This window comes from Enterobacter sp. PTB (genome assembly GCF_051130085.1).
GTDB classification, from domain to species: Bacteria; Pseudomonadota; Gammaproteobacteria; order Enterobacterales; family Enterobacteriaceae; genus Enterobacter; species Enterobacter ludwigii.
The window spans coordinates 171,995-228,838 of sequence record NZ_JBDKEE010000004.1 but is presented as its reverse complement, the minus strand read 5'-3'; the positions used below and the strand labels follow the sequence as shown (position 1 = coordinate 228,838).

The window sequence follows — 56,844 nt, the reverse complement described above, 5'->3', positions numbered from 1 at the left end:
AATATTGCCGCCAGTTCCCTTCAGAACCGCTACGCGCGCGGCACCATCTCCTACGACTTCGCGGTACAATGTGCACTGGACACAGGGGCCAGCCTGCGCTGGTTGATGACCGGACAGGGTGCCCAGTTTGAAGGTAACCCTGCGCCTGGCGATCCCGTTGCTGTTGTAACATTCACTCTCAGTGATGGTCAGCTGGAAGAAAATTCCACTTTGAGTATCGATTCACATCTCTTTAGCAAACCGCTCACTCGCGGTATCGCAGTCCGGTCTGAGGCAAAGCTCCACTTTGTTGAAAAAGGGGCGTCATTAACCGACGGGCTATGGCTGGTTGAGATTGAAGGCACTATCAGTCTTCGTGATTTAACCCTGCTGCCGGGGAAAAAACTCCACGTCGCGGGCGGCAAAGTCCCCTTTGAATGCGGTATCGATGAGATAAAAACAGTGGGCCGTGTGGTGGGCATCTACAGCGAGGTGAACTGATGGCGGGTCGTATGGTACATATGGTACGTATGGCATCATTCGATTTCGCTATGCAGGGCATTCAGCCTTAGGTATTCCTTCAGGACTGGCAGAACAAGAACCGGGGCCAAAGCTCCCCCCGCCAGCCTTTCGGCTTCCTGTTCGTGCCACTCTTCTTCACAAACCCTAAAAACTAAAGAAATCCCCCATCGCGCCGATCATCATCCGTGTGTATTATTTCCTGTAGCGTTTACAACAATTAACCTTAACTCAAATACTTAAGCGCCAAAGCGAAAGGCATCATGAGCACACCGATCAAACGGCTAGAAATCATAAAAAATGCGATTGAACTGGAAGACGACGACATCATCCAGAGCCAGCTGACACGGCTGAAAAATGAAGCGTTTGACGATGAGCTACAGGCAATCGTCGCGGCGCTTGAGCAGAAAAACTATACCGTGGCCATGGCGGCGATCGCTGCCTGGCTACAGGGCCAGCGCGCCATGACGCAATGGCGTGACCCGCAGGTGGCGGCCAGCAAGATGGAGCTAAAAGCGCTGGAAGAGCGCCTCAGGGATTTGATTGACCGTCGCAATGCCCGCGTGCAACAGCTCGATGAATTCAACGATCTCTATTTCTCCCGCCTCGGACCGCTGATGCAGCAGATCCTCGCCCTGCGTAAAACGCTGGCGGAGCTGAACCTGCGACGTCAGCAGGCGGAGGCGCGTCGACGTGAGGAAGACTACCGTCGCTGCCAGCGCTATATGGCGCAGGCGATGGAGGTGCTGGCGATGCTGACCCAGCGCTGGCGCGATTTGCCTGCGGATTCCGTACAGGCCGCCGAGGCGCGTAAGCAACTGCAGCAGCAAAGCAATCTGATTGCTAACCTGCTGGCCGAAGCGCTGGAGCTGGAGAGTGGCTTAACGCGCGAAGAAGAGCCTGCACGTCAGGCGCGCGACGAGGCCAATGAAGAGTACGAGAAATACCGCGAGCAGCATCACGATGCCGAAATGCGTCTGCGTAAAGGCAAGAACCTCTCCGAGGAAGATCAGAACGAACTGAAGCGTCTCTGGCGTCAGGCGAGCAAGCTCTGCCATCCGGACCTGGTCGCTGACGATCTGAAAGAAGAAGCCAACGCGATGATGGTGCAACTCAACCAGGCCAAACAGCGTGGTGACGTTAAAGCCATTCGTTCGCTGGTGGCACGTCTGCAGCAGGGCTTTGAGCCGCTGATGGCCAGCGACAGGCTGAACGATCTGGAACGTATCCGCAAAAAAATGGCGCAGGTTCGCGAGCAGATTGACACGTTAGTGAACGAGCTGGCGGAGCTGGAGAAAGAGGAGTCCTGGCTGCTGGTCTCGTCGCTGAGCAATATGGAAGCCTACTTTGCCCAGCAGGAGAAGGCGCTGCACGACGTTCGCGCCTCGCTCGAACATCAGGTGAGCGAAGCGCAGCTGGAGTCCGCAGCCTGATTATTTAGCGTGCCAGTATGCACTGGCACGCACCAGCTGCTGGTCGATTGCGTCGGTTTCAAACTGACGGCTCAGGTTTTTCACCACCTTCCCTTCCCCGGTCAGCCAGATAAAATAATCTTCCGCAGGCACCGTCAACGCCGCCAGACGCTCGGCCACCGTCTGTTCGCTGTGGCCGACAACCCAGGTGATGTTGAACGCGCTCAGATGGGCCAGATAGTCCTGATACGACGCATCACCGACCGTCACCACCGCATGAATGTCCGGGCGAACCGGCAGTGTTGCGATGCTTTCCAGGCGACGACGCAGCGCGGGCATGCCAGATTCATCGCACACATACAGTTGCCAGGCATAATCTTCCGGCACAACCAGCGAACCGCGCGGGCCGCCAATCGTGAGCGTGTCACCCACTTTTGCCTCTGTCGCCCAGTGGCTGGCAACGCCGCCATCGTGTATGAAGAAATCGAGCACCAGCTCATGCCGTTCGGCATCGTACAGAGGTGTATAGTCTCGCGCCTGCGGACGCACACCGTCGCCCCAGTCGATACCTTCATCGGTAACAACCGGTGGTACAAAGGTCGCCCCCGGGGCCGGGAAAAACACTTTTGTGTGGTCGTCGAAACCGCGAGAGCTAAAGCCCTCCAGCGCCTCGCCGCCTAAAACAATGCGCTGGAAACCTGCGCTGACACGCTCAACGCGAAGCACGTCCAGCTTGCGAAAACGGAGATCATTACGAACACGTTGTGGGTAACGGGTGGATTTCATGGTGAGACCCTTCTCAGGTGAATACGATATATCTAAATTAATTTTAAATGATAATGATTGCTAATCAGCAAGAATGCAAGATCTTTTAGATTGCATCTGAATATATCTAAGATATAGTTTAGATATATCAATTGAAGGAATGAGTATGCGAAACGAACACGACGGCGGCGGACGCCGACCACGCTTTTTTGGTCACGGCGATCTGCGTCTGGTGATACTGGATATCCTGACCCACAACGCGAGCCATGGCTACGAGTTGATCAAGGCGATCGAGAACATGACGCAGGGGAATTACACCCCAAGCCCTGGCGTTATCTACCCGACCCTCGATTACCTTCAGGATCAGACCTATATCACCATCACCGAAGAAGAGAATGGCCGCAAGAGAATTGCGATTACCGTGGCCGGCCAGCAGTGGCTGGATGAAAATCAGGAGCAGCTGGCGCAAATTCAGGCGCGTATTAAAGCGCGCTCCGTCGGCTTCCAGCTGAGAAAAAACCCGCAAATGAAGCGGGCTCTGGATAACTTCAAAGCGGTGTTAGACCTGAAGGTGAACCAGGGCGAACTCAGCGATGCGCAGCTTAAGCAGATCATCGGCGTGATCGACCGCGCAGCGCTGGAGATCTCCCAGCTGGATTAAGCCAGTACGCGATCGCTCACGCGGAAGACGCGGACAAGGTCTTTCAGGTGCATCGCCTGTTCGTTCAGGGACGCTGCTGCCGCGACAGACTCCTCCACCAGGGCGGAGTTCTGCTGCGTGGTGGCATCAATCAGACCAATCGCGCTGTTAATCTGCGAGATCCCTTCCGTCTGCTCATGGCTGGCCTGGCGGATCTCACGCAGAATGACATCCATCTCTTCCACGTTGCCGACCATACCGTTAATCAACTCGCTCGCTTTCTCGACCAGGTTCATCCCGTCCTGCGTCTGGCTGGTAGAACTTTCGATCAGCTGACGAATTTCACTGGCAGATGATGCACTCTTCTGCGCAAGCTGACGCACTTCGCCCGCCACCACCGCAAAACCACGACCGTGCTCGCCCGCACGTGCCGCTTCCACCGCCGCGTTCAGCGCCAGAATGTTGGTCTGGAAAGCGATGGCATCGATCAGGTCGATGATGTCGGACATCCGGTTAGAGGTCTCGTTAATCAGGCGCATTTTGCTGGTGACCTGCTTCATCATCTCGCCGTTGTTTTTGACCACCATGGCGGCGTCCGCCGAGAGGTGAGTTGCTTCTCCGGTGTGTGAGGCGGTGTTTTTTACCGTCGCCGTGATCTGCTCCATCGAGGCAGCGGTCTGTTCAACAGAGCTGGCCTGCTCTTCGGTGCGCGCGGCAAGATCCTGGTTCCCCGCGACAATCTGCGCGGCGGCACTCGAGATATTCTCCGAACCGGTCTGGACCTGCTGCACAATGTCCAGCAGACGCGTTTTCATCTCCATCAGCGCATGCAGCAGCAGGCCGGTTTCGTCTTTACCGTGCGGCGTGATGCTGCCGGTCAGATCGCCTTCGGCAATGGCTTTTGCAAAATCCACCGCCTGGCCCAGCGGACGCGTGATTGAGCGCACGATAAACCAGCCAATCAGGCTGCCGGTCGCGACGCTAAAGAGCGTGATCAGGATCAGCAGCAGGCGGTTCGATTTGAAATCGCCCTCGACCTGCACTCCTGCGCTTTGCATTTCCTGGTTCTGAATCGCGATCAGCGCCTGCACGTTGGCTTTATAGGCCTGCTGTAGCTTCAGGGTGTTGGTCATCATCTCCTGAATAGCGCCCGCCCTATCGTTATTCTGCACCGCCTGCAAAATGCGATAACGCGAGTCCAGATACTGCTGACGCACGCCACGTATCTCAGCAAGAACCCGCTGTGAATCAGGATCCTGCAGCGCAGTATTTAGCTCGCCGAGGATCACCGTAATCTGTTCGCTGATCGCTTTAAGACGCTGCTGTGACTGCGCTGTATACGTTCCCTGTTCATCCAGTAACATCAGCTGCTGAGTGCCAATAAATTCCTGGAAGTTGTCGATTAACTGGTTCGCTTTTACCGTGGTCGGATAATCACGGGTAATGATGGATTGCATTCCGTTGTTCGCCCGGTTCAGGCTTAGCAAGGATAAACTCGCACTGACCACCATCAGGACAATAAAGAATCCAAACGCCAGAAATAATTTCGTGCCGATCTTTACGTCATGTAAGAACATATTTTCTCCATCGATATGATTATTTCTCAGACGATCACCGTTATCGGTAACGAAACCGCTAACTTTATGACTTTGATCGTTTTTTTATTTCATAATCGCGGCAATGGATAGGTGTAGGCTATTAATATCCGTAAATTGATCGTTACCTCACCCTTAGATGAGGCATTTTCAAAATAGCATCGGGGAAAACGGACTTAGGCTGGGGTAAATATCTGATGTGCTTTCTTTAGTTACTTAATATAAAGTTAACAATAAAAGACATTAATAATTACATTCAGAAAAAATAAAGCCGCTTATTCCTGATGAAATAAACGGCTTTCTGGAACCTTACTGGCTCAATGGAGCACGGTTACCGCATCCTTAAGACGCCCGGCGCGATGCTTCACCATTGCGGATATGTGGGCACTTTCCTCAACCAGATCGGCATTTTTCTGCGTGATGCTGTCCAGCTCGGCCACCGCACGGGTGAGCTCTGACAAGCCGGTAGCCTGTTCAGAGGTGGAGTGGCTGATCTGCGCGATAAGCTGCGTCACGTTTTTCACCTGCTCGACGATATCATCCATTGTACGACCGGCGGCATGAACCTGATCAGAGCCGGACTGCACCTTGCTGGCGCTGGCATCAATCAGCTTGCGAATATCGTTGGCTGCACTGGCGCTACGGCTGGCGAGATGGCGCACTTCGCCGGCGACAACCGCAAAACCTTTCCCCTGCTCACCGGCTCTTGCCGCCTCCACCGCCGCATTCAGCGCCAGAATATTGGTCTGAAACGCGATGTCGTTAATAAGGGAGGTAATCGAGCCAATCCGCTGCGTGCTATCCGCGATGTCATCCATGGTTTTCACCACCGTCTGCATCGCGTTTCCGCCTTTGGTCGCCGCGCTGCTGGCGGCCACTGACAGCTTGTCCACTTCGGCGGCGGTTTCTGAATTACTCTGCACGGAGGCGGCCATCTGGTTCATTGTCGCCACGGTCTGCTGCACATTGGCCACGGTCTGACGCGTCCGATCGTTCAGATCTTCATTCCCCTTTGCCAGCCTGTCGCTGCCATCACGCACGCTCACCACCTGGCTTGACACATCGTTAATCAACCAGCGGCACATCAGCCCCAGTTGCCCTACCGCACGCAGGGTCAACCCCAGCTCGTCGCTGCGGTTCAGGTGCTGCACGCTGTTGCGCTCGCCGGTGGCGACTTTCAGCGCCTGACGCGCCACGTTTTCGATCGGACGAACAATCTGCTGCTCGAACAGCAGCGTGCCCAGCAACATGACTACCGCGGCGGCAGCCAGCGGGTACGCACCCGCTGAGGTAGCCACCAGCGTGGCAGCCAGCACCGCAAACAGCCCCGCCATCACGCTGCGCACGCGCCAGCGCAGCGGCATTGCCGGAAGTTTCCCCAGCCAGCCTTTCCTTACCACCAGTCCTTTATGAATACGTTTCTTGCAGCGCCCGTCATTCAGAGCCTGATAGAGCGGCTCCACGCCAGCAATCTCTTCTGCCGTGGCTTTGGTGCGAATCGACATATAGCCCGTCACCTGCCCGTGACGCACCATCGGCACCGCGTTGGCGCGCACCCAGTAGTGGTCGCCATTTTTACGTCGGTTTTTGACAATGCCGCTCCACGGCTCGCCCTTTTGCAGGGTGTACCACATATCGGCAAACGCCGCTTTTGGCATATCGGGGTGGCGCACCAGATTGTGCGGCTGGCCCATCAGCTCATCAAGCTGATAGCCACTCACCTGCACAAAGGTGTCGTTGGCGTGGGTCAGGTAACTGTGGATATCGGTGGTCGACATTAAGGTGGTGTCATCGTCCAGAGGATATTCATTCTGGGTGACAAAGGTTGGAGCGGACATCGTGAGCATCCCTTGCAGGTTATTTGAATGTTAATTTTGTGGATTAATGTTTTTTCGGCGGTAAAGAATTTATCTTTAGTTGTTAAAGTTGATAGAGATCGCAGATTTCACTTAAACCGCACTTTTTGTGAGATTTTATAATTCATTGATTTCAAATACTTTCGCAGAGAAATTACCTACAGAGCATGACGCGTTAACGCCCACTTAAGTCGCAGCGTCTGCACTCTATAAGTGCAATGGCCTTTTAATCGCACCTCCCCAGGCCTTTTCCGCCGTACCGCTAAATCCCGTATCGGTTATATCGGCATGATTAAATTTTGCGCAACATAATGTTAACCTGGTGTTTATCCTGATTTTCGTTAAGGCATCTGAAGTGGCGTAATCCCTGCAATACTTAATCCAGTATCATGTGATACGCGATCCCCGGGAGCACATTTTGAACAGGTTACCTTCCAGCGCCTCGGCTCTTGCCTGTACCGCGCACGCACTGAATCTCATTGAGAAGCGAACGCTTGATCATGAGGAGATGAAACAACTTAACCGAGAGGTCATCGATTACTTTAAAGAGCATGTCAATCCAGGGTTTTTGGAGTATCGCAAATCTGTTACCGCCGGCGGGGATTACGGAGCCGTAGAGTGGCAAGCGGGAAGTCTTAATACGCTTGTCGACACCCAGGGACAGGAGTTTATAGATTGCCTGGGTGGTTTTGGAATTTTCAACGTGGGGCACCGTAATCCAGTTGTGGTTTCCGCCGTACAGAATCAACTTGCGAAACAACCTCTCCATAGCCAGGAACTGCTCGATCCGCTTCGCGCTATGCTCGCGAAAACGCTCGCGGCCTTAACGCCCGGCAAACTGAAGTACAGCTTCTTTAGCAACAGCGGCACGGAATCGGTCGAAGCGGCGATTAAACTCGCCAAAGCGTACCAGTCGCCGCGCGGCAAATTCACGTTTATCGCCACCAGCGGCGCGTTCCACGGAAAATCCCTGGGCGCACTGTCGGCTACCGCCAAATCCACCTTCCGCAAACCGTTTATGCCGCTGCTGCCGGGCTTCCGCCACGTGCCGTTTGGTGACATTAGCGCTATGCGCACCATGCTGAGCGAATGCCGTAAAACCGGCGACGACGTGGCAGCGGTGATCCTGGAGCCTATTCAGGGTGAGGGCGGCGTGATCCTGCCCCCGCAGGGCTATCTGCCTGCCGTGCGTCAGTTGTGCGATGAGTTTGGCGCACTGCTGATCCTCGACGAAGTCCAAACCGGGATGGGGCGTACGGGCAAGATGTTTGCCTGCGAGCATGAGAACGTCCAGCCGGACATTCTCTGTCTGGCAAAAGCGCTGGGCGGCGGCGTGATGCCGATTGGCGCGACGGTGGCGACCGAAGAGGTCTTCTCGGTGCTGTTCGACAACCCGTTCCTGCACACCACTACGTTTGGCGGTAACCCGCTGGCCTGCGCGGCCGCGCTGGCGACCATCAACGTGCTGCTGGATCAAAACCTGCCTGCACAGGCGGAACAGAAAGGCGATATGCTGCTGGACGGTTTCCGCCAGCTGGGCCGGGAATATCCGGATCTGGTGCAGGATGCGCGGGGTAAAGGGTTGCTGATGGCCATTGAGTTTGTCGACAACGAAATCGGCTACAGCTTCGCGAGCGAGATGTTCCGCCAGCGGGTCCTGGTCGCCGGAACGCTCAACAACTCGAAGACCATTCGCATTGAACCGCCGCTGACGCTGACGGTTGAACAGTGTGAGCAGGTGCTGAAAGCGGCGCGTAAAGCGCTGGCAGCCCTGCGGGTAAGCGTGGAAGAAGCGTGATATCCCCTCCCCCTCCTGACGGAGGGGGCGTTTTTAGCGGTGAAACTCCGCCACCGTCATGGTAAACCGCAACACATTTTCGCCCTCATTCGCGTAGCCGTGTGCCGCTTCCGTTTTCGCCACCGCCGAAGCGCCTGCCGCCACCTGCGTCACCGTCTCTTCCACCGTCAGGGTTAATCCTCCCTCAGTGACATGCAGCAGCTCAAACGTTCCCGCCGGATGCCCCGGCGAGGTAAAACGCTCCCCCGGATGCATCACCCACTGCCAGAGTTCAATCATATCCGGGCCAGACGTGCCCGCGAGCAGCCGGGCATATCCGCCCTGTGGGCCCTGCCACAGAACCGGGATCGCCGCTTCTTCTATGACGTGCACCCGCGGCTCGCTGGAGACGTTAACGATATCCGCCACCGAAACGCCCAGCGCGGCAGCCAGCTTGCAGAGAATGGCAATGCTGGGATTCGCCGCCCCTTTTTCAATCTCCACCAGCATGCCTTTGCTGACGCTGGCGCGGCGTGAAAGCTCATCCAGCGACAGTTTTTTCTCTTTGCGCCAGTTGCGAATGCGGGTGGCGACGGCCAGGCTTACCTGGGCGATATCGGCACCCGAATCGGTCATTATATTGACTTTATCAGTCATTGGTCACTACCATAGTATAAAACAGTCAATACAGGATTATTTATGTCTCTCGTTACGCCGTCAATAGACCCGCGTCTTACCGGGATTGCCCCCGGCTTTCGGGCGCTGAGCATTCTGGTTGAAGCCGCCCCGATAACCCAGCCGGACGTGGCCTCTGCCGCGCTGGCACAGGCCTGCCAGCAGGTCCTCACTGATGATGTCGCCTGGGCGGAAGCGCACCTCAGCACCTGGGATGACGTGTTCAGAGCGTTTGGTGCGAAACCGAAACGCACGCCCTGCTCGGCATCGGCCCTGCGTAAGCGAGTGCTGAAAGAGGGCGCACTGCCCCCGCTCGATCCAGTGGTTGATATTTACAATGCCATCAGCATTCGTTACGCCATTCCCGTCGGGGGTGAGAACCTTGCCGCTTATGCAGGCGCACCGCGTCTGACGCTTGCCGAAGGTAATGAACCGTTTGATACCCTGAAAGAGGGCCAGTCGGTTATCGAATACCCGGATGCGGGCGAAGTTATCTGGCGCGATGATATTGGCGTCACCTGCCGTCGCTGGAACTGGCGCCAGGGCGTGCGTACACGTCTCGATAGCCAGGCGCAACACATGTGGTTTATTCTCGAAAGTCTGCCGTCGATGCCGTTATCGGCGTTGCAGGAGGCTGGCGATGAGTTAGTCAGCAACCTGCAGCGACTGATGCCGGGCTCCACTGCTCACCTTCAACTGATTGAACTCTAAAAGGATAAGCGGATGTTTCACGGGTTAAGCGCATTCCCTCTGACGCCATTGCGAGAGGGGAAATTTGATGAGCAGGCGTTTGTGCAGTTGCTGCGCCCGCTGGTGGATGCCGGTGTCGATTCGCTGGGGATCCTCGGTTCGACGGGCAGTTACGCGTATCTGATGCCTGAAGAGCGCACGCATATCACCCGTTGCGCCGTGGCGCATGCCGACAACATTCCGGTGAGCGTAAGTATTGGCGCGCTTCGCCTCGACGATATTCTCCGTCTGGCGGATGAGGCGCAAAGCGCCGGCGCCCGCGGGGTGTTACTGGCCCCCGTGTCGTACCAGCGCCTGACGGCAGAGGAAGTGTTTACCTTGTATGAGACGGTGACCCACCGGATCTCTGTTCCGCTGTGCATTTACGACAACCCGGCCACCACCGGGTTCGAGTTTAACGACGATTTGCTGTATGCCGTGGCGGCGCTACCGAACGTCAAATCCGTCAAGCTCGGGCGCATACCGGACGATATCGCCCACATGCGCGCCCGTCTTCCTGAAAGCGTCACCCTGGGCATCAGTGGCGACTGGCGGGCGGCGTCAGCCCTGCAGGCCGGGTTCGATGTCTGGTATTCGGTTATCGCAGGGCTCTATCCGCAGACGGCACTGGCGATTGCACGAGCCAAAGACACCGCAGCCTCTGACCGGCTGGCACCGCTGTGGGCGCTGTTCCGCCAGTACGGCAGTTTGCGGGTGATGGCCGCAGCAGCAGAAATGTCAGGGAAAGTGGCCGCGCCTGCACTGCCGTTCCCGCTTGCGTCGCTGAGCGGGAAACCGCGCGAAACGCTGGCGGCGATCCTGGCGGAACTGGCCCTCGCCTGAGCATCGCCGGGCTAGCGTAAGCGCTACCCGGCGGTCTGTTACGCCGGCAACAACCCGACAAAACTGCGTTTTTTGCGCGGCTCTGACATCAGGTCCTCAAGCTTATCCACGCAGGCCAGATAGTGCGGGGTTTTCTTGTGCGCCAGCACCGCCTCTTCATCCTTGTAGGCCTCGTAGATAAAGAACCGGGTTTTCACGCGCGGATCCTGTAAAACATCAAAGCGCAGATTGCCCGGCTCCTGAATCGCCCCTTCGTGGTTAGCACGAAACACCTCCAGAAACTCATCGACCCGCTCGGGTTTGATGTTGATTTCCACTAATGTCACGTTCATTTTGCTTCTCCCTGTTTCTCTTCCTGCCAGAACTGGAACGCGTCCCGCGCGCTCATGTTCTCATGTACCACTTTTTTCACCGCTTTCAGCATGGCCAGCGGGGCGCTGGACTGGAAGATATTGCGGCCCATGTCCACACCGGACGCCCCCTGGTCAATCGCCCGCCAGCACATCTCCAGCGCATCGTGCTCCGGCAGCTTTTTGCCTCCAGCAATCACGATCGGCACCGGGCAGCTGGCGGTTACTTTTTCAAACCCTTCGTCGACATAATAGGTTTTGACGAACTGCGCCCCCATCTCGGCCGCGATACGGCTGGCAAGCGAGAAATACCGCGCGTCGCGTGCCATCTCTTTGCCAACGCCCGTTACCGCCAGGGTCGGCATGCCATAGCGCGCACCGGCATCCACCAGTTTGATGATGTTGTTGATCGACTGATGTTCAAACTCACTGCCGATGTACACCTGCGCCGCCACCGCGCAGACGTTCAGGCGCAGCGCATCTTCCATCGCCACCGCCACGCACTCGTTGGAAAGTTCCCCTAAAATCGAATTGCCGCCGGAGGCGCGCAACACGACGGGTTTATTGGTGGCGACAGGCACCTGGCTGCGCAAAATACCGCGGGTGCACATCAGCACGTCGGTTTCCCCAAACAGTGGGGCGATAGAGAGATCGATACGCTCAAGGCCGGTCGTCGGTCCCTGGAAATAGCCGTGGTCAAAGGCCAGCATCACCGTGCGGTTGCTTTTTGGGTTGAAGATGCGCGCCAGCCTGGACTGCATTCCCCAGTCCAGCGAGCCGCACCCCTTCAGGGTAAACGGCACGTTCTGCTGCGGTGTGCCGATGCCAAAATCTTTGCCGTCTTTGATGTCGTCTAAATCAGCCATTTGCTCCCCCGTCAGAAATCGTATTTGTTGATGTTCTCTTTGGTAAACACCACCCGCTCCGGCAGCAGCACAATGCCATTGCCCTTCGCTTCATACTGGTAGCCCTGCACGCTGTTCGGCTCGACCTTCAGCGTACCGATATCTTTCACGTCCACGCTGTCGCCAACGTTAAGATCGCCTTTTTTCAACAACCGATCGGCGACATTGACCGCAATTTTGCCCTGTTGCACCACATCCCACAGGCCGAAGGCTTTCACCGTGCCGCGTTCTACGTACGGACGCATCACGTTAGGCGTGCTGAAGCCGACAATCGCCACCCCTTCTCGCTTCAGGTTTTCCGCCGCCTGCGCCGCCGCCGGCAGGGCGTTGGCATCCGGGGCGATGATCGCATCCAGATCCGGATACGCTTTTAAGATCCCCTCGGCGGTTTGTAGCGATTTGGTGGCATCGTTATAGCCAAACTGCGTGGTCACGACCTGCCACTGCGGATGATCTTTCTCGATTTTGGCCTTCGCCTCTTTCACCCACTGGTTCTGGTCGGTAACGGTCGGGCTGGAGTAAAAGAACGCCACTTTGGCATTCGGTTTGGTGACCTGTTTACCGGCCATGTCGACCAGCAGGCCGCCGAGCTGCGCCGGGGTGCCCTGGTTGATGTAGATGCTGCGGCATTCCGGTTTGGTGTCGGAGTCCCAGGTCAGTACTTTGACGCCACGCTGCATCGCACGCTTCAGCGCCGGGCAGAGGCCATCCGGCGACACCGCCGAAACGATAATGGCGTTATAGCCCTGGTTAACGAAGTTATTGATAAGCTGCACCTGGCCTGAGACGCTGGGCTCGGTCGGGCCGTCGTAGGTGACGTCCACGCCGAGATCTTTACCCGCCTCTTTCGCGCCATTGCCGCCGCTGGTAAAGAAGCCTACGCCCACCAGCTTGGGGATAAAGGCGATGCGGTCCGCGGCCTGTGCCGATGCGAAGCTGAGTGCCATCGCCAGGACTATCAGTTTTGTTTTCATCTTACGCTCCGGGTATGTTTTGTGAGGAGAGAGCGCACCCATTCACGGTGCAAACTCAGTGAACGTCCCATCACCACCACAACCAACAGCGCCCCTGACAGCGCGCTCGACACCTGGTTGGGGATGCCGACCATCTGTAAACCCTGCTGCAGATACCCCACCAGCAACGCCGCCAGGGCCGTACCGATTACCGACCCCGAACCGCCATAGATATTGGCGCCGCCGAGGACCGCTGCGGTCAGTGCAGGCATCAGTAAATCGCGTCCCAAATCCGAACGCGCCGAACCGAAATAGGAGACCATCACCAGCGCAGCAATGGCCGAAGCGACGCCCACCAGGCCATACAGGGCGTAGGGCATCCCGTTGACCGAGAGCGCCGCATAGCGCGCCGCGCGCGGGTTTTGCCCAATCAAAAACAGATGGCGGCCAAAGCGTCCGCGATGGGTAATCAGCCAGAAGAAGACGGTAATCACGGCGAACAGCACCAGCGGGATTGGCAACCCCAGGAACGTGAGATTAGCGAACGCGGTAAAGCTGTCCGGGAAGCCACCGATGCCTTCGTAACCGGTCGCCCCCGCCATGCCGGAGAGCAACAGTGCGCCACCGCCGTAGAGATAGAGCGTGCCAAGGGTGATAACCAGTGGGCTGATGCCGGTGTAGTGGATCAGCGCAGCGTTGACCAGACCGCACAGCAGGCCGAGCAGCAGCGTCAACGGTATGGCCAGCGCCATCGGCCAGCCCGCCTGCATCATCACCCCCAGCGCGATGGCACACAGGCCGATGGTCGAACCGAGAGAAATATCAATGCCGCCGCTGATGATCACCAGGGTGAGCGGCAGCGCCACAATGCCAATGCAGATAAAATCACTGGTGCTGAACAGCAGCATGTTGATATCGAGCATGCGCGGATTGATGGCCCCAAAGAGCAGAATTTCCAGCACCAGTAATATCAGCAGCGCGCTTTCCCAGTTAAGCTTCATTTACGCCACCTCTTTTTTGTGTTTCGTAAACGGGGTGACATGCTTCCCCCCTTTGTTACCGGGCTGGAAGCGGCTGTACTTGAGTGCCCGCTGATGCCGGGCCAGCGCCTGGCGCAAACGCCCGTCGAGCACCAGCACACCGAGCAGCACCAGCCCGGCGATAAAGTCATTCCACCACGCGGGCAGCCTGAACAGCACCAGCACGGTGTCGATTTGAGTCAGGAAAAAAGCCCCCAGTAAGGCGCCAATAAGCGTCCCGGTACCGCCCAGCAGAGAGATCCCCCCGAGTACGCAGGCGGCAATGGCTTTCATCTCCAGCCCGCTGCCGGTCTGGTTAGGTACAAAGCCAATCTGCGAAGCGAAGACAATCCCCGCACACGCGGCCAGCATGCCGTTCAGCGTAAAAGCGATCATTCGCGTCCGGTTCACCGCCACGCCCAGCTGGCGTGCGGCGGCAAGGTTGTCGCCCACGGCGTAGAAATCGCGTCCGAAGGCGGTGCGCGACAACGTCCATGCGCCGACCGCGGCTAAAAACACCACGCCCATTCCGAGCGGTGAAATACCCATAGCGGCAGGTTCAGAGAGCGATTTCAGGCTCGGCGGTAGCCCTTCAATCCACTTTCCTCCCGTCCACAGCAGCATCGCCCCGCGATAGAGGCCCAGCGTGCCGAGGGTGGCCACGATTGCCGGAATACGCAGCCCCACCACCAGAAAACCGTTAAATGCTCCCGCCAGTGCGCCAATCGACAGCGCAAAGAGGATCGATACCGGCAGGGTGTAGCCGCTGTTCAGAGCCACCCCCACGGCAATGGCAGACAGCCCGACGGTAGAGCCGACGGAAACATCAATATTGCGGGTCAACATCACCAGCGCGGCGCCGAGCGCCAGCAGGATCAGGATTTGCGAACTGGCGAAGATCATCCCCAGCGTTTGCAGGCTGAAATAGGCCGGATTGAGCCCCACCAGCACCGCGAACAACGCCAGAATGGCGATGAACGCGCTCAGTTCGCGATTTTTCAGTAAGGTCTTCATGACTGCCCTCCGAATGCCAGCGCCATCATTCTGTCGAGACTGACCGCGTGCCGGGACAGCTCGCCGCTGAGCACGCCCTGGTGCATCACCAGCACGCGATCGGCAAGCCCGGGGAACTCATCCAGATCGCTTGAGATCATCAGCACCGCCACGTTCTGCGCCGCCACGCTTTTGATGAGCTGATAGATATCGGCCCGCGCCGACACATCCACTCCGCGTGTCGGTTCATCGACGATCAACAGCAGCGGGTTCGCCTCCAGACAGCGCGCCAGCAACACCTTCTGCTGGTTGCCGCCGGAGAGCGTGCGCACGGTTTGATCCGCATGGTTAAGCTTGATCCCCAGCGCCCGGTGATAGCGCTCCACCACCGCCGACTCCCGTTTGCGCTGCTGCCAGACCGAGGGCTCATTCAGTGCCACGGTGTTCCAGCGAATCGGCGCATCCAGGAACAAGCCGGAAACCTGTCGGTCTTCTGGCAGGTAGACCAGCCCTTTCTCCAGCCGTGCCGCCACGGGTTCGCCGGTTATTTCCTGATTTTCCAGCCAGACTCGCCCACCGCGCACCGGGCGCAGCCCATACAGCGTTTCCGCAAATTCGGTGCGCCCGGAGCCGACCAGCCCGGCGAGGCCAACTATTTCCCCGGCATAGATTTCCATGCTGAGATCGATAAACCCCTCACCGGTAAGCTCTTCCACCCGCAACACCGGGAAATCCTGCGGCTGCGTGCGGCGATTGCCCGGCAGCGCCAGCCACAGTTTTTGCGCATCACTTAATCCTTTTTCGCGGCTCACCGGCGTCATGGCGGCAATCAGGGCGTTATCGTCAAACTGTGCAGTTTCACCGCTGAGCACGATCGCGCCGTCGCGCATTACCGAGACGTGGCTCGCCAGCTGGCGGATCTCCGGTAATTTGTGCGAGATAAAAACAATGCCGACGCCCAGCGCCTGCAACGCGCGGATCTGGCGGAACAGCCGTTCGGTTTCCCCCGGGGTGAGCGACGCCGTGGGTTCATCAAGGATCAGGATCTTCGCGTTACGCATCAGGCCGCGCAGGATCTCCACCATCTGTTGATCCGCCACTTCCAGGGTGCTGGCGGTGGCATCAAGAGTGAGCTGACACTGCAGCTGCTGGAGTTTCTCCGCCAGCCGTTCCCCCATACCGGCCTCACGCGGCAGGCGGAAAAGGATGTTTTCCCGCACCGTCAGGTTGGGGAAAAGCAGGGGTTCCTGCGGCACCAGATAAATCCCCAGCCTGTGGGCCTGCGCGGGCGAAAGCCGCGCAAACGCGTGGCCGTCAATCGAAAGTTCACCGCTGTCCGGCGTTTCCACCCCGGCGATGATTTTCATCAGCGTTGATTTTCCCGCGCCGTTACCGCCCATCAGCGCATGCACCTGACCCGCAAGCAGCGTGAAATGAATACCTTTCAGGACCGGTACGCCGGAGAACTGCTTGCTGATATCACGTGCTTCGATAAGTGGCGTCATTATCGCTCCGCTATTGAACAAATGATTTTTAGATTTAATAATGTTCAAAAGCGTAGACGGTGAACTATATTTAGAACCGTGCAGGGATCACAAATTTATCGATTAAGATCCACACAGACACAAATCAATCTAAAAGATCTGTTTTGTCGCGTGGTTCACACTTTCTTTCTGCGCGATCACGAACATATGATCTAAATTTTTATAAGAGTTCAATTATGAGCGATAAACGCACTGCGGAAGAAGGTCGTTTTGCCGGGCTGGCACTGGCGGAAGAAGAGCTGGTTGCCCGCGTCGCCTGGTGCTACTACCACGACGGATTAACCCAGAATGACATCGGCGAGCGGCTCGGACTGCCGCGCCTGAAGATCTCGCGTCTGCTGGAGAAAGGACGCCAGTCCGGGGTGATCCGCGTGCAGATCAACTCCCGCTATGAGGGGTGTCTGGCGCTGGAAACCGAGCTGCAGCAGCGCTTCGGGCTCAAGCTGGTTCGCGTGTTGCCGGCCCTGAATACCCCGCCCATGAATGTCCGGCTGGGCATTGGCGCGGCGCAATCGCTGATGGGCGTGCTGGAACCCGGCCAGCTGCTGGCGGTGGGATTTGGTGAAACCACCATGAGCAGCCTGCAGCACTTAAGCGGTTTTATCAGCTCGCAGCAGATCCGCCTGGTGACGCTCTCCGGCGGAGTTGGGCCGTATATGACGGGCATCGGTCAGCTTGATGCCGCCTGCAGCGTCAGCATGATCCCCGCCCCGCTTCGCGTTTCCTCCGCCGAAGTGGCCGGGATCCTAAAACGCGAATCCAGCGTGCGGGACGTGATCCTCGCCGCCGCCGCGGCCGATGTGGCGGTGGTAGGCATTGGTTCGGTGAACCAGCGCCGGGACGCCACCATATTGCGCTCCGGCTATATCAGCGAAGGTGAACAGCTGATGTACGCCCGTAAAGGGGCGGTGGGCGATATCCTCGGCTATTTCCTGAACGCCGAAGGGGAATGCGTGCACGAGCTGGAGATCCACCGGGAATTACTGGGCGTCACGCTCGATGAACTGGCGCAGTTGCCCACCATCGTTGGCGTGGCCGGAGGTGAAGAGAAAGCCGATGCGATTTATGCCGCACTCAAAGGCCGCCGTATTAATGGCCTGGTGACGGAGGAGACGACAGCCCGCGCGGTGCTGGCTCTGGCGAGCTAAGAGCCTGTCCTGCGCCTGACACGAGGCATGCTCATGAGTTACCTTTTAGCGTTAGATGCAGGGACAGGCAGCGTTCGCGCCGTAATTTTCGATTTGCAGGGCAACCAGGTTGCCGTTGGCCAGGCCGAGTGGAAACACCTGAGCGTGGAGAATGTGCCGGGCTCGATGGAGTTTGATCTCGACATTAACTGGCGACTCACCTGCCAGTGTATTCATCAGGCGCTGGAGCGCGCCCGCCTGAGCGCAGCGGATATCCAGTCCGTGGCCTGCTGCTCAATGCGCGAGGGGATCGTGCTGTATGACCGCAATGGCCACGCCATCTGGGCGTGCGCCAACGTCGATGCCCGCGCCAGCCGCGAGGTAGCCGAACTCAAAGAGATCCACGACTACCGTTTTGAGTCCGAAGTGTATGACGTCTCCGGCCAGACCCTGGCCCTGAGCGCCATGCCGCGCCTGCTGTGGCTGGCGCACCATCGTCCGGACATCTACCGCAAAGCCGCCACGATCACCATGATAAGCGACTGGCTGGCGGCAAAACTGTCCGGCGAGCTGGCCGTTGACCCGTCCAATGCCGGGACTACCGGTATGCTGGATCTCTTCTCCCGTGACTGGCGTCCGGCGCTGCTCGACATGGCCGGGCTGCGTGCCGATATCCTCTCTCCGGTGAAGGAGACCGGCACCGTGCTCGGTGCGATCACCAAAGATGCCGCACAGCAGAGCGGCCTGCGCGAAGGCACGCCGGTGGTGATGGGCGGTGGCGACGTGCAGCTTGGCTGTCTTGGGTTAGGCGTCGTGCGGGCCGGGCAAACGGCCGTGCTGGGCGGTACCTTCTGGCAGCAGGTGGTCAACCTGCCGCAGGTACGCACCGACCCGGAGATGAACATCCGCGTGAATCCGCATGTGATCCCCGGCATGGCGCAGGCGGAGTCGATCAGCTTCTTTACCGGCCTGACCATGCGCTGGTTCCGTGACGCCTTCTGCGCGGAAGAGAAACTCATCGCGGAGCGGATGGGAATGGACACTTACTCCCTGCTTGAGGAGATGGCCAGCCGCGTGCCTGCCGGTTCACACGGTGTGATGCCGATCTTCTCAGATGCTATGCACTTCAAGCAGTGGTATCACGCCGCGCCGTCGTTTATTAACCTCTCCATCGACCCGGAAAAATGCAACAAAGCCACGCTGTTCCGTGCGCTGGAAGAGAACGCGGCGATTGTCTCGGCGTGTAACCTGACGCAGATCTCACGGTTCTCAGGGGTAACGTTCGACGGTCTGGTGTTTGCAGGCGGTGGCTCGAAAGGCGCGTTGTGGAGCCAGATTTTAAGCGACGTGACCGGTCTGCCGGTGCGCGTCCCGCAAGTGAAAGAGGCGACAGCGCTGGGCTGTGCGATTGCTGCCGGAACGGGAGCCGGGCTGTTTTCGGATATGGCGGCGACAGGCGAACGGCTGGTGAAATGGAGCCGCGAGTTCACGCCGAACCCGGCGCACCGGGAGCTGTATGACGGTATGATGCAGAAGTGGCAGGCCGTTTATGCCGACCAGCTTGGGCTGGTGGACAGCGGACTGACGACATCGATGTGGCAGGCACCGGGTTTAGTGCGAGCCCCCTCTCCCTGAGAGCTATAACGCCCCCTCTCCCTCGGGGAGAGGGGGTCAGGCCACACCAATATTTGAATCCCATCACAATCGCCGCATTCCCCTTTTCCCTTTTACTCATCGCTGGCTAAATTAGTAACTCATCCGACCACATAACAATAATTTTACACTGGAAGAGACTATGAGCCACTACCCGTCGTTATTTGCCCCCCTCGATCTGGGGTTCACCACCCTTAAAAACCGCGTGCTGATGGGCTCAATGCATACCGGGCTTGAAGAACATCCGGACGGGGCCGAACGTCTGGCGGCCTTCTATGCCGAGCGTGCACGTCACGGGGTGGCGCTGATTGTTACCGGCGGGGTGGCCCCTGCGCCTTCTGGCGTGGGGATGGAAGGCGGTGCGGTGCTGAACGACGCCAGCCAGCTGCCGCATCATCGCGTGGTCACTGACGCCGTTCACCGGGAGGGCGGGAAAATTGCCCTGCAGATCCTGCACACCGGGCGTTACAGCTATCAACCGAATCTGGTCGCACCGTCGGCCATTCAGGCCCCGATTAACCGCTTTACGCCCCATGCCCTCAGCCACGATGAGATCCTGACGCTGATTGACGACTTCGCCCGCTGTGCGGCACTGGCGCGTGAAGCGGGCTATGACGGTGTTGAGGTGATGGGCTCGGAAGGCTACCTGATCAACGAATTCCTCGCGGCCCGCACAAACCAGCGCGACGATGAGTGGGGTGGCGATTACGCGCGCCGCATGCGCTTTGCAGTGGAAGTGGTGCGTGCCGTGCGTGAACGTGCCGGGGCGGATTTTATTATTATCTACCGCCTGTCGATGCTCGACCTGGTGGAAGGCGGCGGGACGTTCGACGAAACCGTGCAGCTGGCGCAGGCGATTGAAGCCGCCGGCGCGACCATCATCAATACCGGTATCGGCTGGCACGAGGCGCGTATTCCGACCATCGCCACGCCGGTGCCACGCGCGGCGTTCAGTTGGGTCACGCGCAAGCTGAAAGGGAAAGTGTCTGTCCCGCTGGTGACCACTAACCGCATTAACGACCCGCAAGTGGCGGAAAATGTGATCGCCGCCGGTGATGCCGACATGGTCTCCATGGCGCGTCCGTTCCTTGCAGATGCCGAGCTGCTTTCCAAAGCGCAGAGCGGGCGTGCAGATGAGATTAACACCTGCATCGGCTGTAATCAGGCCTGTCTGGATCAGATTTTTGTTGGCAAGGTCACTTCGTGTCTGGTCAACCCCCGCGCCTGCCACGAAACCAAAATGCCGATTTTCCCGGCGGTGCATAAAAAACGCCTGGCCGTGGTCGGTGCCGGCCCGGCGGGTCTGGCGTTTGCGGTGAATGCTGCCTCACGCGGCCACAGCGTGACGTTGTTCGATGCCGCCGCTGAGATCGGCGGGCAGTTCAATATCGCCAAACAGATCCCGGGCAAAGAAGAATTTTACGAAACCCTGCGCTATTACCGCCGAATGATCGACCTGACGGGCGTGGATCTGCGCCTCAACCAGTTTGTAAACCCGGCGGATGTAATGGATTACGATGAGGTGATCCTGGCGAGCGGGATCGCACCACGCAGGCCTGCAATCGAGGGCATCGATCATCCGAAAGTCCTGAGCTATCTGGACGTTTTGCGTGACAAAGCGCCGGTGGGGGCAAAAGTGGCGATCATCGGCTGCGGCGGGATCGGGTTCGATACCGCGATGTACTTAAGTCAGCCCGGCGAACCCACCAGCCAGAACATTGCCGACTTCTGCGTGGAATGGGGTATCGACACCAGCCTTAACCAGTCCGGCGGCTTGCGACCGGAAGGACCCCAGCTGCCGAAAAGCCCGCGTCAGATCGTCATGCTGCAGCGTAAAGCCAGCAAACCCGGTGAAGGCCTGGGCAAAACCACGGGCTGGATCCATCGCGCAACCCTGCTCTCTCGCGGGGTGAAGATGATACCGTCGGTGAGCTATCAGAAGATCGATGACGCGGGGCTGCACGTGCTGATCGGCGGTGAGCCGCAGCTGCTGCAGGTGGATCATGTGATTTTGTGTGCGGGTCAGGAGCCGAAGCGCGATCTGGTGGATCCGCTGCGTGAGGCGGGAAAAACGGTACACCAGATCGGCGGATGCGACGTGGCGATGGAGCTGGATGCGCGACGCGCCATTGCGCAGGGCACAACGCTGGCATTGAGTCTCTGAGTGACGCAACGCTCACCGGGCCTGCACGCGAGGCAGGCCGGTGTAAACTCAGCGCCCCGTGTTAGCGGCGGCGACCCAGCTTGACGGATTTCAGCACCACGAACTTGTTGTTGGTGGCAACCGTGGTGCAGTTACCGAAGATCTTCTTCAGCTTGTGGAAGTAGTCCAGGTGACGGTTCGCCACGATATACAGCTCGCCGTTAATTTTCAGGCAGCGGCGTGCATGGTGGAACATCTCCCAGGCGACGTTATCCGTCAGGGCGTGTTTCTGGTGGAACGGGGGATTACAGAACACGGCATTAAAGCGGAACGGCTCAACGCCCGACAGCGCGTTATTAATCATAAACTCGCAGCGATCCAGCGCGTCCGGCATGTTGGTTTCAACGTTCAGACGACTGGAGGCCACCGCCATCGGCGACTCATCACTAAATACAACGCTCGCTTCAGGGTTCTTCGCCAGCAGCGTCAGGCCAATCACACCGTTACCACAGCCCAGATCGACGATTTCGCCTTCCAGGTTATCCGGCAGATTTTCAATAAAGAAACGCGCCCCGATATCAAGGCCGGTGCGGGAGAATACGTTCGCGTGGTTGTGGATTGTCCAGTCAGTGCCTTCCAGCGTCCAGCTCAGGGTTTCTGGCGCGTCGGCCAGTTCCGGGGCACTGAAAGTACAGTTAATGAGACGCGCTTTTTTCCAGGCCAGCGTCGTGGTGGTTGGGCCGAGCACTTTCTCGAACAGTTCCAGCGTTGAGGTATGGATATCACGCGCCTTGGCCCCCGCGATAATACGCGTTTGTGGGGTTACGACGTTGCGCAGTGCGCGCAATTGTTGTTCCAGCAGCGCCATTGTTTTTGGCACTTTGATCAGCACCACGCCCGGCGCCTGCGGGTAGTCCGCGGTGCTGTCGAGGAACTTAACGCTGGATTCGTCGATGTCGTTGTGGCGCAGGTTTTCCCGCGTCGCCAGCTCGCTCAAGTAGGAATCACCGATGCTGTAAGGCGTGTGTTCTGCCAGAGCACAGCCCAGCGCGCCAAATGCGTCATTCAGGATCAAAACCGGGCCGCTGATTTCAGTGTCATCCAACTGTTGCAGCAGATATTCATCCGCCGCTTCCCACGCCTGAAGCGGGTTAACGTCGTCCGTTTCCGGGAAACGTTTAAGGTTGAGTGAACGGAAACCGTTGTCTAAGTGGCTCATCGGCCCTCCTGAATGGTAAAATTTCGGCGTTATCCCTGAAAAGGGTGCGTGAGTATACCCGTTTTATTGTCAAATTGGGGCGTTGATGAACCAACTAACTTATCTCCAGGGCTACCCGGAGAACTTACTTTCTCAGGTTCGCAGCTTAATTGCCGAGCAAAAGCTGGGCGCGGTGCTGGAAAAACGCTATCCGGGTACGCATGACTTCGCGACCGATAAGGCGCTCTGGCAGTATACCCAGGATCTGAAAAACACCTATCTGAAGAGCGCGCCCCCCATCAATAAGGTGATGTACGACAACAAGATCCATGTGCTGAAAAACGCGCTCGGCCTGCACACTGCCGTTTCCCGTGTTCAGGGCGGCAAGCTCAAAGCGAAAGCGGAGATCCGCGTTGCCACCGTGTTTCGTCACGCGCCGGAAGCGTTCTTGCGGATGATCGTGGTGCATGAGCTGGCACACCTGAAGGAAAAAGAGCACGACAAGGCCTTCTACTCCCTGTGCTGCCATATGGAGCCGCAGTACCACCAGCTGGAGTTCGATACCCGTTTATGGCTTACGCATTTATCGTTAAAGAGTAATGCGCAGTAGCGCACTGGTTTTGCAATAATCACGTGCTACAGTGGCTAAAGGTTCCCTGCTACGGAGTACGTAAACGTTTATGATACGTTTCGCAGTTATTGGCACGAACTGGATCACCCGCCAGTTCGTCGACGCCGCCCATGAAACCGGCAAATTTAAGCTCACCGCAGTCTATTCCCGCAGCCTGGAGCAGGCGCAGAGTTTCGCGAACGACTATCTGGTTGAACATCTGTTCACGTCGCTCGATGAGATGGCGCAAAGTGACGCCATTGACGCGGTCTACATCGCCAGCCCAAACTCCCTGCACTTTCCGCAAACGTCGCTGTTTCTCAGCCATAAAAAACATGTGATTTGCGAGAAGCCGCTGGCCTCGAACATTCAGGAAGTGGAAGCCGCGATTCAGCTTGCCCGCGACAATCAGGTGGTGCTGTTCGAAGCGTTCAAAACCGCCAGCCTGCCAAACTTCCTGCTGTTACAGCAGTCTCTGCCGAAGATTGGCAAAGTGCGTAAAGCGTTTATTAATTACTGCCAGTACTCGTCGCGCTATCAGCGTTATCTGGACGGTGAAAACCCGAACACCTTTAACCCGGCCTTCTCTAATGGCTCGATTATGGACATCGGTTTTTACTGTCTGGCCTCTGCCGTGGCGCTGTGGGGCGAGCCGCACGGCGTCACCGCCACGGCCAGCCTGCTGGAAAGCGGTGTGGATGCGCACGGCATCGTGGTGCTGGATTACGGTGATTTCAGCGTTACGCTGCAGCACTCCAAGGTGAGCGATTCCGTTCTGCCCAGCGAAATTCAGGGCGAAGCGGGCTCACTGGTTATCGAGAAGATTTCCGAGTGTCAGAAGCTGAGCATTGTCCCACGCGGCGGCAAAGCGCAGGAGCTGACGCAGCCTCAGCATATTAACACTATGCTCTATGAGGCAGAGGTCTTCGCCCGTCTGGTGGAAGACAACGAAGTGAATCACCCTGGGCTGGCGGTCAGCCGCACCACGGCGAAACTGCAAACCGAGATCCGCCGTCAAACCGGCGTGGTCTTCCCTGCAGATGGCGTGGGCGCAGAAGCTATCGCGTAAAGCTGTGTAATGAAACGGTGCAGACCATTGACGAAATCACTGGTCTGACATATTTTGTTACCTGCAAAGGGGAGTAACTTCCTTGCCGGTGGATCGTCATTACGATGCGTGCAAAACCGCATCCGGTCGCCGGGCAATCAAAAAGCCCGTCTTTTTGGTTGTAAGTGAGACCTTGCCGGAAGGCGAGGTCTATGCATAAAAAGCTAACGGCTATCGTCTTCTGACCATGGCCGTTTTTGTTTTTTATGTGTAAGGAAAATAGTATGCATTCTGTCGGCACTCCCATGTTGTGGGGCGGATTCGCGGTTGTCGTGCTCATCATGCTGGCGATCGACCTCTTTTTGCAGGGGCGTCGCGGCGCACATGGCATGACCATGAAACAGGCTGCGGCCTGGTCACTGGTGTGGGTCACCCTCTCCCTGCTCTTCTGTGCTGCCTTCTGGTGGTACCTGGCCTCAACGGAAGGCCGCGCGGTTGCCGATCCTCAGGCGCTCGCGTTCCTCACCGGCTATCTGATTGAAAAAGCCCTGGCGGTCGATAACGTCTTCGTCTGGCTGATGCTGTTCAGCTACTTTGCCGTGCCTGCGGCCCTGCAGCGTCGCGTGCTGGTGTACGGCGTGCTGGGTGCGATTATCCTGCGTACGATTATGATCTTCGCCGGAAGCTGGCTGATTACGCAGTTCGAATGGCTGCTGTATGTCTTCGGCGCATTCCTGCTGTTCACCGGGATCAAAATGGCGCTGGCAAAAGAAGATGGCTCCGCTATTGGCGACCGTCCGCTGGTGAAGTGGATCCGTGGTCATCTGCGCATGACCGACAAGATCGAGAGCGAGCACTTCTTCGTGCGTAAGAATGGCCTGCTTTTTGCCACGCCGCTGCTGCTGGTGCTGATTCTGGTTGAGCTGAGCGATGTGATTTTCGCGGTAGACAGCATTCCGGCTATCTTCGCGGTCACCACTGACCCGTTCATTGTGCTGACATCTAACCTGTTCGCCATCCTCGGTCTGCGTGCCATGTACTTCCTGCTGGCAGGCGCGGCTGAGCGCTTCTCAATGCTGAAATATGGTCTGTCGGTGATCCTGGTGTTTATCGGTATCAAGATGCTGATTGTCGATTTCTACCACATCCCTATCGCTATCTCGCTCGGTGTGGTGTTTGGCATTCTGATCGTGACGTTGCTTATCAATACCTGGGTTAATCGTCAGCACGATAAGAAGCAACAGGTGGAGTAATTACGGTCCTTCCTGCTGCCTTTACGCTGGCCCTCTTCCCCCCAGAGAGAGGGCCAGCACACTTTTGTAAATGAATAGTTAAAAACTATGACGCAACACGTAAAATGCAGCATTTTACGCTTCCCTCCGCATCCGGTTTCCCTATACTCAACCAGGCAAACATTTTCTTACATCCGGACATAAATGTGACTTAGAGCACATAAAGGATGGAACGCAATTTCACTTAGGAATTTTTATGAGCACACAATCAACTGGTCTCTTTGCGCGCCTGGCGCAAGGCAGTCTCGTTAAACAAATTCTGGTAGGGCTGGTACTGGGGATTCTGCTGGCAATGGTGTCAAAACCGGCTGCGGAAGCGACGGGGCTGCTTGGCACCCTTTTCGTTGGCGCACTGAAAGCCGTGGCACCGGTGCTGGTGCTGATGCTGGTCATGGCGTCAATTGCCAATCATCAACACGGACAAAAAACCAACATTCGCCCTATCTTGTTCCTGTATCTGCTGGGCACCTTTTCTGCAGCCTTAACAGCCGTCGTTTTCAGCTTCCTGTTCCCGTCCTCGCTGCACCTGACCAGCGCTGCGGGTGATATCACCCCGCCATCCGGTATTGTGGAAGTGCTGCGCGGCCTGCTGATGAGCATGGTCTCTAACCCGATTACGGCACTGATGAACGCTAACTACATCGGCATCCTGGTCTGGGCGATCGGTCTTGGTTTTGCCCTGCGTCACGGCAACGAAACAACGAAAAACCTGGTCAACGACGTGTCGAACGCCGTGACCTTTATGGTCAAAATTGTGATTCGCTTTGCGCCAATCGGCATCTTCGGTCTGGTCTCTTCCACGCTGGCGACCACCGGCTTTGGCGCACTGTTGGGCTATGCGCAGTTGCTGGTGGTACTGATTGGTTGCATGCTGCTGGTTGCGCTGGTGATTAACCCGCTGCTGGTGTTCTGGCAGATCCGCCGTAACCCGTATCCGCTGGTGTTAACCTGCCTGCGCGAGAGCGGTGTGTATGCATTCTTCACCCGCAGCTCTGCGGCAAACATTCCGGTTAACATGGCGCTGGCGGAGAAGCTGAATCTGGATCGCGACACCTACTCGGTTTCCATCCCGCTGGGTGCGACCGTGAATATGGCGGGTGCGGCAATTACCATTACCGTGCTGACGCTGGCGGCTGTGCATACGCTGGGCATTCCGGTCGATCTGCCCACGGCGCTGTTGCTAAGCGTGGTGGCGTCGCTGTGTGCGTGTGGTGCATCGGGTGTGGCGGGTGGTTCGCTGCTGCTGATCCCACTGGCGTGCAATATGTTCGGTATCCCGAATGAGATTGCCATGCAGGTAGTGGCCGTCGGCTTTATCATCGGTGTATTGCAGGACTCCTGCGAAACCGCGCTGAACTCCTCAACGGACGTGCTGTTCACCGCAGCGGCATGCCAGGCGGAAGACGCGCGTTTAGCGAAGAACGCGTTACGCGGGTAAACAAAAGCCCGGTGACAAACGTAAAGCAAAACGGCAACCGAAGGTTGCCGTTTTAGTGTTTGACCCTCTCCACAGGGTTGAGGGCATCACCCGCACCACACTTACAGCGTCACGCCACTCTTGAAGATCGCCAGTTCGCGGAAGTCATTCTTCTCGTTACAGGTCTGTCTGCCGTTGGCAAACTCTACAATGGTATCCACGAATTCCGTCAGTAACTGCGGCATCCCTTTGCCGTGGATTAACTGGCCTGCATCAAAGTCGATCCAGTGTTTTTTCTTCGCTGCCAGCTCGCTGTTGGTCGCGATTTTGACCGTCGGCACAAAGCCACCGTACGGTGTCCCGCGCCCGGTGCTGAACAGCACCATGTGGCAGCCGGCGCCGGCCAGCGCGCTGGTCGCAACCGCATCGTTACCCGGTGCGCTGAGCAAATTCAGACCGTGCGTTTTCAGACGTTCACCGTAGCGCAGGACATCAACCACCGGGCTGGCACCCGCTTTTTGCGTGCAACCGAGAGACTTCTCTTCAAGCGTGGTGATCCCGCCCGCTTTGTTACCCGGAGACGGGTTTTCATAAATCGGCTGGTTGTGGGCGATAAAGTACTGTTTGAAGTCGTTCACCATCGTGACGGTCTTCTCAAACGTCTCTTCGTCGCGACAGTGGCTCATCAGAATACGTTCAGCGCCGAACATTTCCGGCACTTCTGTCAGCACCGTCGTACCGCCGTTGGCGATCACATAGTCTGAAAAGCGGCCCAGCATCGGGTTCGCGGTGATCCCGGACAGGCCATCAGACCCGCCGCACTCCAGGCCAAACTTCAGCTCACTCAGCTTGCCCGGCTCACGCCTGTCGTGACGCATCACCTCATACAGCTGGTGAAGGTGCTCAATGCCCGCTTCCACTTCATCATCCTGGTGCTGACACACCATAAAGTGCACGCGCTCGGGGTCAAACTCACCCAGCGTGTCGCGAAACGCATCCACCTGATTGTTCTCGCAGCCCAGGCCAATCACCAGCACCGCGCCCGCGTTCGGGTGGCGGACCATGTTTTGCAGCATGGTGCGGGTGTTGATGTGGTCGTCGCCAAGCTGAGAACAGCCGTAGGTGTGGCTGAACAGGTGCACACCGTCCGTACCTTCGGCGTCGTGGGTCTCTTTCAGGAAACGCGTCTGGATTTGACGCGCGATCCCATTCACGCAGCCGACGGTGGGAAGGATCCACAGCTCGTTGCGGATCCCCACCTCACCGTTCGCCCGGCGGTAGATCTGTACCTCGCGATCCGCCGCCTGCGCTTCTTCCGCCGCTAAATCAGGTTGATAGCTGTACTCGTCCAGATCGCTCAGATTGGTGCGGGTGTTGTGGGAATGAATATGCTCACCCGGCGCAATATCTGCCAGCGCATGACCAATCGGGAGACCGTATTTAACAACGTTGTCTCCTTGGGCGATCGGCTTCACGGCAAACTTATGCCCGCGAGTCACCGCCTGACGCAGGGTTACCGTCTGGTTATCAACGGTGACAACTTCACCTTCGGCCAGATCCGCCAGCGCGACGGCAACGTTATCCAGCGAATGGATTTTGATGTATTGCATATCAACCTCAAACGGCCTTAGTTCAGTTCAATGGCGAAGTAGTCGCGCGCATTGTTAAAGCAGATGTTTCTCACCATTTCGCCCAGCAGCTGAATATCGGCAGGGGCCTCACCCGCGGTTACCCAGCGGCCAATCATCTGGCACAGAATGCGGCGGAAATATTCGTGGCGCGTGTAAGAAAGGAAGCTACGGCTGTCGGTCAGCATGCCCACAAAGCGGCTTAACAGACCCAGCTGCGCCAGCTGCGTCATTTGACGCTCCATCCCGTCTTTCTGGTCATTGAACCACCAGCCGGAACCGAACTGCATCTTGCCTGGCATACCTTCACCCTGGAAGTTACCGATCATGGTACCCAGCACTTCGTTATCGCGCGGGTTCAGGCAGTAGAGGATGGTTTTTGGCAGCAGATTTTGCTCGTTTTGTTTGCTCAGCAGCTTAGAGAGCTCTTCCGCAAGCGGGCGATCGTTGATGGAGTCGAAGCCCACGTCCGCGCCCAGCAGTTTAAACTGACGCTGGTTGTTATTGCGCAGGGCACCAATGTGGTATTGCTGCACCCAACCGCGACGAGCATATTCCGCACCGAGGAAGACCAGCACCGCCGTTTTGAACTGTGCCACTTCGTGCTCGCTCAGGGATTCACCGGACAGGCGACGTGCCAGAATGCTATCAAGCTCAGCTTCATTTGATTCCGCAAACATCACCACATCCAGCGCGTGGTCAGAGACTTTACAGCCATGTGCCGCGAAGTGGTCCAGACGTTTGGTCAGCGCGCTCTGCAGGTCTGCAAAACGACGAATGTCGGTGTCAGACACTTCCGCCAGCTTCGCCATGTAATCATTGAACGTCGCCTGTTCGATATTAAAGGCTTTATCCGGACGCCAGCTTGGCAGCACTTTAATATCAAACGAGGTATCGCGGGCGACCACCGCGTGATGTTCCAGGGAGTCAATCGGATCGTCAGTGGTCCCCACCATCTTCACGTTCATCTGCTTCATGATACCGCGGGCGGAGAAGGTATCCTGTGCCAGTAATTCATTGCACCGATCCCAGATTTCATCGGCGGTAGCCGGGGAGAGCAGCTTTCCGGTGATGCCGAACGGACGGCGCAGCTCAAGGTGCGTCCAGTGATATAACGGGTTGCCGATGGTGTGCGGAACGGTCGCCGCCCAGGCGTCAAACTTCTCGCGGTCGCTTGCATCACCGGTACACAGGCGCTCCGCCACGCCGTTGGTGCGCATCGCACGCCATTTGTAGTGGTCACCTTTCAGCCAGATGTCATACAGGTTTTTGAAACGGTAATTTTCGGCAACCTGCTGCGGCGGTAAATGGCAGTGGTAGTCGAAAATTGGCTGGTCTTTGGCGTAGTCGTGGTACAGGCGGCGAGCAAATTCGGTATCTAACAGAAAATCTTCGGTCATAAACGGTGTCATTATCGTCTTCCTCTTAACGAGAGCGTCAGAAAGCTTATGCTCAGATGCTGCAAAGTTATCACACCAATTTCCAGAGACAGAACATTTTTTTGTGAGTTAGATCAATAAACGCAGACAAATTAATTACCTCAAATGAGGTAAACCCTTCGCCAGGCCGCGCCAGAACTGGCTTTATCCGTAACACATAATGTCCCTACAAATAATCATGCATTTGTGATGTCACTCACCTTTTAAAGTTGTATGACAAGTTATCTTTTCGCCGTCGCAAACACTAAGCCGACGGAATGCATTCCCGGTGTGAAAACATCGGTTTTAACGGTACGGATACCGACTTATGCACGCTTACTTATGGCAAGGTTCGGGCCGTTCCGGGACATCTCCCGGTTAAGCCCCTCCCGTTACACAACCGCTCCCGGACACGGTCGAGAGGTTGCCGTGCAAGGCACGGAATTAACATAACGATGAGGTTTTAGATGCGTAAAATTAAAGGGTTACGTTGGTATATGATCGCACTGGTGACGTTAGGCACCGTGCTGGGCTACCTGACACGTAACACCGTGGCAGCCGCAGCCCCGACGTTGATGGAAGAGCTGCATATCTCCACTCAGCAATATTCCTACATCATTGCTGCTTATTCCGCGGCTTACACCATCATGCAGCCTGTTGCAGGCTATGTTCTGGATATTCTCGGGACCAAAATCGGCTACGCCTTCTTCGCCATCGCCTGGGCTATTTTCTGCGGCGCCACGGCGCTGGCAGGCAGCTGGGGCGGTCTGGCGCTGGCACGTGGTGCGGTAGGTGCGGCGGAAGCGGCAATGATCCCGGCCGGGCTGAAAGCCAGCTCTGAGTGGTTCCCGGCGAAAGAGCGTTCTATTGCCGTCGGCTATTTCAACGTCGGTTCTTCCATCGGTGCGATGATTGCACCACCGCTGGTGGTGTGGGCTATCGTGATGCACAGCTGGCAGATGGCGTTCATTATCTCTGGTGTACTGAGCTTTGCGTGGGCCATGGCGTGGCTGATTTTCTATAAACACCCGCGCGATCAGAAAAAACTGTCTGAAGACGAACGCGAATACATCATTGGGGGTCAGGAAGCTCAGCATCAGACCAACAACGGCAAAAAAATGACGGTCTGGCAGATTCTGGGTACCCGTCAGTTCTGGGGGATCGCCCTGCCGCGCTTCCTCGCCGAACCCGCCTGGGGGACCTTCAACGCCTGGATCCCGCTGTTCATGTTTAAGGTCTACGGCTTTAACCTGAAAGAGATTGCGATGTTCGCGTGGATGCCAATGCTGTTTGCCGATCTGGGCTGTATCGTGGGCGGTTATCTGCCACCGCTGTTCCAGCGCTGGTTTGGCGTGAACCTGATCGTTTCCCGTAAAATGGTCGTGACGATGGGCGCAGTGCTGATGATTGGCCCGGGCATGATCGGCCTCTTCACCAGCCCGTATGTGGCAATCGCCCTGCTGTGCGTCGGTGGTTTTGCTCACCAGTCACTGTCCGGTGCGCTGATTACACTCTCTTCTGACGTCTTCGGGCGTAACGAAGTGGCCACCGCTAACGGCCTGACCGGTATGGCTGCCTGGACGGCGAGCACCCTGTTTGCTCTGGTGGTCGGTGCACTGGCGGACACCATCGGCTTCAGCCCGCTGTTTGCCGTACTGGCTATCTTCGACCTGATGGGTGCAGTGGTTATCTGGACGGTGCTGAAAAGTAAGTCGGCAGAAGAGGTGCTAAAAGAGTCCCTGGGGGGACCGGCAACGCAAAGTTAGCGCCCCTCCTGATGTCACAGAAGCCGCCTCCGGGCGGCTTTTTTCATGGCAAAATCTGGAGACTGGCACGCAAAAGTGGTATAACAAATAATCCGCCGTACCCTGCCTGGAGCGCATATGGAAATCACCGAACCACGTCGTTTATATCAACAACTTGCTGCCGAGCTGAAAGATCGCATCGAGCAAGGTGTCTACCTTGTCGGTGATAAACTCCCCGCTGAGCGCTTTATCGCTGATGAAAAAAGCGTAAGCCGCACCGTGGTGCGTGAAGCGATTATCATGCTGGAAGTGGAAGGCTACGTTGAAGTTCGCAAAGGCTCCGGCATTCACGTGATTTCTAATCAGCCGAAACACTCCCCGGTCGCCGACGAAAGTCTCGAATTCGCCAGCTACGGTCCGTTTGAACTGCTCCAGGCGCGCCAGCTTATCGAAAGCAATATTGCGGAATTTGCAGCGACCCAGGTGACCAAGCAGGACATCATGAAGCTGATGGAAATCCAGGAAAACGCGCGCAAGGAAAAATGTTTCCGTGATTCAGAGTGGGACCTGCAGTTCCACGTTCAGGTCGCGCTGGCAACGCAAAACACGGCGCTGGCGGCAATCGTGGAAAAAATGTGGACTCAGCGCGTTCACAACCCGTACTGGAAAAAACTGCACGATCACATCGATTCCCGCACCGTGGATAACTGGTGCGACGATCACGATCAGATCCTTAAAGCGCTGATTCGCAAAGATCCCCATGCGGCAAAACTGGCCATGTGGCAGCACCTGGAAAACACCAAGCAGATGCTGTTCAATGAAACCAGCGATGACTTCGAATTTAACGCTGACCGCTATCTTTTTGCCGATAATCCTGTCGTTCATCTAGATACGGCAGCCAGTGCGGCAAAATAGTTTACCTTTTCGCTGGCAGGCGCTTCGCTGCGCCTTCTGGCAGAGGTGGGTAAGCAAAACATATATAGTGTCAGCCTTTGTAAATCCCCTCGCTCCCCTCCATGGCTTACGCCAAAATCATCACACCCCTGCAAATTCTGTGACGCAGAACCTTGGGCTTTGTTACAATTGGATTCAATTCGTTATTTTGTAAGTTAGTGCTTGCTAACCAGCCAATTAACAGGGAACAGTGTTGGCCACACCTCAATGTGTCCGCGAGCGACCATAATGAAATCACAACAATGTCGCCGTGCTGTTTGTCCCGGATAACAGGCGTGACGTTAACCGATTTCCAGGAACACTGAATGGAACTTTTGACCCAACTACTGCATGCCCTCTGGGCGCAGGATTTTGAAACGCTGGCCAACCCTTCCATGATTGGCATGCTCTACTTCGTCTTATTTATGATTCTGTTCCTTGAGAACGGTTTACTGCCTGCCGCCTTTTTACCTGGCGACAGCTTACTGGTGCTCGTCGGCGTGCTGTGTGCCAAAGGGGCAATGGCCTTTCCGCAAACCATTTTATTACTGACCATCGCCGCCAGCCTTGGCTGCTGGGTGAGCTATATCCAGGGACGATGGCTGGGCAATACGCGTCTGGTGCAGAACTGGCTCTCCCACCTTCCTGCGCATTATCACCAGCGGGCGCACCATCTTTTCCATAAGCACGGGCTTTCCGCGCTCCTGATCGGCCGCTTTATCGCCTTTGTACGCACCCTGCTGCCTACCATTGCGGGTCTTTCCGGATTAAGCAGCACCCGTTTCCAGTTCTTCAACTGGATGAGCGGCCTGCTGTGGGTTCTGATCCTGACCACGCTGGGCTATGCGCTGGGCAAAACGCCGGTCTTCATGAAATATGAAGATCAGCTCATGTCCTGCCTGATGCTGTTACCGGTGGTTCTGCTGGTCTTTGGTCTGGTCGGTTCGCTGGTGGTGCTGTGGAAGAAGAAATACGGGGCCAGAGGTTAACGATGGTTATCTCACCGCTTGCCGTGCGCCGTTTTGCCGTGGCCATGATTGCCCTGGGCTTGCTCAGCCTCATGTTCCTGGCCTGGACGACGCTTTCGCATCAGGAATCGACGCTGGCCATTCGCCCGGTGAGTCAGGGTGTCAGCGTGCCTGACGGTTTTTCGGTGTGGCATCATCTTGATGCCAACGGCATCCGCTTTAAGAGCATCACCCCGCAGGACGATGTTTTACTGATTAAGTTTGATTCCCGTGCGCAGAGTGCCGCCGCGAAAGTGGTGCTCGACCGTACGCTGCCGCACGGTTATATCATTGCCCAGCAGGAAGATGACAACCAGCCTGCAGCCTGGCTGTCACTGATTCGCGATTCGTCGCATAGATTTGGATAATTACCAGGATTCCGAATCTTTTCACTCACTTTGGTGAATCCCCCGTTTACTTACTATGCTTAAGTACGCGGAGCACCCCATGTATGTACTCCGCTTGACTCTGGATAGCGGCTCACGCCGCAACACAATGGAAGGTTTCGATAATGAAATTCCGCATTACTCTGGCTCTGGCCCTTTTTTCTTTAAGCACAGCGTCCTTCGCCAACTCTCTCTGTCAGGAGAAAGAACAGGATATTCAGCGTGAGATCAGTTATGCCGAAAAGCATAACAATCAGCATCGTGTTGAGGGTCTCAAAAAAGCGCTGAGCGAAGTGAAAGCGAACTGTTCTGACAGCAAGCTACGTGCCGATCACCAGAAAAAAATCGCTGAACAGAAGGACGAGATAGCCGAGCGCCGTCACGACCTGCAGGAAGCGAAAGAGAAAGGGGATGCGGAAAAAATTGCTAAGCGCGAGAAGAAGTTGAAAGAAGCGCAGGACGACCTGAAAGCGCTGGAAGCTCGCGATTATTGAGTTAACGGAAATCTCAACAGGAGAGAATCATGTCAAAAGATACGACGTCTGAAAATCTGCGCGCTGAACTGAAATCCCTGGCCGATACCCTGGAAGAGGTGCTGAACTCCTCTGCAGATAAGTCAAAAGAAGAGGTCAGCAAACTGCGCAGCAAAGCTGAGCAGGCGCTGAAAGAGAGCCGTTATCGCCTGGGTGAAACCGGTGATGCACTGGCGAAACAGACCCGCGAAGCGGCAGCTCGCGCGGACGAATATGTTCGCGATAATCCGTGGACGGGTGTAGGGATTGGTGCCGCGGTAGGTGTGGTACTGGGTGTCCTCCTGACGCGTCGTTAATATGGAAGATCCTCGTCACGCACAAGGGCCTGCTAATAACGTCCTCGGCATCGGCCAGCGTATTCTGACGACGCTGGTCGGGATTGCCGAAACGCGCGTCCGGCTGGCAGTGGTTGAACTGGAAGAGGAGAAAGCGAACCTTTTCCAGATGCTGCTGATGCTCGGGCTTACCATGCTCTTCGCCGCGTTTGGTCTGATGAGCCTGATGGTGTTAATCATCTGGGCCATTGACCCGCAATATCGACTCAACGCGATGATTGCCACCACCGTTGTTCTGCTGGTTGCGGCACTGATTGGCGGCATATGGACGATGCGTAAAGCACGCAAATCCACTTTCCTGCGCCATACGCGCCAGGAACTGGCCAACGATCGCGCCCTGCTGGAGGATGACAAGCCGTGAGCGATAAAGCCGAACGTCAGAAGCGAAAAGCATTCCTGCTCAGTCAGATCCAGCAGCAACGGCTGGATTTGTCTGCCAGTCGTCGCGACTGGGTTGACGCGACGCGTCGTTTTGACCGGGGCTGGAATACCTTCCTGAGCCTGCGTTCATGGGCGCTGGTCGGAAGCAGCGTGATGGCTATCTGGACGGTTCGTCATCCAAATATGCTGATCCGCTGGGCCCGCCGCGGCTTTGGTGCCTGGAGCGCCTGGCGTCTGGTGAAAGCAACGATTCGTCAACAACAGCTGCGTTAGTTCTTATGCCGGGTAGCGTTTCGCTTACCCGGCACACTTTCCCCCTTCCCCGTTACTCAATATCTTTGAAGAAGATTGACAGTTTTCCTTGCTAACAATTCCCATCTGCCCCGTTTACACTCCTCTCCATCGACAGCAAAGACGCGGTATCTACCCGAATTTGCACACAAATAAAGTTCAGCCGCTGATGTGGTTTCCTGGAGAGTAAAATGAAAAAATTAGAAGATGTTGGTGTTCTGGTAGCGCGTATTCTGATGCCGGTTCTGTTTATCACCGCAGGCTGGGGCAAAATCACCGGTTATGCGGGCACGCAGCAATACATGGAAGCCATGGGTGTTCCAGGGTTCCTGCTGCCACTGACTATTCTCCTTGAGTTCGGCGGCGGCCTGGCGGTACTGTTCGGCTTCCTGACCCGCACCACGGCACTGTTTACCGCAGGCTTCACCCTGCTGACGGCGTTCATCTTCCACAGCAACTTTGCGGAAGGCGTGAACTCTCTGATGTTCATGAAAAACCTGACCATCGCGGGTGGCTTCCTGCTGCTGGCCATCACTGGCCCAGGCGCATACAGCATCGACCGCGTTCTGAATAAGAAGTGGTAAGCACGCTATACTGAATGAACACAAAGCGAGGAGATATCTCCTCGCTTTTGCTTATTGACGGAGGAGTAAAAAATGGGACAACTCGTAGACGGCGTCTGGCAGGATGTCTGGTATGACACCAAATCCACCGGGGGACGCTTCAAGCGCTCTGTTTCGGCCTTCCGTAACTGGCTAACCGCCGATGGCGCACCAGGCCCAAGCGGCGAAGGCGGCTTTACGGCTGAGAAAGACCGTTATCATCTCTATGTTTCTCTGGCCTGCCCGTGGGCGCACCGCACGCTGATTGTGCGCAAGCTGAAAGGACTCGAATCCTTAATTCCGGTTTCGGTGGTCAACCCCCTGATGCTGGAAAACGGCTGGACGTTTGACAGTGATTTCCCGGCCGCCACCGGTGATGACCTCTACCACCACGATTTTCTCTATCAGCTCTATCTGCGCGCCGATCCGCACTACACCGGACGCGTGACCGTACCCGTGCTGTGGGACAAGAAAAACCAGACCATTGTCAGCAATGAGTCCGCAGAGATCATCCGCATGTTCAACACCGCGTTTGATGCCCACGGGGCCCGCGCCGGGGATTACTATCCGGTTGAGCTGCGCGATAAGATTGATGAGCTGAACAGCTGGATTTACGACAACGTGAATAACGGTGTCTACAAGGCCGGCTTTGCCACCAGCCAGGAAGCGTATGACGACGCGGTGGGAAAAGTATTTGAATCGCTGGAGCGTCTTGAGCAGATCCTCGGCCAGCATCGCTACCTGACGGGCGACCGCCTGACGGAAGCAGACATTCGTCTGTGGACAACGCTGGTTCGCTTTGATCCTGTGTATGTCACCCACTTCAAGTGTGATAAACACCGCATCAGCGATTACCTGAACCTGTACGGTTTCCTGCGCGATATTTATCAGATGCCGGGCATTGCTGAAACGGTCGATTTCAACCATATCCGCACCCACTATTTCCGCAGCCATAAGACCATCAACCCGACGGGTATTATCTCTGTGGGTCCGTGGCAGGACCTGGATGAACCGCATGGTCGCGACGTGCGTTTCGGATAAATATCAAGGGCATCAATTGATGCCCTTTTTTAATTCACAATCTCCATCTATCCTTACCTCGATCGCTTAAAAAACAAGTGATTGACTGACTAATGAGGCAAGGAAAATGGACTGGTATTTAAAAGTACTGCGCAACTACATTGGATTTGGTGGCCGCGCTCGCCGTAAAGAGTACTGGATGTTCGTTCTGGTGAACTTCATCCTCATCATGGTGCTGGGTATTATCGATAAAATTCTCGGCTGGGAACGAGCCGGCGGTGAAGGTGTTCTCACCACGATTTACGGCCTGCTGGTCCTGCTTCCCTCATGGGCCGTACTGTTCCGACGGCTACACGATACCGATCGTTCAGCCTGGTGGTTACTGCTGCTGCTGATCCCGATTGTGGGCTGGCTGGTCATTCTGGTCTTCAACTGTCAGGCCGGCACACCGGGCGAAAACCGCTTCGGGCCCGATCCAAAACTCAACGCATAAAACAAAGCCCGGTGGCGTTTCGCGTACCGGGCTCGATTTTTTATTTGTTGTGATGGGCAAAGAGCTTGGGTATTTCGCGCAGGCACCACGATTTGGCCTCACCCATGCTGTCGCGCCGCCACGCCATAATGATGTCCACTTCGCTGGTGTACTCCGGGCTGACCACGCGTAGCCGCCCTTCTGCAATATCTTTTTCGACAAACGGATACGGCATCGTTGCCACGCCCAGGCCTGCCAGCAACGCCTGACGTTTGTCTTCAAGCGACGTGACGGTCAGACGCGGTTGTTTATCCAGCAACTGCACCGTTAACACCGGACGCTCGCGCGCGGTATCTGCGACCGCAACCCCGCGGTATTTCACCCGCGTCACTTCCGAGAGCGGCTCCGGCTCCTGGTGAATCGGGTGATCCGGTGCGGCGACATAGACGTTCATCACGCTGTAGAGCTTGCGGGAGTTGATTTCAGATGAGGAACGGAAGTGCATATCCGGGGCAATGACGATATCCGCCCTGCCCGTCTCCAGTCGCTCCCAGGCCCCGGCCAGCACCTCGGTGATGATCGATAACTGGGTGTTTGCTTTGTCGGCCAGCCGGTTCACCAGCGGGAACAGCGCCTCGGTGGGCACCAGCGCTTCCGTCACCAGCGTCAGATGGGTTTCCCAGCCGCGCGCCAGCGCTTCGGCGTCCGTCGTCAGCTTGTCCGCCGCTTCCAGCAGGACGCGACCACGCTCCAGCAGCATCCGTCCGACGTTAGTGAATTTTGTTCGATGACCGGAGCGGTCAAAGAGCACCACGTCCAGCTCTTCCTCCAGCTTCTGCATGGTATAGCTGAGCGCAGACGGAACGCGCCCCAGTTCATCTGCCGCCGCGGCAAAACTGCCACGCCGATCAATTGCGTCCATGACGCGAAGCGCCTCAAGCGTCAATGCTCTCTCTTTAGCCATCTCGTTCTCATTCAGGAAATTTGAACATACCGGGCAGAATATCTGGCTAACAATGAAGCGTCCATACCTTTACCATTGTTTAGTGTAAAGAGAGGTCAAGTTTATGATTACGACAAGAACAGCTAAACAGTGCGGACAAGCCGATTTCGGTTGGCTGCAGGCCCGCTACACCTTTTCCTTTGGACACTACTTTGACCCTAAACTGCTCGGTTACGCTTCATTGCGCGTATTGAATCAGGAAGTGCTCGCCCCAGGCGCGTCCTTCCAGCCGCGTACGTACCCGAAAGTCGATATCCTGAACCTGATCCTGGAAGGCGAAGCAGAATACCGCGACAGCGAGGGCAATCATGTCCAGGCGAAGGCCGGCGAAGCATTATTAATCTCCACGCAGCCGGGCATCAGTTACAGCGAGCATAACCTCAGCAAAGATAAAACGCTGACCCGTATGCAGCTGTGGCTGGATGCCTGCCCTGAGCGGGAAAACCCGCTGGTACAGAAGTTAGATTTGACGGGCGACAGGCAGCAGCTGATAGCCTCCCCGGACGGCAGTCAAGGCAGCCTGCAGTTGCGCCAGCAGGTGTGGTTGCACCATATCGAACTGAAGAAAGGGGAACAGGCGAGCTTCCAGCTTCATGGTCCGCGCGCCTATCTGCAATCGATTCACGGTACGGTGCATGCGGTGACGCATACGGAAGAGAAAGAAGCGCTCACCTGCGGTGACGGGGCGTTTATTCGCGACGAAGCGAATATCACGCTGGTTGCTGATTCGCCGCTGCGCGCGCTGTTAATTGATTTACCGGTTTAACACCCGATAATCCTCTCTCCCCGGCGGGGAGAGAGGAAACCGTTACACTTTACGTGCCATAATCTCAATAATCTGCCGGTCCGTCGCCTGCATGGCGCGGCACGCCAGCGAACACAGGTTCGCGATCGACTGCTCCACATCGTGCGCCACAATCCCTTCATTGCCCGTTACAGCCGAATCATCCAGCGCCATCATCACCGCTTTCCAGGCACTGCCGACGCTGGTTGAGACCTTCATGGCGCAGCTGTTGGACGCGCCATCGCAGATCATCCCGCTGACATCGCCAATCATGCTGCTGATTGCCATTGAGAGCGTCTGATAGCTTCCGCCCATCAGCCAGGCCATGCCTGCCGCCGCCCCCATCGCCGCCGTGGTAGCCGCACACAGCGCCGACAGGCGCGGAAGCTGGGCGTGGATATAAATAGCCGAAAGGTGTGAAAGCATCAGCGCCCGGGCAAGGCGTTCATCATCCGCCTGGACATGTTCCGCCACCACCACAACCGGCATGGTGGCCGTGATCCCCTGGTTGCCCGATCCGGAATTGCTCATTGCTGGCAGCGTCGCCCCGCCCATTCGGGCGTCCGAGGCCGCGCTGGTGCGAATGACAATATCCGAGCCCAGGTCCTGCGCTATCCATCCGCGAGCGCGCTGCTTATTGAGCGTCGCGCCAATGTGCAGCCCCCATTTTCCGCTTAAACCTTCACGGGAGAGCGCATCATTTAATTGTCCGGCAGCCAGGATAAAGCGGATCGCGTCAAACGGCACCTGCTCCACAAACTCAAGGATCTGCGATAGCGTGGCGTTTGAAAGTACCGCCAGCGGGTCGTCATTCCTCTCATCGGGTTGAGAATCAAGCGTAAAGCGGGTTTCGCCCTGACAGACAATCTCCACCACCCGCGTATGCCCACCGGCGATGGTCACCATCGCCGAGGCCTGTCCGGCGTGAACGCAGGCGCGGGAGTAGAGGATGTCATCGCACGGCTCCTGCAGCTTGACCTGCACCTGTCCGGCGTCCAGCAGCGCTTTGGCACGCACCAGCGCATCGGCAGTGGCATCCTTCAGTACCTCCAGCCCGGCGTGCGCGTTGCCGCCAATGGCCCCCAGTGCCGCCGCAATCGGCAACCCGACCATCCCGGTGCCAGGTACCGTCACGCCAAGGCCATTTTTCATCAGATTCGGTGAAACCCACGCCTCAATCTGTGTGACGTCACCCGGCAGAAGCTCCGCGGCCATCGCACAAGCCAGCGCCAGAGAGATCGGCTCGGTACACCCCAGTGCAGGTTTAACTTCCTCCTGCACCGCCCGAATAAATTGATTCCATAAAGATTGAATTTGCTCTGACATCGTTACGACCTTGTTTGCCCTTAAGAAAACGCGAGGAAAGGAGAAACACACAGCAGCAGACCGGTGATGATAATGATCACCAGCGACACGCCTTTATATTTGTGCAGCGCCGGCACTTTGTAGACCAGCCACGCCGGAATCAAACACCCCACCATGCCGAAGATGGGGCTGCAAATAGAGGTGAAGCTCAGTACCGGCGCGTTTAACACAATCGCGCTCCATGCCAGCAGAATGGCAAACAGCATGATGCCGCGCTGTACGGTGTTTTCGTTGATTTTCTCTGCCGGCATTTTGCGGCGCAGAATGTTCATTACAATGCCCTGCGTCGCTTCACGAAAGCCCAGGTACACGCCGAAGAACGCGGTCATGACGGCAAAAATATTCAGGATAACGCTGACAATTTTGACCCAGCCGGCACCGTCGCCACTGATAAACTGCGCGGCAATTGCCAGTGCGGAAATATTCTGTTCGTAGGCTTTGACCGCCTCATCATGCCCCATTGCCAGGGTGAACGAGACCGCGTAGAAAAAGACCGTCACGAAGAGGATCGCGAAGGCGATGTTCATCGCCCGCAGCGCTTTATGGCGCGCCACTTCAACCGATTTTTCGCGTGAACGATAGGAGATCACCATCGGGCTTAATGTCTGAATAAACAGAATCGACGTTAAGGTAAACGGCAACGTGATAATCGCGTTTTTAATGAGTAGCCCCACGGGTGGCAGCATGCCCACGTTGGCTAAATGCCAGAGGCCAATCATCGACAACCCGAGCGCCGCCACCACAAATAACTTCGTCAGCACCATCAGGCTGGAGACTTTAAACAGCAATTTCTCGCCACGGGAGGAGATCGCCACCAGGATGCAGATCAGGAACAGACCGTAGTACGGATTTTCAGAGAGCAGCCCCTCCGTCACGCCGAAGGTGTGTAAATAGGAGGCGCTGTCGTTGGTGATGGCGGTGGAGTAGACGAACATCCAGATAACCAGCATCACGAAATAGAGTGCACCCAATAAGATGCCCCAGTTCTTACCGAGGTAACCGCTGATGACGCTCGGATAATCTTTGCACTCCGGCGATTCTGCCAGCGTGTTAATAAACAGCCGCTGAAACAGGTACATGGCCGGATAGCCAATCACTGACGAAAGCAGAAACACCCACAGTCCCATCAGCCCCACCTGTACCGGGAGAAAAACAATCCCCGCGCCGATGGCCATTCCGATACTCATGATGACCCAGCCCGTATCGGTGCTGTCGAATTTAATGGCCTCCTGCCACTCGCTTTCACTCATCCCTGCCCGCTTTGCCGCGGGTGAATCGTTCACAATCACACTGCTGTTTGTTGCCGTATCCATAAGGCACTCGCTTATTTTGTAGGGTAACCAGTTGTTTTTATGGGATTCTGACCACCAGCGATAATGAGCCAGACTGCTGCAGGTGTGTGTTATTGGAATGGACAAATCATACGTGGAGAGCGGGAGAAAAAAGTCACAATATTTATAAGGCTTTTCGCAAGCGAGAGAAATAAATACTCTTATATGATGAATAATCGATGGGTTTTTCTAAAAGTGATGCCGATCAAGAAATAAAAAACCCGCGACATGCGCGGGTGTGTCATCAGTTAGCCAGCGCGTTCGCCATATCGGTTTTCACCTGTTTACGCTGCTCCGCTGTCAGAACCTGGCTGACATCAAAGTAGTATTTGACGCGGTAATAGCGGGTCTGCTCTTCAATTTTACTGAACGCGGCAAGCTGGTTTTTCACCGTGCTTTCATCCCATTTCCCGGTCTGGAACATCTCGATCAGCGCCCCGTCTTTCACGCCGGTCATCGGGATCTTGCTGACATTTTGTTCCAGCGTCTGGTGCAGCGCGTCGATCTTCTTAATCTGATCGTTGCTCAGCTTGAGGTGTTGCACCAGCGGATCCTGCGCCGGAGAGGGGGCAGCTTCAACGTCAGCGGCCTGTGCGGCAAAACTGCACGCCACCAGCGAGGCAGCAACCAGGGTGATACGGGTCATTTTCATCATCTTACTGTCCTTACATACTGTTTCAGGGGAAAAGTAGGCGCATTGTTTTTCAGAAGCGGATGAAGATGTGTGAGTAATTATATAAACATTTTTGTATGTTCCGCGGACAAAAAAGCCCCCTTAACCAAAGGGGGCCTGTTTCAGACGACGATCACAGTGCCTGGGTAAACGTCCTTGAGATCACGTCCTGCTGCTGCTCGCGCGTCAGCGCATTAAAGCGCACCGCATACCCTGAGACACGAATGGTCAGGTTGGGATAGTTCTCCGGGTGCTCAATCGCCTCCATCAGCATCTCCCGGTTCATGACGTTAACGTTGAGGTGCTGTCCCCCCTCAATGGCCGCTTCGTGGTGGAAATACCCGTCCAGCAGCCCGACAAGGTTGGTTTTGCGCACTCTCTCATCCTTGCCCAGCGCCTGAGGCACGATGGAGAAGGTGTAAGAGATCCCGTCTTTCGCATAGGTGAACGGCAGCTTAGCGACGGAGGTTAACGAGGCCACCGCCCCTTTCCTGTCTCGTCCGTGCATCGGGTTCGCGCCCGGTGCGAATGGCGTACCGCCGCGGCGTCCGTCCGGCGTATTGCCGGTTTTCTGGCCGTAGACCACATTCGACGTAATGGTCAGGATCGACTGGGTCGGCACCGCGTTGCGGTAGGTCGGCAGCGCCTGAATTTTCTTCATAAAGCGTTCCACCAGGTCACAGGCAATGCTGTCCACGCGGTCATCATTGTTACCGTACTGCGGGTAGTCCCCTTCAATCACAAAATCGACCGCCAGGCCGGTATGGTCGCGTACGGGTTTTACCGTGGCGTATTTGATGGCGGACAGCGAGTCCGCCGCCACCGACAACCCGGCGATACCGCAAGCCATGGTGCGGTAAACGTCCCGGTCGTGCAGCGCCATCAGCGAGGCTTCGTAGCTGTACTTATCGTGCATGTAATGAATGAGATTCAGCGCGCTAATGTACTGTACCGCCAGCCAGTCCATAAAGTGATCCAGGCTCGCCATCACGGTGTCGTAATCCAGCACCTCATCCAGCAGCGGCGCGGTTTGCGGCCCGACCTGGATCTTCAGCTTCTCATCCACCCCGCCGTTGATCGCATACAGCAGCGTTTTCGCCAGGTTAGCACGGGCGCCAAAGAACTGCATTTGCTTGCCGATCACCATCGGGCTGACGCAGCAGGCAATGGCGTAGTCGTCGCTGTTGAAATCCACGCGCATCAGGTCGTCGTTCTCATACTGCAGCGACGAGGTGTCGATCGACATCTGTGCAGCGTACTTCTTGAATGCGACGGGCAGTTGTTCGGACCACAGGATCGTCAGGTTTGGCTCCGGTGCAGGTCCCATCGTGTGCAGGGTATGCAGGTAACGGAAGCTGTTTTTGGTGACCAGCGTGCGACCATCCAGCCCCATTCCGCCAATCACTTCGGTGGCCCAGACAGGATCGCCGGAGAAGAGCGTGTCGAACTCCGGAGTACGCAGGAAGCGCACCATGCGGATCTTCATGATGAAATGATCGATCAGTTCCTGCGCCTGGATCTCACTCAGGCGACCCGCCTGCATATCGCGTTCGATATAAATATCCAGGAACGAGGCCGTGCGACCCAGCGACATCGCCCCGCCGTTCTGGGATTTCACTGCGGCCAGGTAGGCAAAGTAAACCCACTGTACCGCTTCCTGCGCATTCATCGCCGGGCGAGAAATATCGAAGCCATAGTTCGCTGCCATCTGCTGGATCTGCAGCAGTGCGCGTTTGTGTTCCGCCAGCTCTTCACGCAGGCGGATCGTCGCCTCCAGATCTTCACCCCGTTCGAGTTTGCCCTGCAGATCCGCGAACTGGCGCTCACGCTCGTGCACCAGATAGCGGATGCCGTACAGCGCCACGCGGCGGTAATCGCCGATGATGCGCCCGCGTCCGTAGCCGTCCGGTAGCCCGGTCAGCACGCCTGATTTACGACAGCGCATCATCTCGGGGGAGTAAACGTCAAAGACACCCTGATTATGGGTTTTGCGCAGTTCGGTAAAAAGATATTCGAACTGCGGATCCATCTCGCGGCCATAGGCTTCGAATGAACTGCGGATCATATTGATCCCGCCGTACGGATGCAGCGCGCGTTTGAGCGGCTTATCGGTTTGCAGGCCGACGATCGTCTCCAGCTGCTGGTCAATATAGCCCGGTCCGTGGGCCGTGATGGTAGTGGCAATGTTGGTGTCAAAATCCACCGGCGCATGGGTGGCATTCTCCTGCCGAATGCCCACCATTACCTTCTCCCAGAGCGCCGTCGTTGCTGGCGTCGCCTGCGCGAGGAAAGTTTCGTCGCCTTCATAAGGGGTATAGTTATGCTGAATAAAATCGCGCACGTTGACGGTGTCTTTCCATTCTTCACCGCGAAACCCGGCCCATGCGTCGCTGTAAGGGGCAACGCGCGTATCGATTGCTACTTTCATGAATTTCTCGCTCTGTCAGGCATAAGCCGCAGCCGGAGTGACCTTCCCAAGACGGAGGGCATCCAGCGCGATCATTTTTTCTTCGTTGGTTGGGATCACCGCGCAGGCCACGCGGGACGAATCGGTGGTGATCACGCGCTCACCTGCGCTACCCGGCAGGGCGTTTTTGGCTTCATCGAGGGTGATGCCAAAGACGGCCAGATGTTCCGCCACCAGCGTGCGGATCAGTCTGGAGTTCTCACCAATCCCGCCGGTGAACACCACACCGTCCAGGCGGTGTAACGACGCCGCGTGCCCGGCAATATGCCGTGCGATACGGTGAACAAAGGTCTGGATCGCCAGCTGTGCCCGCTGATGTCCCTCATGCCAGGCCTTTTCGAGGGCTCGCAGATCGGAGGATATTCCCGAGATCCCCAGCAGGCCGGACTCTTTATTGACGACGCGTTCCAGATCCTCAAATGACTGTCCGGTCTGTTGGGCTATCCAGGCCATGGCGCCGAAATCAACGTCGCCACAGCGGGTCCCCATGATCAGCCCTTCCAGCGGCGTCATGCCCATGGAGGTATCCACGCTCTCACCATTGCGTACCGCGCAGATGGATGCCCCGTTGCCGAGATGGGCAATCACCAGCCCGCTGTCCTCAGGCGAAATCCCGAGCAAGGCATGCGCCTGCCCGGCAACGTAGCGGTGGGACGTACCGTGGAAGCCATAGCGCCGCACGCCAAGCTCTTCAAAATAGCGGTACGGCAGCCCGTACAGATAGGCCTGCGGGGCCAGCGTCTGGTGGAAGCTGGTGTCAAACACCGCCACCTGCTGTATGCCCGGAAACAGGCGTTCGGCTGCCTCGACGCCGCTTAAGTTGGCGTAGTTATGCAGCGGTGCCAGCGAGGAAACCTGACGGATCTGCTCAATAACCTGTTCCGTGATAAGGGTCGACTCGCTGAAGAGGTCGCCGCCGTGCGCAATACGATGGCCAATCAGGACCACGCTGCTCATCAGGTCACGCTTCTCCAGCTCCAGGGCGATGGCTGCCAGCGCCCCTTCGTAGTCATGGTGAGCCAGTCTGGCTGGCTCACCCCCGTTCACGGAAATAAAGGCTTTTTCAGTGTTAATCCCGTCTGCAATGCCCGTCATCAGGGCATCACAGCTGCTGGCATCGAGTACTGAAAACTTAACAGAGGACGATCCGCAGTTAATAACCAATACAACCGGAAACTCAATCATGGTGTTACTCCGCTCTTCCTGAGCCAGGGTTTAGAACAGTTTGTAGACGATGTTCAGGATGGTCAGCAGGCCCACAACCGTGACGAAGATGTTCTCGGGTCTGCCCTTATATTTCGCCATTGCCGGCGCTTTACGAATGGCATACATCGGCAACAGGCACAGCAGAGAGGCAATGATTGGCGCCCCCATGGCTTCGATAAGGTCGAGAATGTTCGGGTTGGCATAGGCAACGACCCAGGTCGACCCCATGATGAATACCATGCTGATGGTGTTCAGTTTGCCTACGGAGACTTTCTTCTTATCGCCCTTATAACCGAACTTCAGGATCAGGCCGTTCAGCCCTTCCAGCGTGCCCAGATAGTGGCCGAAGAAGGATTTGAAGATAGCGACCAGAGCAATGATGGAGGCACCGTATTCCAGCACCGTGGCAAACGTTGATTTAGTGCCTGACATGGTCGCAAAGTGGTTCGCCAGGTAAGAGAGCACGGGAATATTCTGCGCTTTGGCATCGGCCATGTTCTGCGGCGAGAGCGTGAACAGGCAGCTAAAGGCGAAGAACATCACCACCGCAACCATCAGCAAGCTGGCGCGACCGATGATTTTGGAACATTTCTGCTCGGTAAACGCTTTACCGAACTCGGGTTCGTACTCTTCACGTTTCGAGACCACAAACGAGGAGACGATGGGCGAGAAGTTGAAGGAGAAGACCATGATGGAGATCCCCAGCCAGACCGTCACCAGAATGCCGTCATGCCCGGTAAACGCAATATCGCTCAGATTGACCTGGTCAATCACCGACGAGTTCCAGTAAGGGATCAGCGACAGGGAAATCAGCACCAGGCTGGCGATAAACGGGAACACCAGGAAGCTCATCACCTTCACCATCAGGTCTTTACCAAACCAGATAACAAAGGCCATCAGCAGCAGCAGGAACAGCGCCACCACGCCGCGGTTAAGCGCGGGCAGCTGGAGCTGGTTTTCCCAGAAGGTCATAAAGGTGTTCGTAATGGTGACGCCGTAAATCCACAGCAGCGGGCAAATGGCGAAGAAGTAGAGGAACGTGATCACCACCCCACCGGTCTTACCAAAATGCTCTTCCACCGTTTCGGTGATGTTGCCAGACACGTTACTGCCGGACAGACACAGGCGCGCCAGCGCCCGGTGGCAATAAAACGCAATCGGGAAAGCGAGAACCAGCATCAGCAGGATAGGAATCAAGCCGCCGAAGCCTGCGCGAATCGGGAAGAACAGCACACCTGCGCCAATGGCGGTTCCAAACAGGCCAAGCGTCCAGGTGGTATCAGACTTACGCCAGGAGGACGTTTTTGTCTGGCCAACGATAATGCTTTCTGTGTTGCTCATAGGTCATCCTTTATGCGTCAACGAAGCCGGTAATTTGGGATACGCGGGAGAGATCGATATTGCCGCCGGAAATAATGCAGACGGTTTTACGACCCTGAATATAGTGATCAAGCTTGCCGCTTAATAACGCCGCACAGGCCAGTGCGCCAGCACCTTCTGTAACCACTTTATTTCGCTGAATGAGGGCAATCATGCTGTTACGAATATCGTCTTCGCTGACCAGCACAATGTCATCGACTAATTCACGAACAATCTCGAAGGTTAATTTACCCGGGCGAGACACATCACATCCGTCGGCTAATGTACCGATAACGCGGTGGTTAATGATTTCCCCTGCCTGATACGATGCGGCCATTCCATGTACGTTTTCAGACTGCACGCCGATAATATTAATGGTCGGGTTAATGGATTTAATGGCCGTTGCAATCCCGGCAATTAAACCGCCACCGCCGATGGGTACAATCACGTTATCCACATCATACAAATCTTCGAGAATTTCCAGACCAATGGTGCCCTGGCCGGCAATCACTTTCGGATCGTCATACGGTGGGATAAAAATGCGTCCTTCCAGCTCCACGATTTCGCTGACTTTGGCGATGGTGTCGTTGAAGTTTTCGCCGTGCAGCACCACTTCAGCCGAGTAGTCACGGGTGGCGGCGACTTTAGATTTCGGCGCGCCCATCGGCATGACCACTTTGCCGTCGATACCGAGCATTGCACAGGAGAGCGACACGCCCTGCGCGTGGTTGCCTGCAGAACAGGCGACCACGCCTTTACGTTTTTCAGCTTCGGTCAGCGAACTTAATTTATTAAACGCACCGCGGATCTTGAAGGAGCCAGTACGCTGCATATTTTCAAACTTCAGGAATATCTCACCTTTACAGCGTTCGCTGAGATAATTTGAGCGCGGCATGCCGGTTTTATATATTTTGCCTGCCAGTCGTTTTCTGGCGTCCTGAATATCTTCAATGGTCACCGGGAGATCGTAGGTAATATGCATAATATCCTCGTTATAATAATTCATTTTCTTCAGGCAAAGTCAGGGTATCAGAGCACGGATAAAATAAGCTCTGGGTGTTTTTAAACAGGTTAACGCGTTATCAGAGGGTTATTTAATCATCGTCGTCTTTCACTGGTCAGTGACGCGTATTGTTTTGCCAGTTCGACTAATACTGACGCCGATTTCTTAATTCTGTAATTTTTTGACCACACGGCGGCATAACGCGCTATGGGTAATTCATCTTCCACCGGCAGTACAATAAACTGGTCGGAACCGAATGGCGCAATCATATCGCGGGGAATAACCGTCAGGTAATCGGCATTCAGGACAAGGTTATAAATGGTCACGACGGAATCGGTCTGGACGATGTTTTCAATGCTGATGTGATTGTCTTGCAGAGTGGTCAGAAGTTCTTTGTAGTAGCCCATATCGGTTTGCGGCATCACCCACTGTTCATCCGTGAGTGATGCCAGTGTAGTCGAGCCGGTGCACGTTCGTGATTTGTTGGCTACCAGGACAAACTCAGACTCAAACAGCGGCTCGACATGAAGATCCTGCAGCAGCATTTCATCACTTAAGGTGCCGATGGCAAAATCCAGCCGACCGTCGCGAATGGCCGGCAGGAAAGAGGACAGCTGAGCTTCGTACATCGAGACGCGCGCTTTCGGGAACACTTCCTTGAATTTTTTGATCATTTCGGACAGGAAGGTGAAGCCAATGAGCGACGGGTAACCAAAGGAGACATCCATGACGGTACTGAAACTGAGGCTGTTAATCTCGCTCACCATGTTTTTCATCTCACGGGTGATCGACTCAGAATACGAGAGTAATACCTGGCCTGCCGCAGTCAGTTTAACGCCGGTGTTTTTGCGCACCATGACTTCAACGCCAAAGTAAGATTCGATATCGCTGATAATTTTGCTGACGGCAGGTTGCGTCAGGCCCAGTTGTCTTGCAGCAGAACCAATGGAGCCACTTTTAATGACTTCCTGAAATACCACGAGGTGCTGTGTTTTCGGTAGAATAATAGTGTTCATAATATTCTGCGCTTATTTCCCTATGACGGGGTGGATTCTACTCAATATGGCTGACGGGGGTATGTGCTGTTACTCACAATTTGCTTTTTCACACCCTTAATCAGCATAACGATAATCCATTAAAACATTTTATTATCAATAACTTATATTAAAATAAATACGCCATAACGCTGATATTGATCAACAAAAAGAGCAGTAATAAATTTATTTTATGGCGATAACACAGGTAAATTTTTCGGCGTTAAAAAAATCGATAAAGACTATCTTTCAGGCAATTAAAGATTAATAAATAACCGTAATTCTTTTAAAACATTCTTTCAATTTATCAAATTTGTCTGGGGTGATTTTGCTGACTTTCGGGAAACAGTGGAATGCATCACACATTCATGAGCTAAATGTTTTTGAATTCAATATACATATATCAAATAAGAAAACATTCACGATCATAAAAGCAACATTCATAACAAATTAACAATACTGCAGAATCAGGATTATTTAGCGCGAAATTTTGTGATTACGATCGCCAACAGATGCGAAAAAGAGACTAAAGGGGTAAAAGCAGTGAAATGTGCTTAATGTCGCAAATATGATAATTGATGTCGTGTGAGCGATGCATCGGGTGGCACTTGCTTGCAATTTGCAAGGCCGATAAGCCGCGTTCTTTCATAGAAAGCGGAGTGGACAGTCATTCATCTCATTTAGCGCAGACAGCAAAAAACCCGCCGAAGCAGGGTTGTGTAAAAAGTTGAAGCTGACCGATAAGCCGCGTTCTTTCATAGAAAGCGGAGTGGACGGTCATTCATCTCGTTTAGCGCAGATAGCAAAAACCCCGCCGAAGCGGGGTTGTGTAAAAAGTTGAAGCTGGCCGATAAGCCGCGTTCTTTCATAGAAAGCGGAGTGGACAGTCATTCATCTCGTTTAGCGCAGATAGCAAAAACCCCGCCGAAGCGGGGTTTTGTAAAAAGTTGAAGCTGACCGATAAGCCGGGTTCTGTCGTGGACAGTCATTCATCTAGGCCAGCAATCGCTCACTGGCTCAAGCAGCCTACCCGGGTTCAGTACGGGCCGTACCATGTGAACCCCTATTTGGCCTTGCTCCGGGTGGAGTTTACCGTGCCACGGACTGTTGCCAGCCGCGCGGTGCGCTCTTACCGCACCCTTTCACCCTTACCTGATCCCGCTTGCGCGGGCCATCGGCGGTTTGCTCTCTGTTGCACTGGTCGTGGGTTTCCCCCCCAGGCGTTACCTGGCACCCTGCCCTATGGAGCCCGGACTTTCCTCCCCTCCGCCCGTCTCCCCCCGAAAGGGGACGACGACGAAGCGGCGACTGTCTGGTCAGCTTCGGCGCGCAGTATAGAGGGTTTGTGCCCCGCTGTCACCTTTGGGTGTGCATCCCTATCTGCAAAGTGGCGGCGATATTGCGCGAGGCGCGGTAAATATTGTCAAACGCCCCACGGTAAGCCTCTTCCAGCGACTCGACGCGGCTCAGCACGCTGAATACCGCGTCGATGCCATACTGATGCACGACCCCCACATCCCGGGTCAGACTGCCGGCAATGCCGATCACCGGCTTATGGTATTTTTTGGCGATACGGGCGATACCGACGGGCACTTTGCCCTGAATGCTCTGGCTGTCAATGCGCCCTTCGCCCGTCAGTACCAGCGTGCAGTCGTGAATATGTTCTTCGAGGTTAAGTGCCTGGGTGACAATCTCAATACCGCTCTTCAGTTCCGCGCCGAGGAAGGCCATCAGGGCCGCCCCCATGCCCCCCGCGGCACCCGCACCGGGAACCTGTTTCACGTCAATTCGCAGAGATTTTTTTATCACATCGGCATAGTGGCTGAGGTTAGCGTCGAGAGTGAGGATCATCTCCTCTGTCGCCCCTTTTTGCGGGCCAAAGATACGGGAAGCGCCTCTCTCGCCAACCAGCGGATTCGTGACGTCGCACGCGACGTGGATTGTGCAATCTTTTAGCCTGGCGTCGAGGCCGGAGAGATCGACGCTGTTGAGCGCCATCAGGCTGCCGCCGCCATAACCCATTTCAGTGCCGTTGGCGTCGCAGAGCGTGGCCCCCAGCGCCTGCATCATTCCGGCGCCGCCGTCGTTGGTGGCACTGCCGCCAATGCCGATAATGATATGTCGGGCACCTTTATCCAGCGCGCTGAGAATAAGCTCCCCGGTACCCCGGGACGTGGTGACGAGCGGGTTACGTTGGGTGGCCGGGACCAGTGCCAGACCGCTGGCGGCGGCCATCTCAATAAATGCCGTGCTGCCATCGCCGGACATACCCCAGCGGGCGTTAACCTGTTCACCCAACGGGCCCGTGACCCTGGCATACTGTTCTGTGCCCTGGGTGGCGGCGATCATCGCGTCAACCGTACCTTCCCCGCCGTCAGCAACCGGCACCGAAACATAAAGTGCATCGGGGAAAATTTCCCGAAATCCTTTTTCAATCGCCTGAGCAACCCCGGAGGCAGAAAGGCTTTCTTTCCAGGAATCTGGCGCGATTACGATTTTCATAGTTGTCGCCTGTTACCGCACTCGGCAAAAATAGCGGACGCGTTCCCGCGTCCGTTTTTATTAGCGAGAGACTTCCACCTTCGCCAGTTTTTCGTAGTAGCACGCAATCGCGCTGTGGTCGGCAGTGCCCAGACCATCCGCGCGCAGGGCCTGCATCATCTCCATGACGGCGGCGGTCAGCGGCAGCTGCGCGCCCACGCCGTGGGAGGTATCCAGGGCATTCGCCAGATCTTTAATGTGCAGGTCGATTCTAAAACCGGGCTTGAAGTTACGATCCATCACCATGGGCGCTTTGGCATCCAGCACGGTGCTGCCCGCCAGGCCGCCACGGATCGCCTGATACACCAGATCAGGGTTAACGCCCGCTTTGGTGGCCAGCGTCAGCGCCTCCGACATTGCAGCAATGTTCAGCGCCACAATCACCTGGTTTGCCAGCTTGGTGACGTTACCCGCCCCGATATCGCCGGTATGCACCACGGATCCCGCCATGGCTTTCATCAGGTCGTAGTATTTGTCGAAAACAGCTTTGTCGCCGCCAACCATCACCGACAGGGTGCCGTCGATGGCTTTGGGCTCTCCGCCGCTGACCGGAGCATCCAGCATATCGACGCCCTTCGCGTTTAGCGCCTCACTGATTTCACGGCTTGCCAGCGGCGCGATAGAACTCATGTCAATCACCACCAGGCCGGGTTTGGCACCGTCAATGATGCCGTTCTCCCCCAGGGCCACCTCTTTCACATGCGGGGAGTTTGGCAGCATGGTGATAATGACATCGCACTGCTCAGCAATCGCTTTGGCGTTTGCTGCGGTTTCTGCGCCTGCGGCAATCACCTCGGCCACGGCTTGCGGATTATGGTCTGCAACCACCAGGGAGTAACCTGCTTTGATGAGGTTTTTACTCATGGGTTTACCCATGATCCCAAGGCCAATAAAACCCACTTTCAGCGTCATAATTCGTTTCCTCAATGATGGTTATTTTTTAAAGGCGTCCGCTAACTTCTGCGTGGCCGAGCGGAATACGCCGAGGTCGCTACCGACGGCAACGAAGGTCGCTCCCCACTCCAGATAGCGACGGGCATCAGCCTCAACCGGCGCCAGAATGCCGCACGGTTTGCCGTGCGCGTTGGCACGGGCAAAGATGTGCTGAATAGCGCGCTGCACCTCCGGATGACCCGCATTGCCCAGATGGCCGAATGCCGCAGCAAGATCGCTTGGGCCAACGAAGATGCCATCCACACCGTCGGTGGCAGCGATAGCGTCGACGTTATCGACCCCCTGCTGGCTCTCAATCTGTACCAGGATGGTGATGTTGCTGTTGGACTGTGTGAAGTAGTCCGGGACGGTGCCAAACATGTTGGCACGATGGGAAACGGAGACCCCGCGGATCCCTTCCGGCGGATAACGTGTTGACGCCACGGCCTGCACCGCCTGCTCTTCCGTTTCCACAAACGGGATCAGGAAGTTGTAAAACCCAATATCCAGCAGACGTTTGATGATTACCGGCTCGTTGGTCGGGACGCGAACCACCGGCGCGCTATGGCTCCCTTTGAGCGCCATTAACTGCGGAATAAAGGTGCTGATATCGTTCGGCGCATGTTCGCCGTCCAGCACCAGCCAGTCGAAACCGGCCAGGCCCAGTACTTCGGTGCTGATGGGGCTTGCCAGCGCGGACCAGCAGCCAATCTGGATCTGGTGCGCCGCGAGGGCCGCTTTAAACTTATTCGGGAAGATATCATTATTCATCGCGTTTACCTTTTTAATTCCGCAGTCTTATTCAGGTTCATATTTATATTTTCAGACGCAGCGTCAGCGTTATATTTATTTCCTGACTTAATTTAGGCGTTATAAAATCGTCATTCAGTATAATCCTCACGTCATGGCAGCACATTGTTTTAATGCTCAAGCATTGCGTCGTGTTTTGATAATATTTTGAGCATATGCACAACGCGATGGGCGCTGATGCACAGAATCAGGCATTGCTGGCCGGGTGGCATCTGCGCCGGTTTTAAGGAGCGATCGGGATCACATTATGATATCTCGTCTCCTGACATTCTTTATTGACTCAAGCCGCGTCTTTATTTCTGCGATAAGAAAATAAACATCCCCTGGCTGCATTTACTATCAGACATTTTGCTGGAGAATATTGAACAATGGCCGACATTGAAATTCGACAAGCGTCGCCGACGGCGTTCTATATCAAAGTTCACGACACGGATAATGTGGCGATAATTGTTAACGACAACGGTCTAAAAGCGGGCACCCGTTTCCCGGATGGGCTGGAGCTGACTGAACATATTCCGCAGGGGCATAAAGTCGCCCTGGTGGATATCCCGGCCCATGGTGAAATCGTGCGGTATGGCGAAGTTATCGGGTATGCGGTTCGCGCTATTCCTCAGGGGAGCTGGATCGAGGAGTCGCTGGTTGAGCTACCCGAAGCGCCGCCGCTGAACACGCTCCCCCTGGCCACCCGGGTTCCTGAGCCACTGCCCCCGCTGGAAGGGTACACATTCGAAGGGTACAGGAATGCGGACGGCAGCGTAGGCACCAAGAATCTGCTCGGTATCTCCACCAGCGTGCACTGTGTGGCAGGCGTGGTGGATTACGTGGTGAAAATCATTGAGCGCGACCTGCTACCGAAATACCCGAATGTCGACGGCGTGGTAGGTCTGAACCATCTGTACGGCTGCGGCGTGGCCATCAATGCTCCGGCGGCCGTGGTACCGATTCGTACCATCCATAATATCGCCCTGAACCCGAATTTCGGTGGCGAAGTGATGGTCATTGGTCTGGGTTGCGAAAAGCTGCAGCCAGAGCGTCTGTTGCAGGGCACCGAAGATGTGAATGCCATTCCGGTCGACGAGGCCAGCATTGTTCGTTTACAGGATGCGCATCACGTCGGATTCCGTTCAATGGTTGACGATATCCTTCAGGTGGCGGAGCGCCATCTGGAAAAACTGAACCAGCGCCAGCGCGAGACCTGCCCGGCGTCAGAACTGGTGATAGGCACTCAGTGCGGCGGCAGCGATGCGTTTTCAGGCGTCACGGCGAACCCGGCGGTGGGCTATGCTTCGGATCTGTTTGTCCGCTGTGGCGCCACGGTGATGTTCTCCGAAGTGACCGAAGTGCGTGATGCCATCCATTTGCTCACCCCACGCGCCATCAATGAAGAGGTGGGCAAACGCCTGCTTGAGGAGATGGCCTGGTACGATAACTATCTCGACATGGGACAAACCGATCGCAGCGCCAACCCCTCTCCGGGCAATAAAAAAGGCGGTCTGGCGAACGTGGTGGAAAAAGCCCTCGGCTCGATTGCCAAATCCGGCCAGAGCGCCATAGTTGAAGTGCTCTCCCCGGGCCAGCGCCCCACCAGACGCGGCCTGATTTACGCCGCGACCCCTGCCAGCGACTTCGTCTGTGGCACACAGCAGGTGGCATCCGGCATTACGGTACAGGTCTTTACCACCGGGCGCGGCACGCCGTACGGGCTGATGGCGGTACCGGTGATTAAAATGGCCACCCGTACCGAGCTGGCAAACCGCTGGTATGACCTAATGGACATCAACGCGGGCACCATTGCCACTGGCGAAGAGAGTATCGAGGATGTCGGCTGGAAGCTGTTCCACTTCATTCTGGACGTGGCAAGCGGCCGTAAGAAGACATTCTCCGATCAATGGGGATTACATAACCAGCTGGCGGTGTTTAACCCGGCACCGGTGACGTGACCGTTCTCCCCCTCTCCCGAAGAGAGGGGGCAACTTATCCCTTCACCAACACCACATCTATCCCACTCTTACGCAGCCCTTCCAGGCTCTCAGGCGGAATCCCTTCATCGACGATAATCATGTCGATTCTCTGGGTATCGATGATTTTATGCAGGCTCGAACGGTTGAATTTGCTGGAGTCAGTGACCACGATAATACGCTCTGCCACCTCGCACATCCGTCGGTTCAGTCGGGCTTCATCTTCATTGTGGGTACTGACGCCGCGATCGAGGTCGATGGCATCGACCCCCAGAAAAAGCAGATCAAAATGGTAATTCTGTAAGGACTGCTCTGCCTGGTCGCCGTAAAAGGATTGCGACTGGCGGCGCAAGTGCCCACCGGTCATCAGCAGCTCCACCCCTTCCGCTTCCAGTAATGCATTCGCCACGTTCATTCCGTTGGTCATGGCAATCACATCCGTGTGCTGACGCAGCATACGGGCGATTTCAAACGTCGTGGTTCCGGAATCCAGAATAATGCGATGACCCGGCTTCACCAGCGCGGCGGCCGCCTGCGCGATACTGCGCTTAACTGCAGTATTGAGCGAACTTTTGTCCTCCACG

At 56.1% G+C, this 56,844-nt stretch carries 52 protein-coding genes and 1 other RNA gene (2 of these 53 only partly in view); 26 read left to right on the top strand and 27 right to left on the bottom strand.

Features of this window, described 5'->3' with window-relative positions:
* A protein-coding gene (locus tag AAIR21_RS07050; RefSeq protein WP_183516717.1) for a phage repressor protein CI crosses the window boundary here: on the top strand, positions 1–480 show its 3' portion. It extends 96 nt beyond the left edge of the window; only the last 480 of its 576 coding nucleotides appear in the window; its start codon lies beyond the left edge, outside the window; the stop codon is at positions 478–480.
* A 281-nt stretch (positions 481–761) separates the two neighbouring features.
* Positions 762–1,931: a DNA repair protein gene (locus AAIR21_RS07045; protein WP_183516718.1), complete on the top strand. Its 1,170-nt coding sequence runs from the start codon at positions 762–764 to the stop codon at positions 1,929–1,931.
* Here the strand turns inward: AAIR21_RS07045 and AAIR21_RS07040 are convergent, their stop codons facing one another.
* Positions 1,932–2,696, bottom strand: coding sequence for a siderophore-interacting protein (locus AAIR21_RS07040; RefSeq protein ID WP_183516719.1), 765 nt, complete (start codon positions 2,694–2,696; stop codon positions 1,932–1,934).
* Positions 2,697–2,841: 145 nt separating this feature from the next.
* Here AAIR21_RS07040 and AAIR21_RS07035 point away from each other — a divergent pair, with 145 nt between their 5' ends.
* Positions 2,842–3,336: a PadR family transcriptional regulator gene (locus tag AAIR21_RS07035; protein WP_032679005.1), complete on the top strand. Its 495-nt coding sequence runs from the start codon at positions 2,842–2,844 to the stop codon at positions 3,334–3,336.
* Here the strand turns inward: AAIR21_RS07035 and AAIR21_RS07030 are convergent.
* Positions 3,333–4,892: a methyl-accepting chemotaxis protein gene (locus tag AAIR21_RS07030; protein ID WP_183516720.1), complete on the bottom strand. Its 1,560-nt coding sequence runs from the start codon at positions 4,890–4,892 to the stop codon at positions 3,333–3,335. The genes AAIR21_RS07035 and AAIR21_RS07030 overlap by 4 nt on opposite strands.
* 335 nt (positions 4,893–5,227) lie before the next feature.
* Positions 5,228–6,748, bottom strand: a complete 1,521-nt coding sequence (locus AAIR21_RS07025) for a methyl-accepting chemotaxis protein (protein ID WP_183516721.1) — start codon at positions 6,746–6,748, stop codon at positions 5,228–5,230.
* Positions 6,749–7,184: 436 nt separating this feature from the next.
* On the opposite strand from AAIR21_RS07025, the gene ygjG reads away from it, so the two are divergent.
* Positions 7,185–8,564, top strand: a complete 1,380-nt coding sequence (gene ygjG / locus AAIR21_RS07020; RefSeq protein WP_020883590.1) for a putrescine aminotransferase — start codon at positions 7,185–7,187, stop codon at positions 8,562–8,564.
* 33 nt (positions 8,565–8,597) lie between these two features.
* On the opposite strand, the gene AAIR21_RS07015 is transcribed toward ygjG, so the two are convergent.
* Positions 8,598–9,200 (bottom strand): helix-turn-helix domain-containing protein, encoded by a 603-nt coding sequence (locus AAIR21_RS07015; protein ID WP_020883589.1) that lies wholly within the window; start codon positions 9,198–9,200, stop codon positions 8,598–8,600.
* A 42-nt stretch (positions 9,201–9,242) separates the two neighbouring features.
* Between AAIR21_RS07015 and AAIR21_RS07010 the strand changes: the two genes are divergently transcribed.
* Both AAIR21_RS07010 and AAIR21_RS07005 read left to right on the top strand, forming a co-directional pair.
* Positions 9,243–9,929 carry a B3/B4 domain-containing protein gene (locus AAIR21_RS07010; protein ID WP_149375996.1) on the top strand — a complete coding sequence of 229 codons (687 nt, stop codon included), beginning with the start codon at positions 9,243–9,245 and terminating at the stop codon, positions 9,927–9,929.
* Between the two features lie 12 nt (positions 9,930–9,941).
* Entirely contained in the window at positions 9,942–10,790 is an 849-nt protein-coding gene (locus tag AAIR21_RS07005; protein ID WP_183516722.1) for a dihydrodipicolinate synthase family protein, read from the top strand.
* A gap of 38 nt (positions 10,791–10,828) precedes the next feature.
* Here the strand turns inward: AAIR21_RS07005 and lsrG are convergent, their stop codons facing one another.
* Genes lsrG through lsrA form a run of 6 tightly spaced genes read right to left on the bottom strand, consistent with a single transcriptional unit; the run spans position 10,829 to position 16,515 of the window.
* The gene (lsrG, locus tag AAIR21_RS07000) at positions 10,829–11,122 is read right to left on the bottom strand and encodes a (4S)-4-hydroxy-5-phosphonooxypentane-2,3-dione isomerase (protein ID WP_020883586.1); all 294 of its coding nucleotides are present in this window, start codon (positions 11,120–11,122) and stop codon (positions 10,829–10,831) included.
* The gene (gene lsrF, locus AAIR21_RS06995) at positions 11,119–12,006 is read right to left on the bottom strand and encodes a 3-hydroxy-5-phosphonooxypentane-2,4-dione thiolase (protein WP_014171710.1); all 888 of its coding nucleotides are present in this window, start codon (positions 12,004–12,006) and stop codon (positions 11,119–11,121) included. Before lsrF ends, lsrG begins: the two co-directional genes overlap by 4 nt.
* Positions 12,007–12,017: 11 nt before the next feature.
* The gene (gene lsrB, locus AAIR21_RS06990; protein WP_025202959.1) at positions 12,018–13,019 is read right to left on the bottom strand and encodes an autoinducer 2 ABC transporter substrate-binding protein LsrB; all 1,002 of its coding nucleotides are present in this window, start codon (positions 13,017–13,019) and stop codon (positions 12,018–12,020) included.
* Positions 13,016–13,999: an autoinducer 2 ABC transporter permease LsrD gene (gene lsrD, locus AAIR21_RS06985; RefSeq protein WP_014171712.1), complete on the bottom strand. Its 984-nt coding sequence runs from the start codon at positions 13,997–13,999 to the stop codon at positions 13,016–13,018. The genes lsrB and lsrD overlap by 4 nt, the downstream gene beginning before the upstream one ends.
* On the bottom strand, positions 14,000–15,031 hold the full coding sequence (lsrC, locus tag AAIR21_RS06980; RefSeq protein WP_020883583.1) for an autoinducer 2 ABC transporter permease LsrC: 1,032 nt from the start codon (positions 15,029–15,031) through the stop codon (positions 14,000–14,002).
* Entirely contained in the window at positions 15,028–16,515 is a 1,488-nt protein-coding gene (gene lsrA / locus AAIR21_RS06975; RefSeq protein WP_134179648.1) for an autoinducer 2 ABC transporter ATP-binding protein LsrA, read from the bottom strand. The genes lsrC and lsrA overlap by 4 nt, the downstream gene beginning before the upstream one ends.
* 215 nt (positions 16,516–16,730) lie before the next feature.
* On the opposite strand from lsrA, the gene lsrR reads away from it, so the two are divergent.
* The 3 genes from lsrR to AAIR21_RS06960 all read left to right on the top strand — a co-directional run bounded on the left by lsrR (position 16,731) and on the right by AAIR21_RS06960 (position 21,498).
* On the top strand, positions 16,731–17,702 hold the full coding sequence (gene lsrR, locus AAIR21_RS06970) for a transcriptional regulator LsrR (protein ID WP_020883581.1): 972 nt from the start codon (positions 16,731–16,733) through the stop codon (positions 17,700–17,702).
* Positions 17,703–17,735: 33 nt separating this feature from the next.
* Positions 17,736–19,316 (top strand): autoinducer-2 kinase, encoded by a 1,581-nt coding sequence (gene lsrK / locus AAIR21_RS06965; protein ID WP_183516723.1) that lies wholly within the window; start codon positions 17,736–17,738, stop codon positions 19,314–19,316.
* A gap of 160 nt (positions 19,317–19,476) precedes the next feature.
* A complete protein-coding gene (locus AAIR21_RS06960) occupies positions 19,477–21,498 on the top strand; it encodes an NADPH-dependent 2,4-dienoyl-CoA reductase (RefSeq protein ID WP_153853146.1) in 2,022 nt (673 codons plus the stop codon).
* 61 nt (positions 21,499–21,559) lie between these two features.
* Here the strand turns inward: AAIR21_RS06960 and rlmG are convergent, their stop codons facing one another.
* Positions 21,560–22,696 carry a 23S rRNA (guanine(1835)-N(2))-methyltransferase RlmG gene (gene rlmG, locus AAIR21_RS06955; protein ID WP_020883578.1) on the bottom strand — a complete coding sequence of 379 codons (1,137 nt, stop codon included), beginning with the start codon at positions 22,694–22,696 and terminating at the stop codon, positions 21,560–21,562.
* An 85-nt stretch (positions 22,697–22,781) separates the two neighbouring features.
* On the opposite strand from rlmG, the gene AAIR21_RS06950 reads away from it, so the two are divergent.
* The 4 genes from AAIR21_RS06950 to sstT all read left to right on the top strand — a co-directional run bounded on the left by AAIR21_RS06950 (position 22,782) and on the right by sstT (position 27,063).
* Positions 22,782–23,285: a YgjP-like metallopeptidase domain-containing protein gene (locus AAIR21_RS06950; RefSeq protein WP_025202954.1), complete on the top strand. Its 504-nt coding sequence runs from the start codon at positions 22,782–22,784 to the stop codon at positions 23,283–23,285.
* Positions 23,286–23,355: 70 nt separating this feature from the next.
* A complete protein-coding gene (locus tag AAIR21_RS06945) occupies positions 23,356–24,354 on the top strand; it encodes a Gfo/Idh/MocA family protein (protein WP_014171720.1) in 999 nt (332 codons plus the stop codon).
* Positions 24,355–24,617: 263 nt separating this feature from the next.
* Entirely contained in the window at positions 24,618–25,586 is a 969-nt protein-coding gene (locus AAIR21_RS06940) for a TerC family protein (RefSeq protein ID WP_025202952.1), read from the top strand.
* 235 nt (positions 25,587–25,821) lie between these two features.
* Positions 25,822–27,063, top strand: coding sequence for a serine/threonine transporter SstT (gene sstT, locus AAIR21_RS06935; RefSeq protein WP_047355842.1), 1,242 nt, complete (start codon positions 25,822–25,824; stop codon positions 27,061–27,063).
* A gap of 101 nt (positions 27,064–27,164) precedes the next feature.
* On the opposite strand, the gene AAIR21_RS06930 is transcribed toward sstT, so the two are convergent.
* Both AAIR21_RS06930 and uxaC read right to left on the bottom strand, forming a co-directional pair.
* On the bottom strand, positions 27,165–28,652 hold the full coding sequence (locus AAIR21_RS06930) for a UxaA family hydrolase (RefSeq protein WP_014171723.1): 1,488 nt from the start codon (positions 28,650–28,652) through the stop codon (positions 27,165–27,167).
* A gap of 17 nt (positions 28,653–28,669) precedes the next feature.
* Positions 28,670–30,082: a glucuronate isomerase gene (uxaC, locus tag AAIR21_RS06925; protein ID WP_040018780.1), complete on the bottom strand. Its 1,413-nt coding sequence runs from the start codon at positions 30,080–30,082 to the stop codon at positions 28,670–28,672.
* A gap of 473 nt (positions 30,083–30,555) precedes the next feature.
* Between uxaC and AAIR21_RS06920 the strand changes: the two genes are divergently transcribed.
* The 11 genes from AAIR21_RS06920 to AAIR21_RS06870 all read left to right on the top strand — a co-directional run bounded on the left by AAIR21_RS06920 (position 30,556) and on the right by AAIR21_RS06870 (position 37,814).
* Positions 30,556–31,854: an MFS transporter gene (locus tag AAIR21_RS06920; protein ID WP_014171725.1), complete on the top strand. Its 1,299-nt coding sequence runs from the start codon at positions 30,556–30,558 to the stop codon at positions 31,852–31,854.
* A gap of 117 nt (positions 31,855–31,971) precedes the next feature.
* The gene (gene exuR / locus AAIR21_RS06915; RefSeq protein ID WP_014171726.1) at positions 31,972–32,748 is read left to right on the top strand and encodes a transcriptional regulator ExuR; all 777 of its coding nucleotides are present in this window, start codon (positions 31,972–31,974) and stop codon (positions 32,746–32,748) included.
* Between the two features lie 344 nt (positions 32,749–33,092).
* Positions 33,093–33,755: a DedA family general envelope maintenance protein YqjA gene (yqjA, locus tag AAIR21_RS06910; protein ID WP_014171727.1), complete on the top strand. Its 663-nt coding sequence runs from the start codon at positions 33,093–33,095 to the stop codon at positions 33,753–33,755.
* 2 nt (positions 33,756–33,757) lie between these two features.
* Positions 33,758–34,141 (top strand): EnvZ/OmpR regulon moderator MzrA, encoded by a 384-nt coding sequence (gene mzrA / locus AAIR21_RS06905; protein ID WP_020883575.1) that lies wholly within the window; start codon positions 33,758–33,760, stop codon positions 34,139–34,141.
* Positions 34,142–34,284: 143 nt separating this feature from the next.
* On the top strand, positions 34,285–34,653 hold the full coding sequence (locus AAIR21_RS06900) for a DUF1090 domain-containing protein (RefSeq protein ID WP_014171729.1): 369 nt from the start codon (positions 34,285–34,287) through the stop codon (positions 34,651–34,653).
* A 29-nt stretch (positions 34,654–34,682) separates the two neighbouring features.
* Complete coding sequence (locus AAIR21_RS06895; protein WP_003862645.1) at positions 34,683–34,988, top strand: DUF883 family protein; 306 nt, start codon at positions 34,683–34,685, stop codon at positions 34,986–34,988.
* A gap of 1 nt (position 34,989) precedes the next feature.
* Entirely contained in the window at positions 34,990–35,388 is a 399-nt protein-coding gene (locus AAIR21_RS06890; protein ID WP_013098867.1) for a phage holin family protein, read from the top strand.
* Positions 35,385–35,681 carry a YqjK-like family protein gene (locus AAIR21_RS06885; RefSeq protein ID WP_020883574.1) on the top strand — a complete coding sequence of 99 codons (297 nt, stop codon included), beginning with the start codon at positions 35,385–35,387 and terminating at the stop codon, positions 35,679–35,681. The genes AAIR21_RS06890 and AAIR21_RS06885 overlap by 4 nt, the downstream gene beginning before the upstream one ends.
* Before the next feature lie 209 nt (positions 35,682–35,890).
* Positions 35,891–36,283 carry a DoxX family protein gene (locus AAIR21_RS06880; RefSeq protein ID WP_006178691.1) on the top strand — a complete coding sequence of 131 codons (393 nt, stop codon included), beginning with the start codon at positions 35,891–35,893 and terminating at the stop codon, positions 36,281–36,283.
* A gap of 72 nt (positions 36,284–36,355) precedes the next feature.
* The gene (locus AAIR21_RS06875) at positions 36,356–37,342 is read left to right on the top strand and encodes a glutathione S-transferase family protein (protein ID WP_151711700.1); all 987 of its coding nucleotides are present in this window, start codon (positions 36,356–36,358) and stop codon (positions 37,340–37,342) included.
* A 106-nt stretch (positions 37,343–37,448) separates the two neighbouring features.
* Positions 37,449–37,814: a DUF805 domain-containing protein gene (locus AAIR21_RS06870; RefSeq protein ID WP_014171733.1), complete on the top strand. Its 366-nt coding sequence runs from the start codon at positions 37,449–37,451 to the stop codon at positions 37,812–37,814.
* A gap of 40 nt (positions 37,815–37,854) precedes the next feature.
* On the opposite strand, the gene AAIR21_RS06865 is transcribed toward AAIR21_RS06870, so the two are convergent.
* Entirely contained in the window at positions 37,855–38,757 is a 903-nt protein-coding gene (locus tag AAIR21_RS06865; protein ID WP_014171734.1) for a LysR family transcriptional regulator, read from the bottom strand.
* A 103-nt stretch (positions 38,758–38,860) separates the two neighbouring features.
* Here AAIR21_RS06865 and AAIR21_RS06860 point away from each other — a divergent pair, with 103 nt between their 5' ends.
* Complete coding sequence (locus AAIR21_RS06860) at positions 38,861–39,562, top strand: pirin family protein (RefSeq protein WP_014171735.1); 702 nt, start codon at positions 38,861–38,863, stop codon at positions 39,560–39,562.
* A gap of 42 nt (positions 39,563–39,604) precedes the next feature.
* On the opposite strand, the gene AAIR21_RS06855 is transcribed toward AAIR21_RS06860, so the two are convergent.
* The 12 genes from AAIR21_RS06855 to garL form a co-directional block, all read right to left on the bottom strand.
* A complete protein-coding gene (locus tag AAIR21_RS06855; protein WP_183516725.1) occupies positions 39,605–40,906 on the bottom strand; it encodes a serine dehydratase subunit alpha family protein in 1,302 nt (433 codons plus the stop codon).
* A gap of 20 nt (positions 40,907–40,926) precedes the next feature.
* Positions 40,927–42,258 carry an amino acid permease gene (locus AAIR21_RS06850; protein ID WP_163304324.1) on the bottom strand — a complete coding sequence of 444 codons (1,332 nt, stop codon included), beginning with the start codon at positions 42,256–42,258 and terminating at the stop codon, positions 40,927–40,929.
* Positions 42,259–42,520: 262 nt separating this feature from the next.
* Positions 42,521–42,931 (bottom strand): Spy/CpxP family protein refolding chaperone, encoded by a 411-nt coding sequence (locus AAIR21_RS06845; RefSeq protein ID WP_014171738.1) that lies wholly within the window; start codon positions 42,929–42,931, stop codon positions 42,521–42,523.
* 151 nt (positions 42,932–43,082) lie between these two features.
* On the bottom strand, positions 43,083–45,377 hold the full coding sequence (pflB, locus tag AAIR21_RS06840; protein WP_183516726.1) for a formate C-acetyltransferase: 2,295 nt from the start codon (positions 45,375–45,377) through the stop codon (positions 43,083–43,085).
* Positions 45,378–45,392: 15 nt separating this feature from the next.
* The gene (gene tdcD, locus AAIR21_RS06835; RefSeq protein WP_183516727.1) at positions 45,393–46,601 is read right to left on the bottom strand and encodes a propionate kinase; all 1,209 of its coding nucleotides are present in this window, start codon (positions 46,599–46,601) and stop codon (positions 45,393–45,395) included.
* Positions 46,602–46,631: 30 nt separating this feature from the next.
* Complete coding sequence (gene tdcC / locus AAIR21_RS06830; RefSeq protein WP_014171741.1) at positions 46,632–47,963, bottom strand: threonine/serine transporter TdcC; 1,332 nt, start codon at positions 47,961–47,963, stop codon at positions 46,632–46,634.
* Between the two features lie 10 nt (positions 47,964–47,973).
* The gene (gene tdcB / locus AAIR21_RS06825; RefSeq protein WP_183516728.1) at positions 47,974–48,963 is read right to left on the bottom strand and encodes a bifunctional threonine ammonia-lyase/L-serine ammonia-lyase TdcB; all 990 of its coding nucleotides are present in this window, start codon (positions 48,961–48,963) and stop codon (positions 47,974–47,976) included.
* A 116-nt stretch (positions 48,964–49,079) separates the two neighbouring features.
* Positions 49,080–50,000: a transcriptional regulator TdcA gene (gene tdcA, locus AAIR21_RS06820; protein ID WP_014171743.1), complete on the bottom strand. Its 921-nt coding sequence runs from the start codon at positions 49,998–50,000 to the stop codon at positions 49,080–49,082.
* Between the two features lie 963 nt (positions 50,001–50,963).
* Positions 50,964–51,342, bottom strand: an RNA gene (gene rnpB / locus AAIR21_RS06815) — RNase P RNA component class A.
* 32 nt (positions 51,343–51,374) lie between these two features.
* On the bottom strand, positions 51,375–52,520 hold the full coding sequence (garK, locus tag AAIR21_RS06810; protein WP_183516729.1) for a glycerate 2-kinase: 1,146 nt from the start codon (positions 52,518–52,520) through the stop codon (positions 51,375–51,377).
* Between the two features lie 60 nt (positions 52,521–52,580).
* Positions 52,581–53,471 (bottom strand): 2-hydroxy-3-oxopropionate reductase, encoded by an 891-nt coding sequence (gene garR, locus AAIR21_RS06805; RefSeq protein ID WP_020883565.1) that lies wholly within the window; start codon positions 53,469–53,471, stop codon positions 52,581–52,583.
* 21 nt (positions 53,472–53,492) lie between these two features.
* Entirely contained in the window at positions 53,493–54,263 is a 771-nt protein-coding gene (gene garL, locus AAIR21_RS06800; protein WP_040018767.1) for a 2-dehydro-3-deoxyglucarate aldolase, read from the bottom strand.
* Between the two features lie 407 nt (positions 54,264–54,670).
* Between garL and garD the strand changes: the two genes are divergently transcribed.
* Positions 54,671–56,242 (top strand): galactarate dehydratase, encoded by a 1,572-nt coding sequence (garD, locus tag AAIR21_RS06795; protein WP_183516730.1) that lies wholly within the window; start codon positions 54,671–54,673, stop codon positions 56,240–56,242.
* 34 nt (positions 56,243–56,276) lie between these two features.
* Here the strand turns inward: garD and AAIR21_RS06790 are convergent, their stop codons facing one another.
* Positions 56,277–56,844: the 3' portion of a DeoR family transcriptional regulator gene (locus tag AAIR21_RS06790; protein ID WP_020883561.1), read on the bottom strand. Its footprint extends 242 nt past the window's final position; only the last 568 of its 810 coding nucleotides appear in the window; its start codon lies off the right edge, out of view — the gene reads right to left on this strand; its stop codon occupies positions 56,277–56,279.

What these genes read in the sequence shown, in the direction of transcription:
- AAIR21_RS06920 (WP_014171725.1), top strand. Translation starts at nt 30,556, where the DNA reads ATGCGTAAAATTAAAGGGTTACGTTGGTATATGATCGCACTGGTGACG.
- AAIR21_RS07035 (WP_032679005.1), top strand. Translation starts at nt 2,842, where the DNA reads ATGCGAAACGAACACGACGGCGGCGGACGCCGACCACGCTTTTTTGGT.
- lsrK (WP_183516723.1), top strand. Translation starts at nt 17,736, where the DNA reads ATGAGTTACCTTTTAGCGTTAGATGCAGGGACAGGCAGCGTTCGCGCC.
- AAIR21_RS07025 (WP_183516721.1), bottom strand. Translation starts at nt 6,748, where the DNA reads ATGTCCGCTCCAACCTTTGTCACCCAGAATGAATATCCTCTGGACGAT.
- sstT (WP_047355842.1), top strand. Translation starts at nt 25,822, where the DNA reads ATGAGCACACAATCAACTGGTCTCTTTGCGCGCCTGGCGCAAGGCAGT.
- AAIR21_RS06855 (WP_183516725.1), bottom strand. Translation starts at nt 40,906, where the DNA reads ATGTCAGAGCAAATTCAATCTTTATGGAATCAATTTATTCGGGCGGTG.
- garL (WP_040018767.1), bottom strand. Translation starts at nt 54,263, where the DNA reads ATGAATAATGATATCTTCCCGAATAAGTTTAAAGCGGCCCTCGCGGCG.
- lsrA (WP_134179648.1), bottom strand. Translation starts at nt 16,515, where the DNA reads ATGACGCCACTTATCGAAGCACGTGATATCAGCAAGCAGTTCTCCGGC.
- tdcB (WP_183516728.1), bottom strand. Translation starts at nt 48,963, where the DNA reads ATGCATATTACCTACGATCTCCCGGTGACCATTGAAGATATTCAGGAC.
- rlmG (WP_020883578.1), bottom strand. Translation starts at nt 22,696, where the DNA reads ATGAGCCACTTAGACAACGGTTTCCGTTCACTCAACCTTAAACGTTTC.
- AAIR21_RS06845 (WP_014171738.1), bottom strand. Translation starts at nt 42,931, where the DNA reads ATGATGAAAATGACCCGTATCACCCTGGTTGCTGCCTCGCTGGTGGCG.
- lsrC (WP_020883583.1), bottom strand. Translation starts at nt 15,031, where the DNA reads ATGAAGACCTTACTGAAAAATCGCGAACTGAGCGCGTTCATCGCCATT.
- AAIR21_RS06870 (WP_014171733.1), top strand. Translation starts at nt 37,449, where the DNA reads ATGGACTGGTATTTAAAAGTACTGCGCAACTACATTGGATTTGGTGGC.
- AAIR21_RS06900 (WP_014171729.1), top strand. Translation starts at nt 34,285, where the DNA reads ATGAAATTCCGCATTACTCTGGCTCTGGCCCTTTTTTCTTTAAGCACA.
- AAIR21_RS07005 (WP_183516722.1), top strand. Translation starts at nt 9,942, where the DNA reads ATGTTTCACGGGTTAAGCGCATTCCCTCTGACGCCATTGCGAGAGGGG.
- exuR (WP_014171726.1), top strand. Translation starts at nt 31,972, where the DNA reads ATGGAAATCACCGAACCACGTCGTTTATATCAACAACTTGCTGCCGAG.
- AAIR21_RS06860 (WP_014171735.1), top strand. Translation starts at nt 38,861, where the DNA reads ATGATTACGACAAGAACAGCTAAACAGTGCGGACAAGCCGATTTCGGT.
- yqjA (WP_014171727.1), top strand. Translation starts at nt 33,093, where the DNA reads ATGGAACTTTTGACCCAACTACTGCATGCCCTCTGGGCGCAGGATTTT.
- garD (WP_183516730.1), top strand. Translation starts at nt 54,671, where the DNA reads ATGGCCGACATTGAAATTCGACAAGCGTCGCCGACGGCGTTCTATATC.
- AAIR21_RS06960 (WP_153853146.1), top strand. Translation starts at nt 19,477, where the DNA reads ATGAGCCACTACCCGTCGTTATTTGCCCCCCTCGATCTGGGGTTCACC.
- mzrA (WP_020883575.1), top strand. Translation starts at nt 33,758, where the DNA reads ATGGTTATCTCACCGCTTGCCGTGCGCCGTTTTGCCGTGGCCATGATT.
- AAIR21_RS06945 (WP_014171720.1), top strand. Translation starts at nt 23,356, where the DNA reads ATGATACGTTTCGCAGTTATTGGCACGAACTGGATCACCCGCCAGTTC.
- pflB (WP_183516726.1), bottom strand. Translation starts at nt 45,377, where the DNA reads ATGAAAGTAGCAATCGATACGCGCGTTGCCCCTTACAGCGACGCATGG.
- AAIR21_RS07010 (WP_149375996.1), top strand. Translation starts at nt 9,243, where the DNA reads ATGTCTCTCGTTACGCCGTCAATAGACCCGCGTCTTACCGGGATTGCC.
- garK (WP_183516729.1), bottom strand. Translation starts at nt 52,520, where the DNA reads ATGAAAATCGTAATCGCGCCAGATTCCTGGAAAGAAAGCCTTTCTGCC.
- AAIR21_RS06950 (WP_025202954.1), top strand. Translation starts at nt 22,782, where the DNA reads ATGAACCAACTAACTTATCTCCAGGGCTACCCGGAGAACTTACTTTCT.
- lsrR (WP_020883581.1), top strand. Translation starts at nt 16,731, where the DNA reads ATGAGCGATAAACGCACTGCGGAAGAAGGTCGTTTTGCCGGGCTGGCA.
- AAIR21_RS06880 (WP_006178691.1), top strand. Translation starts at nt 35,891, where the DNA reads ATGAAAAAATTAGAAGATGTTGGTGTTCTGGTAGCGCGTATTCTGATG.
- AAIR21_RS06865 (WP_014171734.1), bottom strand. Translation starts at nt 38,757, where the DNA reads ATGGCTAAAGAGAGAGCATTGACGCTTGAGGCGCTTCGCGTCATGGAC.
- AAIR21_RS06895 (WP_003862645.1), top strand. Translation starts at nt 34,683, where the DNA reads ATGTCAAAAGATACGACGTCTGAAAATCTGCGCGCTGAACTGAAATCC.
- AAIR21_RS06850 (WP_163304324.1), bottom strand. Translation starts at nt 42,258, where the DNA reads ATGGATACGGCAACAAACAGCAGTGTGATTGTGAACGATTCACCCGCG.
- lsrD (WP_014171712.1), bottom strand. Translation starts at nt 13,999, where the DNA reads ATGAAGCTTAACTGGGAAAGCGCGCTGCTGATATTACTGGTGCTGGAA.
- AAIR21_RS07040 (WP_183516719.1), bottom strand. Translation starts at nt 2,696, where the DNA reads ATGAAATCCACCCGTTACCCACAACGTGTTCGTAATGATCTCCGTTTT.
- AAIR21_RS07015 (WP_020883589.1), bottom strand. Translation starts at nt 9,200, where the DNA reads ATGACTGATAAAGTCAATATAATGACCGATTCGGGTGCCGATATCGCC.
- garR (WP_020883565.1), bottom strand. Translation starts at nt 53,471, where the DNA reads ATGACGCTGAAAGTGGGTTTTATTGGCCTTGGGATCATGGGTAAACCC.
- lsrG (WP_020883586.1), bottom strand. Translation starts at nt 11,122, where the DNA reads ATGAACGTGACATTAGTGGAAATCAACATCAAACCCGAGCGGGTCGAT.
- AAIR21_RS06890 (WP_013098867.1), top strand. Translation starts at nt 34,990, where the DNA reads ATGGAAGATCCTCGTCACGCACAAGGGCCTGCTAATAACGTCCTCGGC.
- AAIR21_RS07030 (WP_183516720.1), bottom strand. Translation starts at nt 4,892, where the DNA reads ATGTTCTTACATGACGTAAAGATCGGCACGAAATTATTTCTGGCGTTT.
- AAIR21_RS06930 (WP_014171723.1), bottom strand. Translation starts at nt 28,652, where the DNA reads ATGCAATACATCAAAATCCATTCGCTGGATAACGTTGCCGTCGCGCTG.
- tdcA (WP_014171743.1), bottom strand. Translation starts at nt 50,000, where the DNA reads ATGAACACTATTATTCTACCGAAAACACAGCACCTCGTGGTATTTCAG.
- tdcC (WP_014171741.1), bottom strand. Translation starts at nt 47,963, where the DNA reads ATGAGCAACACAGAAAGCATTATCGTTGGCCAGACAAAAACGTCCTCC.
- AAIR21_RS07045 (WP_183516718.1), top strand. Translation starts at nt 762, where the DNA reads ATGAGCACACCGATCAAACGGCTAGAAATCATAAAAAATGCGATTGAA.
- uxaC (WP_040018780.1), bottom strand. Translation starts at nt 30,082, where the DNA reads ATGACACCGTTTATGACCGAAGATTTTCTGTTAGATACCGAATTTGCT.
- tdcD (WP_183516727.1), bottom strand. Translation starts at nt 46,601, where the DNA reads ATGATTGAGTTTCCGGTTGTATTGGTTATTAACTGCGGATCGTCCTCT.
- lsrF (WP_014171710.1), bottom strand. Translation starts at nt 12,006, where the DNA reads ATGGCTGATTTAGACGACATCAAAGACGGCAAAGATTTTGGCATCGGC.
- AAIR21_RS06875 (WP_151711700.1), top strand. Translation starts at nt 36,356, where the DNA reads ATGGGACAACTCGTAGACGGCGTCTGGCAGGATGTCTGGTATGACACC.
- lsrB (WP_025202959.1), bottom strand. Translation starts at nt 13,019, where the DNA reads ATGAAAACAAAACTGATAGTCCTGGCGATGGCACTCAGCTTCGCATCG.
- AAIR21_RS06940 (WP_025202952.1), top strand. Translation starts at nt 24,618, where the DNA reads ATGCATTCTGTCGGCACTCCCATGTTGTGGGGCGGATTCGCGGTTGTC.